The 57,671-nt window shown below is 59.4% G+C and carries 49 protein-coding genes, 1 tRNA gene and 1 riboswitch (2 of these 51 running past the window's edge); of the genes, 25 read left to right on the forward strand and 25 right to left on the reverse strand.

The window, feature by feature from the left end; translation table 11 throughout:
- Positions 1-68: the 3' end of an SDR family NAD(P)-dependent oxidoreductase gene (locus AKL25_RS05130; RefSeq protein ID WP_083444580.1), read on the forward strand. Its footprint begins 703 nt before the window's first position; 68 of the gene's 771 nt are visible here — the last part of the coding sequence; its start codon lies beyond the left edge, outside the window; its stop codon occupies positions 66-68.
- Positions 65-505, forward strand: coding sequence for a nuclear transport factor 2 family protein (locus AKL25_RS05135; RefSeq protein WP_050476545.1), 441 nt, complete (start codon positions 65-67; stop codon positions 503-505). Before AKL25_RS05130 ends, AKL25_RS05135 begins: the two co-directional genes overlap by 4 nt.
- On the opposite strand, the gene AKL25_RS05140 is transcribed toward AKL25_RS05135, so the two are convergent.
- The 3 genes from AKL25_RS05140 to AKL25_RS05150 form a co-directional block, all read right to left on the reverse strand.
- Positions 502-1,413 (reverse strand): phosphate/phosphite/phosphonate ABC transporter substrate-binding protein, encoded by a 912-nt coding sequence (locus AKL25_RS05140; RefSeq protein WP_050476546.1) that lies wholly within the window; start codon positions 1,411-1,413, stop codon positions 502-504. The two genes, AKL25_RS05135 and AKL25_RS05140, sit on opposite strands and share 4 nt — an antisense overlap.
- On the reverse strand, positions 1,410-3,752 hold the full coding sequence (locus AKL25_RS05145; protein ID WP_050476547.1) for a bifunctional diguanylate cyclase/phosphodiesterase: 2,343 nt from the start codon (positions 3,750-3,752) through the stop codon (positions 1,410-1,412). The genes AKL25_RS05140 and AKL25_RS05145 overlap by 4 nt, the downstream gene beginning before the upstream one ends.
- 191 nt (positions 3,753-3,943) lie before the next feature.
- Positions 3,944-5,578, reverse strand: a complete 1,635-nt coding sequence (locus AKL25_RS05150) for an OpgD/OpgG family glucan biosynthesis protein (protein WP_050476548.1) — start codon at positions 5,576-5,578, stop codon at positions 3,944-3,946.
- Between the two features lie 281 nt (positions 5,579-5,859).
- Positions 5,860-6,039: riboswitch (yybP-ykoY riboswitch) on the forward strand.
- A gap of 3 nt (positions 6,040-6,042) precedes the next feature.
- Between AKL25_RS05150 and AKL25_RS05155 the strand changes: the two genes are divergently transcribed.
- Complete coding sequence (locus AKL25_RS05155) at positions 6,043-6,618, forward strand: TMEM165/GDT1 family protein (protein ID WP_050476549.1); 576 nt, start codon at positions 6,043-6,045, stop codon at positions 6,616-6,618.
- A 105-nt stretch (positions 6,619-6,723) separates the two neighbouring features.
- On the opposite strand, the gene AKL25_RS05160 is transcribed toward AKL25_RS05155, so the two are convergent.
- Positions 6,724-7,791, reverse strand: a complete 1,068-nt coding sequence (locus AKL25_RS05160) for a type II asparaginase (RefSeq protein WP_050476550.1) — start codon at positions 7,789-7,791, stop codon at positions 6,724-6,726.
- A 599-nt stretch (positions 7,792-8,390) separates the two neighbouring features.
- On the opposite strand from AKL25_RS05160, the gene AKL25_RS05165 reads away from it, so the two are divergent.
- The gene (locus tag AKL25_RS05165; protein WP_050476551.1) at positions 8,391-9,890 is read left to right on the forward strand and encodes an AMP nucleosidase; all 1,500 of its coding nucleotides are present in this window, start codon (positions 8,391-8,393) and stop codon (positions 9,888-9,890) included.
- A gap of 75 nt (positions 9,891-9,965) precedes the next feature.
- Here the strand turns inward: AKL25_RS05165 and AKL25_RS05170 are convergent, their stop codons facing one another.
- A complete protein-coding gene (locus tag AKL25_RS05170) occupies positions 9,966-11,189 on the reverse strand; it encodes a YbfB/YjiJ family MFS transporter (protein ID WP_050476552.1) in 1,224 nt (407 codons plus the stop codon).
- Between the two features lie 224 nt (positions 11,190-11,413).
- Here AKL25_RS05170 and AKL25_RS05175 point away from each other — a divergent pair, with 224 nt between their 5' ends.
- Positions 11,414-12,277, forward strand: a complete 864-nt coding sequence (locus tag AKL25_RS05175) for a LysR family transcriptional regulator (protein WP_050476553.1) — start codon at positions 11,414-11,416, stop codon at positions 12,275-12,277.
- Positions 12,278-12,488: 211 nt separating this feature from the next.
- On the opposite strand, the gene nhaR is transcribed toward AKL25_RS05175, so the two are convergent.
- The gene (nhaR, locus tag AKL25_RS05180; RefSeq protein ID WP_050476554.1) at positions 12,489-13,400 is read right to left on the reverse strand and encodes a transcriptional activator NhaR; all 912 of its coding nucleotides are present in this window, start codon (positions 13,398-13,400) and stop codon (positions 12,489-12,491) included.
- Between the two features lie 114 nt (positions 13,401-13,514).
- Between nhaR and AKL25_RS05185 the strand changes: the two genes are divergently transcribed.
- The 6 genes from AKL25_RS05185 to AKL25_RS05210 all read left to right on the forward strand — a co-directional run bounded on the left by AKL25_RS05185 (position 13,515) and on the right by AKL25_RS05210 (position 24,114).
- Positions 13,515-13,823: a TFIIB-type zinc ribbon-containing protein gene (locus AKL25_RS05185; RefSeq protein WP_050476555.1), complete on the forward strand. Its 309-nt coding sequence runs from the start codon at positions 13,515-13,517 to the stop codon at positions 13,821-13,823.
- Positions 13,824-13,863: 40 nt separating this feature from the next.
- Complete coding sequence (locus AKL25_RS05190) at positions 13,864-14,829, forward strand: TerC family protein (RefSeq protein WP_050476556.1); 966 nt, start codon at positions 13,864-13,866, stop codon at positions 14,827-14,829.
- Between the two features lie 120 nt (positions 14,830-14,949).
- A complete protein-coding gene (locus tag AKL25_RS05195; protein WP_050476557.1) occupies positions 14,950-15,687 on the forward strand; it encodes a transposase in 738 nt (245 codons plus the stop codon).
- 173 nt (positions 15,688-15,860) lie between these two features.
- Positions 15,861-20,537 (forward strand): glutamate synthase-related protein, encoded by a 4,677-nt coding sequence (locus tag AKL25_RS05200; RefSeq protein ID WP_050476558.1) that lies wholly within the window; start codon positions 15,861-15,863, stop codon positions 20,535-20,537.
- A 115-nt stretch (positions 20,538-20,652) separates the two neighbouring features.
- A complete protein-coding gene (locus AKL25_RS05205; RefSeq protein WP_050476559.1) occupies positions 20,653-22,116 on the forward strand; it encodes a glutamate synthase subunit beta in 1,464 nt (487 codons plus the stop codon).
- A 207-nt stretch (positions 22,117-22,323) separates the two neighbouring features.
- Positions 22,324-24,114, forward strand: coding sequence for a M61 family metallopeptidase (locus tag AKL25_RS05210; protein ID WP_050476560.1), 1,791 nt, complete (start codon positions 22,324-22,326; stop codon positions 24,112-24,114).
- 117 nt (positions 24,115-24,231) lie between these two features.
- Here AKL25_RS05210 and AKL25_RS05215 read toward each other — a convergent pair whose 3' ends face one another.
- The 6 genes from AKL25_RS05215 to AKL25_RS05240 form a co-directional block, all read right to left on the reverse strand.
- Positions 24,232-24,840 carry a 50S ribosomal protein L25/general stress protein Ctc gene (locus tag AKL25_RS05215; protein ID WP_050476561.1) on the reverse strand — a complete coding sequence of 203 codons (609 nt, stop codon included), beginning with the start codon at positions 24,838-24,840 and terminating at the stop codon, positions 24,232-24,234.
- Between the two features lie 116 nt (positions 24,841-24,956).
- Positions 24,957-25,907, reverse strand: coding sequence for a ribose-phosphate pyrophosphokinase (locus AKL25_RS05220; protein ID WP_007880734.1), 951 nt, complete (start codon positions 25,905-25,907; stop codon positions 24,957-24,959).
- A gap of 132 nt (positions 25,908-26,039) precedes the next feature.
- Positions 26,040-26,116 (reverse strand) — tRNA-Gln (locus AKL25_RS05225).
- A 76-nt stretch (positions 26,117-26,192) separates the two neighbouring features.
- Positions 26,193-27,062, reverse strand: a complete 870-nt coding sequence (gene ispE, locus AKL25_RS05230) for a 4-(cytidine 5'-diphospho)-2-C-methyl-D-erythritol kinase (RefSeq protein WP_050476562.1) — start codon at positions 27,060-27,062, stop codon at positions 26,193-26,195.
- Between the two features lie 70 nt (positions 27,063-27,132).
- Complete coding sequence (locus tag AKL25_RS05235; protein ID WP_050476563.1) at positions 27,133-27,762, reverse strand: outer membrane lipoprotein LolB; 630 nt, start codon at positions 27,760-27,762, stop codon at positions 27,133-27,135.
- 21 nt (positions 27,763-27,783) lie between these two features.
- The gene (locus AKL25_RS05240) at positions 27,784-29,586 is read right to left on the reverse strand and encodes a tetratricopeptide repeat protein (RefSeq protein WP_205627210.1); all 1,803 of its coding nucleotides are present in this window, start codon (positions 29,584-29,586) and stop codon (positions 27,784-27,786) included.
- A gap of 171 nt (positions 29,587-29,757) precedes the next feature.
- Between AKL25_RS05240 and mutM the strand changes: the two genes are divergently transcribed.
- Both mutM and mutY read left to right on the forward strand, forming a co-directional pair.
- The gene (mutM, locus tag AKL25_RS05245; protein ID WP_050476565.1) at positions 29,758-30,579 is read left to right on the forward strand and encodes a bifunctional DNA-formamidopyrimidine glycosylase/DNA-(apurinic or apyrimidinic site) lyase; all 822 of its coding nucleotides are present in this window, start codon (positions 29,758-29,760) and stop codon (positions 30,577-30,579) included.
- The gene (gene mutY / locus AKL25_RS05250; RefSeq protein WP_050476566.1) at positions 30,576-31,727 is read left to right on the forward strand and encodes an A/G-specific adenine glycosylase; all 1,152 of its coding nucleotides are present in this window, start codon (positions 30,576-30,578) and stop codon (positions 31,725-31,727) included. The genes mutM and mutY overlap by 4 nt, the downstream gene beginning before the upstream one ends.
- 16 nt (positions 31,728-31,743) lie before the next feature.
- On the opposite strand, the gene rapZ is transcribed toward mutY, so the two are convergent.
- The 4 genes from rapZ to AKL25_RS05270 all read right to left on the reverse strand — a co-directional run bounded on the left by rapZ (position 31,744) and on the right by AKL25_RS05270 (position 34,928).
- A complete protein-coding gene (gene rapZ, locus AKL25_RS05255) occupies positions 31,744-32,607 on the reverse strand; it encodes an RNase adapter RapZ (protein WP_205627211.1) in 864 nt (287 codons plus the stop codon).
- A gap of 112 nt (positions 32,608-32,719) precedes the next feature.
- On the reverse strand, positions 32,720-33,658 hold the full coding sequence (gene hprK, locus AKL25_RS05260) for an HPr(Ser) kinase/phosphatase (RefSeq protein WP_007880748.1): 939 nt from the start codon (positions 33,656-33,658) through the stop codon (positions 32,720-32,722).
- 101 nt (positions 33,659-33,759) lie between these two features.
- Positions 33,760-34,233 carry a PTS sugar transporter subunit IIA gene (locus AKL25_RS05265; protein ID WP_050476568.1) on the reverse strand — a complete coding sequence of 158 codons (474 nt, stop codon included), beginning with the start codon at positions 34,231-34,233 and terminating at the stop codon, positions 33,760-33,762.
- 188 nt (positions 34,234-34,421) lie between these two features.
- On the reverse strand, positions 34,422-34,928 hold the full coding sequence (locus AKL25_RS05270; protein WP_157050491.1) for a hypothetical protein: 507 nt from the start codon (positions 34,926-34,928) through the stop codon (positions 34,422-34,424).
- A 202-nt stretch (positions 34,929-35,130) separates the two neighbouring features.
- Here AKL25_RS05270 and AKL25_RS05275 point away from each other — a divergent pair, with 202 nt between their 5' ends.
- On the forward strand, positions 35,131-35,457 hold the full coding sequence (locus AKL25_RS05275; protein WP_157050493.1) for a hypothetical protein: 327 nt from the start codon (positions 35,131-35,133) through the stop codon (positions 35,455-35,457).
- Positions 35,458-35,498: 41 nt separating this feature from the next.
- Here AKL25_RS05275 and queF read toward each other — a convergent pair whose 3' ends face one another.
- Positions 35,499-36,338, reverse strand: coding sequence for an NADPH-dependent 7-cyano-7-deazaguanine reductase QueF (gene queF, locus AKL25_RS05280; protein ID WP_050476571.1), 840 nt, complete (start codon positions 36,336-36,338; stop codon positions 35,499-35,501).
- A gap of 76 nt (positions 36,339-36,414) precedes the next feature.
- A complete protein-coding gene (gene ilvA / locus AKL25_RS05285) occupies positions 36,415-37,974 on the reverse strand; it encodes a threonine ammonia-lyase, biosynthetic (RefSeq protein WP_276203001.1) in 1,560 nt (519 codons plus the stop codon).
- Positions 37,975-38,209: 235 nt separating this feature from the next.
- Between ilvA and AKL25_RS05290 the strand changes: the two genes are divergently transcribed.
- Entirely contained in the window at positions 38,210-38,701 is a 492-nt protein-coding gene (locus AKL25_RS05290) for a YqaA family protein (RefSeq protein ID WP_050476573.1), read from the forward strand.
- A 7-nt stretch (positions 38,702-38,708) separates the two neighbouring features.
- Here AKL25_RS05290 and AKL25_RS05295 read toward each other — a convergent pair whose 3' ends face one another.
- Positions 38,709-39,653 carry a ZIP family metal transporter gene (locus tag AKL25_RS05295; protein WP_050476641.1) on the reverse strand — a complete coding sequence of 315 codons (945 nt, stop codon included), beginning with the start codon at positions 39,651-39,653 and terminating at the stop codon, positions 38,709-38,711.
- A gap of 371 nt (positions 39,654-40,024) precedes the next feature.
- On the opposite strand from AKL25_RS05295, the gene AKL25_RS05300 reads away from it, so the two are divergent.
- The 9 genes from AKL25_RS05300 (at position 40,025) to AKL25_RS05340 (ending at position 51,071) form a co-directional block, all read left to right on the forward strand.
- Positions 40,025-44,026, forward strand: coding sequence for a DUF3683 domain-containing protein (locus AKL25_RS05300; protein WP_050476574.1), 4,002 nt, complete (start codon positions 40,025-40,027; stop codon positions 44,024-44,026).
- 2 nt (positions 44,027-44,028) lie between these two features.
- Positions 44,029-44,466, forward strand: coding sequence for an HIT family protein (locus AKL25_RS05305; protein ID WP_050476575.1), 438 nt, complete (start codon positions 44,029-44,031; stop codon positions 44,464-44,466).
- 88 nt (positions 44,467-44,554) lie between these two features.
- Positions 44,555-44,983: a gamma-butyrobetaine hydroxylase family protein gene (locus AKL25_RS05310; protein WP_050476576.1), complete on the forward strand. Its 429-nt coding sequence runs from the start codon at positions 44,555-44,557 to the stop codon at positions 44,981-44,983.
- Entirely contained in the window at positions 44,961-45,476 is a 516-nt protein-coding gene (locus AKL25_RS05315) for a GNAT family N-acetyltransferase (RefSeq protein ID WP_050476577.1), read from the forward strand. Before AKL25_RS05310 ends, AKL25_RS05315 begins: the two co-directional genes overlap by 23 nt.
- A 64-nt stretch (positions 45,477-45,540) precedes the next feature.
- The gene (ubiE, locus tag AKL25_RS05320) at positions 45,541-46,275 is read left to right on the forward strand and encodes a bifunctional demethylmenaquinone methyltransferase/2-methoxy-6-polyprenyl-1,4-benzoquinol methylase UbiE (RefSeq protein ID WP_050476578.1); all 735 of its coding nucleotides are present in this window, start codon (positions 45,541-45,543) and stop codon (positions 46,273-46,275) included.
- Positions 46,276-46,300: 25 nt separating this feature from the next.
- The gene (locus AKL25_RS05325; RefSeq protein WP_050476579.1) at positions 46,301-47,263 is read left to right on the forward strand and encodes a Tim44 domain-containing protein; all 963 of its coding nucleotides are present in this window, start codon (positions 46,301-46,303) and stop codon (positions 47,261-47,263) included.
- Positions 47,264-47,396: 133 nt separating this feature from the next.
- A complete protein-coding gene (locus tag AKL25_RS05330; protein ID WP_050476642.1) occupies positions 47,397-47,963 on the forward strand; it encodes a ubiquinone biosynthesis accessory factor UbiJ in 567 nt (188 codons plus the stop codon).
- The gene (ubiB, locus tag AKL25_RS05335) at positions 47,963-49,534 is read left to right on the forward strand and encodes a ubiquinone biosynthesis regulatory protein kinase UbiB (RefSeq protein ID WP_050476580.1); all 1,572 of its coding nucleotides are present in this window, start codon (positions 47,963-47,965) and stop codon (positions 49,532-49,534) included. The genes AKL25_RS05330 and ubiB overlap by 1 nt, the downstream gene beginning before the upstream one ends.
- 85 nt (positions 49,535-49,619) lie before the next feature.
- Positions 49,620-51,071 (forward strand): DHA2 family efflux MFS transporter permease subunit, encoded by a 1,452-nt coding sequence (locus tag AKL25_RS05340; protein ID WP_050476581.1) that lies wholly within the window; start codon positions 49,620-49,622, stop codon positions 51,069-51,071.
- A 20-nt stretch (positions 51,072-51,091) separates the two neighbouring features.
- On the opposite strand, the gene AKL25_RS05345 is transcribed toward AKL25_RS05340, so the two are convergent.
- Positions 51,092-52,015 (reverse strand): LysR family transcriptional regulator, encoded by a 924-nt coding sequence (locus AKL25_RS05345; RefSeq protein ID WP_050476582.1) that lies wholly within the window; start codon positions 52,013-52,015, stop codon positions 51,092-51,094.
- Between the two features lie 166 nt (positions 52,016-52,181).
- On the opposite strand from AKL25_RS05345, the gene AKL25_RS05350 reads away from it, so the two are divergent.
- Entirely contained in the window at positions 52,182-52,943 is a 762-nt protein-coding gene (locus tag AKL25_RS05350; protein ID WP_050476583.1) for a 3-oxoacyl-ACP reductase family protein, read from the forward strand.
- A 159-nt stretch (positions 52,944-53,102) separates the two neighbouring features.
- Here the strand turns inward: AKL25_RS05350 and trpC are convergent, their stop codons facing one another.
- The 5 genes in view from trpC to trpE are tightly spaced (at most 59 nt apart) and all read right to left on the reverse strand, a layout consistent with a single transcriptional unit that may run on beyond the window.
- A complete protein-coding gene (gene trpC / locus AKL25_RS05355; protein WP_050476584.1) occupies positions 53,103-53,903 on the reverse strand; it encodes an indole-3-glycerol phosphate synthase TrpC in 801 nt (266 codons plus the stop codon).
- Between the two features lie 59 nt (positions 53,904-53,962).
- Positions 53,963-54,595 carry a LysE family translocator gene (locus tag AKL25_RS05360; RefSeq protein WP_050476585.1) on the reverse strand — a complete coding sequence of 211 codons (633 nt, stop codon included), beginning with the start codon at positions 54,593-54,595 and terminating at the stop codon, positions 53,963-53,965.
- A 27-nt stretch (positions 54,596-54,622) separates the two neighbouring features.
- The gene (gene trpD / locus AKL25_RS05365) at positions 54,623-55,660 is read right to left on the reverse strand and encodes an anthranilate phosphoribosyltransferase (RefSeq protein ID WP_050476586.1); all 1,038 of its coding nucleotides are present in this window, start codon (positions 55,658-55,660) and stop codon (positions 54,623-54,625) included.
- A gap of 44 nt (positions 55,661-55,704) precedes the next feature.
- Positions 55,705-56,280, reverse strand: a complete 576-nt coding sequence (locus AKL25_RS05370) for an anthranilate synthase component II (protein WP_007880783.1) — start codon at positions 56,278-56,280, stop codon at positions 55,705-55,707.
- Positions 56,281-57,671, reverse strand: the 3' portion of a protein-coding gene (gene trpE / locus AKL25_RS05375; protein ID WP_050476587.1) for an anthranilate synthase component I. The gene runs 121 nt beyond the window's last position; only the last 1,391 of its 1,512 coding nucleotides appear in the window; its start codon lies off the right edge, out of view; its stop codon occupies positions 56,281-56,283.

Raw genomic sequence — 57,671 nt, forward strand, 5'->3', positions numbered from 1 at the left:
AGCTGATTCAGATGCTGCCTTACCGCTGGCGCTTTGCGCTGTTCCAACGCTTCTTGCACCTTACATGACGACTACCGCACAGACTAAAGAACGACTGGATTTGCTGCTCGACTGGTATTGCACGCTGACGCGCCAAAGCGTGCGGCACATCGGACAGTTTTACGCACCCGACGTCCGCTTCAAGGATCCCTTCAACGACGTGCAGGGCATCCCGGCGGTCATGGCCGTATACGAGCACATGTTCGATACCACCGACAATCCTCGCTTCGTGATCGACGATCGGGTGGTCGACGGCGATCAGGCTTTCATCACCTGGGCCTTCCAGTTCGGGCTCAAGGGCAAGCCGTATGTGATCGTCGGCGGCACCCATCTGAAGTTCAATGCCGACGGACTGGTCATCCTGCACCGCGATTACTGGGATGCCGCCGAAGAGCTGCTGCAAAAGCTTCCGGTGGTAGGCGGCCTGATCCGCTGGTTGTGCAGCTTGTTCAAGACCAGGGCCTAAGGAAGATTGCGGATGATGTTGTAGTTCTTGTCGTCGGCGGCGACGAACTCCTGCGCATGAATGGCGTTCAGCGTGCTTTGCATGTTGGCGCTTTTTTTATTGAAGAAGACATTGCGGATTTTTTTCTTGATGTCTTCACACAGCTGTCCCCGGTAAACGAAGGGGTCAAAGGGGATGGGCGCCGATTTCCACAATACGCGGATGTCGGAGCGTTTGACCTTGCCGGCGGCAATCAGCGCGCCGAGGTTGGAGCTGGCGACGAAGGCGGCATCCACTTCCTTGTTCAATACGGCTGCCACCGATTGTTCGTGGTTGCCGGAATAGCCGATGCGCTGGAAATACTTGTCCAGCGAGGTGCCGAGCTGGCGTGAGAACACGTGTATCGGAATCAGCGCGCCGGAAGTGCTTTCCGGGTCTGCCAGCGCCAGCCGCTTTCCTTTCAGCCCGGCGATGGAGCTGACCGGCCCGTGTTGGCGAACGATCAGTATCGAGTAATAGGAAGAGGCATTGGCTTCGCTGAATCCATCGTTCATCCGCACCAAGGTGGCAAACGGCGTGATGTGCGGATCGCTCTTGCGTACCGACACATAAGTTGCGGGGCCGAGCCGGGCGATGTCGACCGCTCCCGCGAGCAAGCCTTCGGTGACGGCGCCGTAGGAGGCCGGAGTGATGATCTCGACCGGCATGCGCAGCGCGTGTTCCAGATCCTCGAACAGCGGCTTCATGGCTGCACCGTCGTCCTGCAATTCGCCCTGCGGTACAAAGGAGATGCGCAGCCGGGCAGGGCGTTCGCATTCGGCCGCAGTCGACGTGGCAGCCAGGGCAAGCGACATCGCCAGTGCCCCAGACAGTCGGCTCAGCAGGCGTCGCCGGCGTCCGGCATTCTTCGTTTTCACAGTGGTCGTCATAACGGGTCGAATTTCCCTTTTTGCAATATCGGCTCGATCTGTTCCGCCGAGACGGGGCGCTGCAGATAGAAACCTTGCACTTCATCGCAGCCGATGACTTTGAGGTGCATCAGTTGTTCCTTGCTTTCCACGCCTTCCGCGATGACTTTCAGACCGAGATTGCGCGCCAGCGACACCGTGGAGGCGACGATCATGGCGTCGCTGTTGTCGTTGCGGATGTCGCGGATGAAGGAGCGGTCGATCTTGAGCGCATACACCGGCAGCGTCTTGATATGGCTGAGGCTGGAGTAGCCGGTGCCGTAGTCGTCCAGGGAAATGCGCAGGCCTTCGTCGCGCAGTTTTTCCAGCACGTTCTTGGCGGCCTCCATGTCGTCGATGAAGCAGCTTTCGGTGACTTCGATTTCCAGCAGGTAGGGCGCCAGTTTGTATTTCTTGAGTGCGCCGAGTATGGTCTCCAGGAGCAGTTCATCCTGCAGCTGTTTCACCGACACATTGACGGCGACCGGCAGCAGGGTGATGCCGCGTTTTCGCCATTCGGCCAGCTGCCGGCAGACTTCCTTGATGATCCAGTGGCCGAGCGGGATGATCAGGTCGTGATCTTCCGCCAGCGGGATGAAGTCGTTGGGGAAGATCAGGCCATGCTCGGGATGCTCCCAGCGGATCAGCGCTTCCATGCCGACGATGTCGAAGTTCTGCATCCCCACTTTGGGCTGGTAATGCAGGCAGAATTCGTCGGTCTTGAGCGCCTGCCGGAAACGCGCAAGCAGTTCCAGGCCGCGCGCCGCGGAGGCGTTGAGCGAGGCGTCGTAGAAGCGGTAGGCGCCGCTGCCGGCTTTCTTGGCGGTGTACATGGCGGTGTCGGCGCTGGTCAGCAACTCGTCGACGGTCTGGCCGTCGCGCGGATAGAGCGCGATGCCGATGCTTGGCGTGGTCTGGACTTCGTGTCCTTCGAGATCGGGATAGGGGGCGCTGATCGCAGCGAGCAACGTGCCGGCGATTTCGGCGACGCGTTCTTCGGCGGCGATCTCCGAAACCAGTACGACGAATTCATCGCCGCCCAGGCGGGCCACCAGGTCGTATTCGCGCAGCACGCTACGCAAGCGCTTGGCGACGTTCTGCAGCAAGGCGTCGCCGACCGCATGGCCGAGCGTATCGTTGATGACCTTGAACTTGTCGAGATCGAGGAAGAACAGTGCATACAGCTTGCGGCTGCGGCGCGCGCGCGACAGCTCGGTGGCGGCAATCTCATGAAACAGCATGCGATTGGGAATGCCGGTCAGGTAGTCGTGCGAGGCGAGCTGATAGGCGCGCGATTTTTCCAGCTCCAGCTGATCGATCAGGCCGCTCTTTTCGCGTTCGGAATACAGCAGCTTTTCATACAGGCGTTTGCGCCGGTGCGCGATGTTGACGAGCGCATAGCAGAACAGCAACACGATGATGGAAATGATGACGGCCTGGTAGCGATATTCGCGATGCGGTTGCGTGAGTTTGCCGAGCACGTATTCCGGATCGCGGCTCACGACGACGGCCAGCGGATAGCGTTCCAGCTTGCGCTGCACGCCGATCTGCTGCGTGGCTTCGCCGGGACGCACGGCGTGGATTTCGTCATCGGTCTTGTTGTCGACGAGGAAGAGGGCATAGTCTTCGCCCGCAAAATTGCTGCCGCCGGACAAGGTGCTGCCGCTCAGCTCGGCCAGCTGGAATCCGGTCGAATTGAGGATTTCGATGCGGCTGCCGCTGCTGATGCTGACGTCCTTGTAGGTTCTCAGAAAATAGCCGAGGTCGAGGATGGCGGTGAAGAATCCCTGCAATTGATCCTTGTTGGTCTTCAGCGGGATGAGCAGGGGAACGCGCCAGGTGTAGCCGTCTTTCTTGATCGGCGGGCTGATGATCATGCCGCCCTGGCGTTGCGAATACAGCAGGGACGACACGTAGGCCGCATTGATGAGCTGGGCGAATTCCGGTTCATCCTTCTGGCGCGCGGATGAGTAGGCCAGGTTGGCGTTGGCGTCGAAAATCGCGACGCGCAAATAGGCCGAATCGCCCAGGAACAAGGGCGACAGGTAGCTGGCGGCGTGCGCGTCGCCGTCCAGCACGGATTGTCCGATGCGCGAATACAGCAGGGCCTTGCTGAGCACTTCTTCCAGGTTGGCGGAGATGATGGCGGCGACGTTCTTGCTGTCGGCAACCGAGCTTTCGATTGCCAGCGTCCGTTCATTGTGGATGCGCGTGAAGGTGATGGTCCAGATCACGATCAGCAAAAAGCAGGATAGCAGCACATAGGCCAGCGACAAGCCCCGGCCATTTTGAAATGCCGTATTCAGCCAGCTTGGCCGCATCGATAATCGTAACCGCAACTTTTTGCCTCAATTCGGGATGTCTTTGCGCTGTTCGCAAAGCGTTTTTTGAAGAGTAAGCGGAAATTGTGTCGAATTGATGACAAGGCCGTCCATTTGTAGCCGGCAGTGGCGCGGAGGAAACGGCGACGCGCTGCACAGGCGCGATTGCCTGCGCAGCGATGCAAAGTTTGTCAGTAAACGTTGCGGGTCTTGAACGGCTGGTATTGGTAGAGCCAGGTTTCCGACAAGGTCTGGTTTTTGTGCCGCAGATACAGGCGCAGGTCGACCGGATCGTCGCCGTCGACGGTCAGGTCGAACTGGGCGCGCCAGTGGCCGGCGACGCCGTTGGGAACTGCTTCGGTGAAAACATAGGAGAAGCTGCCGCGGGTGCTCGACAGCACCGCTTCCGGCAACTCGCCGAAAGCCAGCTTTTCCAGCGGCGCGCCCTTGAATTCGACCATGAACTTGCGCACATTGGGCGGACGCGGCTGGCCCGGCTGGCCGCCGTTGCCAAGGCGCGTGGCGACGCAGCGCGCCAGCGGCGACGGATAGGGTTCGTCCTTGAGCCAGTGCAGGCGGTAGCGCAGGCGGTAGCTGTTGCCGGCGGCGGCTTTGGCTTTCGGTACCCACATGGCGACGATGTTGTCGTGGATCTCGTCATCGGTCGGGATTTCGATCAGTTGCACCGAACCTTCGCCCCAGCCTTCCAGCGGTTCCACCCACAGGCTCGGGCGGCGCTCGTAATGCACGCCATCCTGGTAGTGGTCGAAGTTGCGGTCGCGCTGCAGCAGGCCGAAGCCGCGCGGGTTGTTGTCGCCGAACGCCGAGGCGGTGATGCGCGCCGGGTTGTTGAGCGGACGCCAGATGTGTTCGCCGTTGCCGTTCCAGATGGCCAGGCCGTCGGAGTCGTGCACCTCGGGACGCCAGTCGGCGCCGGTGCCTTTGACGGCCTCCGAGAACCACAGCATGGAAGTCGCCGGGGCAATGCCGAGACGACCGACGTCCTTGCGCAGGAACAGCGCGCAGTCGACGTCCATGATCACGCCGGGCACGCCGCCGGCGTCGCGGCGCATGATGAACTTGTAGGCGCCGACGATGCTGGGGCCGTCCAGCATGGCATACACCACGACGGTGTCGCTCTTGTCGGCCGGGGCTTCGAAATAGAAGTGCGTGAAGTTGGGAAATTCTTCCGGCTTGCCGGCCTGGGCGACGTCGATGGCGATGCCGCGCGCCGACAGGCCGTATTGGTACAGGTCGCCGATGGCGCGGAAATAGGAGGCGCCGAGGAAGGCGACCCAGTCGTTCTTGCGCCAGTCAAGCTTGGCCTGGTCGCCGCTGCGGCTTTCCTGGAAGCGGAAGCCGGCAAAGCCGCTGCCGCGCGGCAGCTTGCGCGCCGGGCTGTCGGCCGGCATGTCGAAATAGCTTTCGTCGTACAGGATTTCGCGCGCCTTGGCGTTGCTGCCTGCACTGCTGGTACCTTCGAGCGTGTACATGTGCACCGGCGCCTGGAAGAAGCGGCCGAGGTGGAAGAAGGTCACCGGGAATTGTCCCGGACCATCCGCGAACAGGGACGAGTCGGTATTGAATCTGATCTTGCCGTGCGCCTCGTAGTCGATCTTGTCGAGGATCTCGGCCGGCGGCTTGTTCTGCGCCTTGTAGGGCGATTGCGCAGTGGTGCGCGCCTGGGCGATCAGGGCGTCGAAGGAGAAGGGCGCGGGATTGCCGAGCTTGATGCGATTGGCGGCGAGCGCTTCGGGAGGAATGCCGAGGGCGGCGAGAGCGGCGGTCGCGGTGGCAGAGCTCAGGAAGGTGCGTCGATTGATCATAGGCGAGATGTCGAATGATTAATGCTGTCCGGAAACAGCAAGGATTGGTCGGGAGCGCTGTGTGGTGCAAATGAGTCGCTTCAGTCGGTGGATATCCGACCGCGATGATTGACGATGCAGCAAGGTGGAAATCCTAGCATGACCACGGCGCTCGCGTGGATGTGCGATGCCGGGCCAGCATGCTTGCCCGGAGGCTACTTGATAAAGAGTCTCATGCCGGGGCTTGGTTCCTGCGTCTTTGTGTATTTTCTGTGGACGCATAAAAATTAATTGAGTAAAATTCGCCCGTCATTGGGGAGTAGTCGCCTTCCACCCTGAGGAGGGGCTTATGTCAACATACTTGGTCCACACGACCATGGCATAAGCGGTCCTAAAAGCTTGACAAGACCTTTGACCACGTTGCCTCCGGAATGGCCGGGGAGAGGCGTGGTCAATCGTTTTTTGTCCGGCCATGGAGACCCCAATTGGATGCATTTCTCATTTCTACCGGCGTAGTCGCCTTAGCTGAAATCGGCGACAAGACGCAACTGCTGGCCTTTATCCTCGCTGCAAAATTCCGCAAACCGATTCCCATCATCCTGGGCGTTCTGGTGTCGACCATTGCCAATCACGCTTTTGCCGGCGCGCTGGGCGCATGGATCACTTCGCTGGTCTCGCCTGAAACCATGCGCTGGATTCTCGGCGTATCCTTCATCGGCATGGCGATCTGGACGCTGATCCCGGACAAGTTCGACGAGAGCGAAGCCAAGTTCGCGCGTTTCGGCGTCTTCGGCACCACCGTGATTGCCTTCTTCCTGGCGGAGATGGGCGACAAGACGCAGGTGGCGACGGTCGCGCTGGCGGCGCAGTATCACGCTTTCGTGCCGGTGGTTGCCGGAACGACGCTGGGCATGATGATCGCCAATGTGCCGGCGGTGTTGCTGGGCGACCGTATCGCGGGCAAGATCCCGGTGCGCATCGTGCACGCCATCGCTGCGTTGATCTTCGCGATCATCGGTGTGGCGACCCTGCTCGGCGCGGGCAAGTCGCTCGGCATCTGAGTCTGGCGGCAGCGTTTCGAGGTGTCAGGAACCTGGATGTCGCTCATCGCTTCGCAATAAAAAAGGCCCGCAATGCGGGCCTTTTTTATTGCTGTACTAACCAGATCAATACGAATAGAAGATCTTTTGGATTTCTTTGGTATCGGATGTCTTGGTCAGTGCCAGCATCAGCAGGATGCGTGCTTTTTGCGCGTTCAGCGTGTCGGAAACAACGAAGTCCAGCTTGTCGTCATCCGCTTCGCCGTTGCGCGCCACAATGCCTTGGCCGACGCGGCTGGCGCGAACGATCACGACGCCTTTTTTGCGTGCTTCAGTCAGCGATGGCGCAACGGTGTTGTTCAGGCTGCCGTCACCCACGCCGGCGTGGATGATGCCCTTGGCGCCGGCGGCGACGAAGGCGTTCAGCGCGATCGGGTTCATGTTGGCGTAACCGTAGACGATGTCGACTTGCGGCAGGGAATCCATCTTCGAGATGTCGAATTCGGAATCAACGGTGTGCTTGCGTGTCGACTGACGATAGAAGAACGGCTTGCTGCCCTGGATGTAGCCCAGGAAACCCAGTTCAGGCGTCTTGAAGGTATCCAGTGTGGAGGTGTTGGTCTTGGTCACTTCGCGAGCGGCATTGATCTGATCGTTCAGCGTCACCAGCACGCCCTTGCCGATGGCTTCCTGGCTGCCTGCCAGCAATACGGCGTTGTACAGGTTGATCGGGCCGTCGGCGCTGATCGCTGTCGATGGACGCATGGAGCCGACGATCACGACCGGCTTCTTGCTGTGTACTGTCAGGTCGAGGAAGTAGGCAGTCTCTTCGATAGTGTCTGTGCCGTGCGTGATCACGATGCCGTCAACGTCGCTTTGCGCCAGCAGCGTGTTCACGCGCTTGGACAGCTTCAGCCAGTAGTCGTTGTTCATGTTTTCGCTGGCGATCTGGAATACTTGTTCGCCCTTGACGTTGGCGACTTTCTTCAGTTCCGGCACGGCGTCGATCAGCGCTTCCACGCCGATTTTTGCTGCGGTGTAGCCGACGGTTGTCGTGCTGGTGGCGCCGGTGCCGGCGATAGTGCCGCCGGTTGCCAGGATCATGACGTTGGGAAGTTTTTGCGCGTGCGCGACGGATACCAGAGCAGCACAAGCCAGGATCAGAAACTGGCCGAAGATCTTTTTGGAATACATGTCGTTCCTCTTGGTGAAAGTATGTTTTTTAGTCTCGTCTCCGTTTGTTCCAACGCGAGCAGATTTCGTCGGAAGCAACCCTCGTGAGGCGCGGAGAGCAGCCACGATAGCACTCATTGCGGCTTCTTAGAAGATGTCTTGGATAAAATCGGGAACTATTTTTTCATGCAGATAATGACTCAAATTATTTGCTCGCAAGGAGTGCAGGGAGAGCGCTTTTTGAGGGCACGGCGGAGGTGGTTTTGCACTTAAATTGCCCGTCTGGGCGCGATACCGGACGACATCTGCGCAGTGCAAATTGCATACTCAAAAGAATGCCTGTGCGGCGGTTTCGGGTTTGCGAGCATTTTCAATTTTTTGGCTTTCGTTATTTTTGTTAAATCCAAAAAAGCCGTATCGAATTCTTGATTCTATTCAAGAATGTGCTTGCCCGGGAAATTGAATGGCATATCGTTGTTGCCCGCAGTCAGTTTCTTCGTCAATTCTGGAATGGGATTGGCCTTTTTGTTTATATAGGTACAATGAAATCGGACGTTGCCGCGCTATGAAGTTCGTGAAGTGAGGCAGTGTGTCGAGAACCGGAATTGATTGGAGAAAAGTTGTTGACCGAAAAATTTACCGATCCGCAAGAGGCGGTCGATCGCGTGATCGAAATCTATGAGCACAACACCGCCATCCTCCGTGATGCCTTCAAGCGTTTCGCCAAAGGCGAAGTGCTGCAGGAGCGCGTGCGAGCGTGCTATCCCTTCGTGCGCATCACGACCGAAAAAGTCACGCATACCGATACGCGCCAGTCGTTCGGGTTTGTCGCCGGCCCGGGCACTTACCAGACCACGCTGACGCGACCGACGCTGTTCAAGAATTACCTGCTGAGCCAGTTCAAGCTGCTGCTGAGCAATCATCAGGAGCCGCTGGAAGTCGGCGTGAGCGACCTGCCGATTCCGGTGCACTTTGCGTTTGCCGAAGGCATACACGTCGAGGGCGATCTGGATCCGGATCATTTGCGTCTCTTGCCGGACGTGTTCGATCTGCCGGATCTGGCCGAGATGGATGACCGCATCGTCAACGGCACCTATGAAGTCGACAACGGCGGCTGGCGCGACGGTATTCATCCGCTGGCCTTGTTCACCGGGCCGCGCATCGATTATTCGCTGCACCGTTTGCGTCACTATACGGCGACGGCGCCGCAGCAATTTCAGCGCTATGTGCTGTTCACCAACTACGCGTTCTACGTCGACGAGTTCGTGCGCATGGGACGCGAGCTGATGCAGGCAACCGACGATCCTGAGCTACGTACCTATCGCCAGCAATATACGGCCTTCGTCGAACCGGGCAACGTGACCACGCCGAACGCCAACGTCGAAGGCATGAAGGGCATGCCGAGCACCGGCACGCCGCCAGTGCGCCAGCCGCAGATGCCGGCGTATCACCTGCAGCGCGCGGACGGCACCGGCATCACGCTGGTCAATATCGGCGTCGGCCCCTCCAACGCCAAGACCATCACGGATCATATTGCCGTGTTGCGTCCGCATGGCTGGATCATGCTCGGTCACTGCGCGGGCTTGTCGTCGTCGCAGCGCATGGGCGACTATGTGCTGGCACATGCTTACGTACGCGACGATCACGTGCTGGATGACGACCTGCCGCTGTGGGTGCCGATCCCGGCGCTGGCGGAAGTGCAGCTGGCATTGCAGGACGCCGTGGCCGGCATCACGCAGCTGGAAGGCTATGAACTCAAGCGCATCATGCGCACCGGCACCGTGGCGTCCGTGGATGACCGCAACTGGGAACTACGCGACCATCGCACGCCCTTGCTGCGCTTCAGCCAGAGCCGCGCGATTGCGTTGGATATGGAAAGCGCGACGGTGGCGGCCAACGGCTTCCGTTTCCGCGTGCCGTATGGCACCTTGCTGTGTGTTTCCGACAAGCCCTTGCATGGCGAGATCAAGTTACCCGGCATGGCGAATCGTTTTTACGAGCAGCGCGTGGCGCAGCATCTGAAGATCGGTATCCGTGCACTGGAGTTGTTGCGCAACCACGGCATTGAGCAATTGCACAGCCGCAAGCTGCGCAGTTTCGGCGAGCCGGCGTTCCGTTAAGTCTGGAGTTTTGTCGGTGGTAAGCGAGCCGGTGCTGGTAATCCAGCATCGGCTCTTTGCATTTCAAGGCTGTATTTAACGTGGGGCGATAGTCGCAGCCTGACCCGCGCGCGAGCGCAGGCTCAGCCATACATACAGCGCCGCGCCGCCCAGCAGGGCAATTGCCGCGATGCTGAGCGAGGGCGTAAACGAGCCGGTCGCATGCACTAATCGCGTCGCCAGCGGCGGGCCGGCAATCTGGCCGATGCCATAGGATGCCGTCATCAATCCCATCAATCCGGCGGCATGATGGCTGCGCAGGCGGCGCGCTTCGCGCATGGCGAACAGCGTGATGGCCGTGAACGGCAGACCGAGCAAAATACTGCCGATCGCAAATCCGACCTCATTGGGGAAGATCGCGCTGCTGACCACGCCGATCGCCTGCATCACGTAGCTGATCGCCAGCAGCAGGCGCTGATCGAAGTGCACCGGAATCCGTGTTGCCCCGAGTGCACCGAGCGCCACGCACAAGCCGAACAGCGGCCAGAAGAAATCCGGCCAGGCGGAGCCGGGCGGCAAGGCCTGGCGCGCAATCACCGGCAGGAAGGTGGCGGTGATGATGTAGCCGAATCCGGCCATGCCGTAGGCCAGCACCTGCCAGCGCACTTCCTGGCGAATCGCCGCCGGTTCGGCGGCCTGCGTATCGTTCTGGGCGGCGTTGCCCGCACGCAGATCGAGATTGCCGCTGAAGGTGTTCCATACCGCAGCAGTCAATACCGCCGCCATCAGGCCGAATGCAATCCATCCGGTATCGGCGTGCCAGCCGTAGGCGACCATCCCGCTGCTCGACAAGCCGGTGAGCATGATGCCGATGCCGGGGCCGCAATAGATGATGCCGCCCAGCGCCGGCAGTTGCAATTGTGCCAGGCGTTGCAGGCACCATCCCGAGCTGTAGACGAACACCAGCGCGCTGGCGATGCCGGACAGCAGGCGCAATACCAGCCAGACCGCTTGCACATGCAGCAGTCCCATGCCGAGCGTGAGCAATACCGTCGCAATCAGTCCGGCGCGGATGGTGCGCGTCGGCGGCAGGCCGCGCCAGAATGCGCACAACATGGCGCCGATGAAATAACCGAGATAGTTGGACGTCGCCAGCCAGCCGCCGCCGTTGAGGTCGATGGTCTGGTCGTGCAGCATCATCGGCAGCAGCGGGGTGAAGGCGAAGCGGCCGATGCCCATGGCGGCAGAGAGCGCGATCAGGCCGGCAAAGGCGATGCGCAGGGCGCTTTTACGGTTGTGGCTTGCATCCGGCGTAGTCATTGTTTCCTGGGTTCCTGTTCTTGCGGCGTGATCGGGTGCCGATCGCTATGCGTCATTATTGTTGGATGCTGTTCTGTTGCGACGCTGTTGTTCTGAGGAAGCATGCTGATGCATGTCGACGATGTTGCAATGTTAGCTTGTCTTTATCATTCTAAAAAATGAATAATTAGAATGTATTCATCTTTTTATGAGATGTCAGATGAAGATTTTTAAACGGAGCCAGCATGGAACTTGCCGAACTTGAAATTTTCCGCGCGGTAGTGGCCGAAGGCGGCGTCACGCGCGCTGCGGAGCGCCTGCATCGTGTGCAGTCGAATGTGACCACGCGCCTGCGCCAGCTGGAGGAGTCGGTGGGCGTGGCCTTGTTCATCCGCGATCGCAAGCGCTTGGTGCTGACGCCTGCCGGCGAAGTCTTGCTGGATTATTCCGAGCGCATCCTCGGTCTGGTGCAGGAGGCCAGGCATGCGATGGTGCCGCAGGGGCCGCGCGGCAGGTTGCGGGTAGGGGCGATGGAAAGCACCTCGGCGAGCCGCTTGCCGGGACCGTTGGCGGCTTTTCACCAGCGCTGGCCGGAAGTGCAACTGGAGTTGACCACGGGGGCCACGAAAACCCTGATCGATCAGGTGCGCAGCTTCAAGCTTGATGCTGCGCTGGTGGCAGGGCCGATTCCGGACGATGTGTTTTTCTCAACGCCCTTGTACCAGGAAGAGCTGATGATCACGGTGCCGCGCGGCCACGGGCGGGTGAAGACGCCGGACGACCTGAAAGTGGAGACCTTGATTGTCTTTGAACAAGGTTGCACTTATCGCAGCTTTGCCGAGCAGTGGTTTGCTTCCGGCAGCATCAGGGATCGGCGTCCTCTGCGGATTCTTGAGCTGGGTTCGTATCACGCCATGCTTGCCTGCATTGCAGCAGGCATCGGTGTGGCTTTTGTTCCGCGTTCGATATTAAATATGCATGGACAACAGAATTTTTCCGCCTATTCTTTAGGTAAGCAGGGGCGGATTACGACCTCCCTGATTTGTCGCCGCGAGCAACAGACCATGGTCTTCAACGCGTTGCGAAGCCTTTTGCTGACTGGCTCCTGACGGGATATGTTGCGGAGCGGATGGCGGCGTAACAATTTGTAAAAAACGCTGCGACGCTACTCTGCTTTTCTTATAGTTGGTTTTCCCCCTCCATTCTCTCCCCCGAGAATGGGATTTACCCCACGATCCGCAAGGAGCGTGGGGTTTTTTCTTTGTGCGTTCGTTTTTCCTGATGTTGCTGCAATGGCATGTCCGTGGAGCGCAATTGTGTTTATTTGCCCTTCGGAATGATGAGGCTCTCGCGCGCGGCCGACTGGATTGCCAGGACCGCGGGATGCGTCAGGCGCCGCTCGACGGAGATGGCGTAGAACTGTTCCGTGATCTGTTCGGTTTGTCCGATCTGCACGACGCCGAGTTGTTGCTTCAATTGCACGGCGACGGCCGACGGCGCCGCGAAGATGCCGGTGCCGGCCTCGCCGAAGGCATTCAACAGCGCGCCGTCGTCGAACTCGCCGGCGATTCGCGGGCGTATCTTTTCCTTTTCAAACCAGCGCAGCAATTTCGGCCGTACTGCAGCGTCTTCGCCCGGCATCAGGAACGGGGCGTCGTCCAGGCTCTGGGGAAAATTCTTCTTGCAGGTTTTGGCCAGCGCAGGTGTCGCAAAGAAACTGGTATTGCACTCGCCCAACAAATGGCTGTAGCCGCGCACGTCGATATTGGCGGGCATCGGGCTGTCGGCGATGACGATATCAAGACGATGGATGGCGAGGTCGCCCAGCAGGCTGTTGAGCTTGCCTTCGCGGCAGACGATGCGCACCGGGTCGTCGAGCTTCAGCGCCGTCTCCAGCAAGAGATAGGCGATCGTCTTGGGCACCGCATCGGCGACGCCCACCCTGAATTGCAGGGGGCTGCCGCCGGGGCGAAAGCGCATGACTTCTTCCAGTTCTTCGCCGAGCGTGAAGATCTGGTCGGCATAGGCGAATACGGTGCGGCCGGCGTCGTTCAGCTCCAGTTTGCGGCCGACGCGGTTGAATAATTTATAGCCGATGCTGTCTTCGAAGAGCGTAATCTGTCCGCTGATGGTTTGCGCCGTCAGATGCAACCGCTCGCCGGCGCGCGCGATGCCGCCGGTTTTGGCGACGACCCAGAAGTAGTGCAGATGTTTGTAATTGAGCGCTGCCATGGCGTTTCCTGTTAATCGGTTTTTCCGAAGATAAATTAAAGTATATTCGAATTTTCAATAGGATCGGATCCAGCTACAGTACGGTTTGTCTATCGCAAAGTCATGGAGGCCGTTATGAAATGTCCCGTCTGTACTACCGTCAATCTGAGTATGAGCGATCGCCAGGGTGTCGAGATTGATTACTGCCCGCAATGCCGCGGAGTCTGGCTGGATCGCGGCGAGCTAGACAAGCTGATCGAGCGCTCGCAGGCGGCTTCGGCTCCAGCTCCGCAGGCGACGCAGCAAGCAATACAGCATCGCGCGCCGGCGCCGCAATATGCGCCGCCGCAGCAACGCGGCTACGACGATAGTCATCGCTATAACAAGGATTATCAGTCGCGCAAGAAGAAGGGATTTCTGGGCGAGTTTTTCGATTTCGACTAATCAGCAAATCGTGTTGAATATATAAACAAAGGGGAATGCCGTGAACGGTGTGGAAAGTTTTGCAAGTCCGCTGATGTGGGGTGGATTCATTGTATTTGTGCTTGGCATGCTGGCGTTCGACATGCTGGTGCTCGGCGGGCGCCACTCGCACAAGGTGACGGTCAGGGAAGCGCTCGGCTGGTCGGTTGCCTGGGTGATGTTGGCGCTGTTGTTCAGCGGCTTGCTGTGGTGGTATCTGGATCACAGCATCGGGCGCGAATTCGCGAACCAGAAGAGCCTGGAATTTCTCTCCGGTTATCTGATTGAAAAATCGCTGTCGGTGGACAACATCTTCGTCTTCCTGGTGATTTTCGGCTACTTCGCGGTGCCGGCCGAGATGCAGCGCCGCGTGCTGTTGTACGGCGTGGTCGGCGCGATCGTCATGCGCGCCGTCATGATCCTGCTGGGCGCCTGGCTGATCGCGCAGTTCAGCTGGATCATGTATTTATTCGGGGCCTTTCTGATCGTCACCGGCATCAAGATGCTGATCTTTGCGGACAAGGAGAGCGATCTCAACGACAACCCGCTGCTGAAGTTCTTGCGCAAACACATGCGCATCAGCAATGAGTACGACGGCGAGAAGTTCTTCACCATGCGCAACGGCGTGCGCTATTTCACGCCGCTGATGCTGGTGCTGATCCTGATCGAAGTGACGGACCTGATTTTCGCGGTGGACAGCATCCCGGCGATTTTCGCGATCACGACGGACCCGTTCATCGTGTTCACGTCGAACATGTTTGCGATCATGGGTTTGCGGGCTTTGTACTTCCTGCTGGCTGACGTGGCGGATCGTTTCCACTACCTCAAGTACGGCCTGGCTCTGGTGCTGGTGTTCGTGGGCGGCAAGATGCTGCTGGCGTACTGGTTCCACATCCCGGTGATGATTTCGCTGCTGGTGGTGGGTTTGATCCTGCTGGCATCGGTACTGATCAGTCTGGTGTTGTCGCGCAAGAAGGCTGTGATGTAAGTCGCAGGGAGTTCCGGGCCGATCCTGAGCGGGATCGGTCAAGGTGAATGAAAATTGGGGTCGGAGTTGATTTACAATCGTGAATCGCCTCCGTCCCTTTCCCTTTTTCAGTCACCATCCATGGCTCGCTTACCCCGCCTCGTCGTCCCGTACCAGCCGCATCACATCATCCAGCGCGGGCATGACAAACAATTAATATTTCGCGACTCCGCCGATCACACCGCGTTTCTCGACTGGCTCAAGGAGGGCGCCAAGCGCTTCAAGGTCGCTATCCATGCCTATGTCTTGATGCCGGACCACATCCATTTGCTGGCGACGCCGGTCGATGCGGAAGGGCTGGCACGAATGATGCAATGGGTTGGGCGGTATTACGTTCCTTATTACAACCAGAAATACGAAAGAGGTGGCACCTTGTGGCAGGGGCGTTACCGGGCCACGGTGCTGGACGCCGAGCGTTACCTGCTGTTGTGCAGTCGCTACGTCGAGCTGAACCCCGTTCGTAACGGGCTCGTCGCGGGGCCGGCGGACTATCCGTGGTCGAGTTACATGCATCACATTGGCGCAAAGTCGGATCCGCTGATTACCGATCATCGTCTCTATTGGGCATTGGGCAACACGCCGTTCGACCGCGAGATCGCCTACAAGCTGCTGGCCGAGCAATCGCTGGGCAGCCAGGAAGTCGAAGCGATCACGCAGGCAACCCTGAAAGGCTGGGCGCTGGGCGCCGACGACTTCAAATCAGGCCTGGAAAAACAGGTCAGCCGACGTGTCAGTCCTGCAAAGCGAGGTCGTCCTGCGAAGAAAGTGGATGTTGCAGTGACTCAAGATGAGGGGCTGGATGGAGTAAAAGACGCTTAAAAGTCTTTTAATACAATGACTTATTGAAACAATGCATTTACTCTGTCCCTAATTAAAAAATACTAAAAATCCTGAGGTTTTTAATTTTACTCTGACCCCTTTTGTTCTTATTGAAGAATTGGGTGCAGTGCACTATCCTTAAATCCTTACTCTTAAAGTGGTGGAGCACCGTTATGCATGCGCAAGGCCTATACGACCCAGCTAATGAACACGACGCCTGTGGTGTCGGTTTTATCGCCCATATCAAGGGCAAGAAAAACCATTCTATCGTTGAGCAGGGCTTGCTCATCCTGAAGAATCTCGACCACCGGGGTGCTGTCGGCGCCGATCCGCTCATGGGCGATGGCGCCGGTATCCTGATCCAGATTCCGGATCAGTACTACCGCGAAGAAATGTCCAAACAAGGCGTCGAACTGCCGCCACCAGGCGAATACGGCGTCGGCATGATCTTCCTGCCGAAGGAAAACGCTTCCCGCATCGCCTGCGAACAGGAAATCGAGCGCTCGGTGCTGGCTGAAGGCCAGGTCGTGCTGGGCTGGCGCGACGTGCCGGTCGACATGGACATGCCGATGTCGCCGACCGTACGTGAAAAAGAGCCGGTCATCCGCCAGATCTTCATCGGCCGCGGCCCGGACATCATGGTTACCGACGCGCTGGAACGCAAGCTGTACGTGATCCGCAAGTCCTCCGGCCACGCCATCCAGGCGCTGAACCTGATCCATGGCAAGGAATTCTTCGTGCCGTCGATGTCGGCGCGCACCGTCGTCTACAAGGGCCTGCTGCTGGCCGACCAGGTTGGCGTGTACTACAAAGACCTGCAAGATCCGCGCTGCGTTTCCGCGCTGGCGCTGGTGCACCAGCGTTTCTCCACCAATACTTTCCCCGAATGGCCGTTGGCTCACCCCTACCGTCTGATCGCCCACAACGGCGAAATCAACACCGTCAAGGGCAACTTCAACTGGATGCGCGCGCGCGAAGGCGTGATGCAGTCGGCCGTACTGGGCGACGACCTGAAAAAACTGTTCCCGCTGATCTATGAAGGACAGTCCGATACCGCTTGCTTTGACAACGCGCTCGAACTGTTGCTGATGGCAGGCTATCCGCTGGCGCAAGCCATGATGATGATGGTGCCGGAAGCTTGGGAAAACCACACCCTGATGGACGACAACCGTCGCGCCTTCTACGAATACCACGCCGCGATGATGGAACCATGGGACGGCCCGGCCGCCCTGGCGTTCACCGACGGTCGCCACATCGGCGGCACGCTGGATCGCAACGGTCTGCGTCCTGCGCGTTACATCGTGACCGACGACGACCTGGTCGTGATGGCTTCCGAATCCGGCGTGCTGCCGATTCCGGAATCCAAGATCATCCAGAAATGGCGCCTGCAACCGGGCAAAATGTTCCTGATCGACCTCGACGCCGGCCGCATCATCGACGACAAGGAACTGAAGGACACCTACGCCAACGCCAAGCCCTACAAGCAATGGATTTCGTCGGTGCGCGTCAAGCTGGACGAGCTGAAGGCCGAGCCGTTCGAATCCGGTTCGACCATTCCGCTGCTGGATCGCCAGCAAGTGTTCGGCTACACCCAGGAAGACGTCAAGTTCCTGATGGCGCCGATGGCCTCGGGCGGCGAAGAAGCGATCGGTTCGATGGGCAACGACTCGCCGCTGGCGGTCATGTCCAACAAGAACAAGACGCTCTACAACTACTTCAAGCAATTGTTCGCGCAAGTGACCAACCCGCCGATCGATCCGATCCGCGAAGCGATGGTCATGTCGCTGGTGTCCTTCATCGGCCCGCGTCCGAACCTGCTCGACACCAACAACATCAATCCGCCGATGCGCCTGGAAGTGTCGCAGCCGATCCTGGATTACGCCGACATCGCCAAGCTGCGCAACATCAGCGCGCATACCGGCGGCAAGTTCAAGTCGCACGAACTGAACATCTGCTATCCCGTAGCATGGGGCAAGGAAGGCATCGAAGCGCGCCTGGCATCGCTGTGCGCCAAGGCGGTCGACGCGGTCAAGTCGGGCCACAATATCCTGATCATTTCGGATCGCAAGGTCGATTCCGAACAAGTCGCGATCCCGGCATTGCTGGCGACATCCGCGATCCACTTGCACCTGGTGAGCAAGGGCATGCGTACTTCGACCGGTCTGGTGGTCGACACCGGCTCCGCACGTGAAACGCATCACTTCGCATTGCTGGCAGGCTACGGCGCGGAAGCGATCCACCCCTACCTGGCGATGGACACCCTGACCGAAATGGCCAAGGGTTTGCCGGGCGATCTGTCGGGCGACAAGGCGATCTACAATTTCCAGAAGGCGATCGGCAAGGGCTTGCTGAAGGTCATGTCGAAGATGGGTATTTCGACGTACATGTCCTACTGCGGCGCGCAGATTTTTGAAGCCATCGGTCTGAACAAGGCGCTGGTGGACAAGTACTTCAAGGGCACCGCATCGAACGTCGAAGGTATCGGCGTGTTCGAAGTCGCCGAAGAAGCGCTGCGCCTGCATCGCGCAGCATTCAGCAGCGATCCGGTGCTGGCCAACGCGCTGGACGCCGGCGGCGAATATGCCTTCCGCATCCGCGGTGAAGAACACATGTGGACGCCGGACGCGATCGCCAAGCTGCAACACTCGACCCGCGCCAACAACTTCAATTCGTACAAGGAATACGCGCAGATCATCAACGATCAATCCAAGCGTCACATGACCTTGCGCGGTCTGTTCGAATTCAAGATCGATCCGTCGAAGGCGATCTCGATCGATGAAGTCGAACCGGCCAAGGAAATCGTCAAGCGTTTCGCTACCGGCGCGATGTCGCTCGGTTCGATCTCGACCGAAGCGCACGCCACGCTGGCCATTGCGATGAACCGCATCGGCGGCAAGTCCAACACCGGCGAAGGCGGCGAAGACGTCAATCGTTATCGCAACGAATTGAAGGGCATCCCGATCAAGCAGGGCGCCACCCTGGCATCGGAAATCGGCAAGGACGTGATCGAAGTCGATATTCCGCTGCAAGCCGGCGACTCACTGCGTTCGCGCATCAAGCAGGTGGCATCCGGCCGTTTCGGCGTGTCGGCCGAATACCTGATCTCCGCCGATCAGATCCAGATCAAGATGGCGCAGGGCGCGAAGCCAGGCGAAGGCGGCCAGCTGCCGGGCCATAAGGTCACCGATTACATCGCGACCTTGCGCGTGTCGGTGCCGGGCGTCGGCCTGATTTCGCCGCCGCCGCACCATGACATCTATTCGATCGAAGATCTGGCGCAGTTGATCCACGATCTGAAGAACGTCAATCCGCGCGCCTCGATCTCGGTCAAGCTGGTGTCGGAAGTCGGCGTCGGCACGGTTGCCGCAGGCGTTGCCAAGGCCAAGTCGGATCACGTCGTGATCGCCGGCCATGACGGCGGCACCGGCGCTTCGCCGCTGTCCTCGATCAAGCATGCCGGTTCGCCATGGGAACTCGGCCTGGCCGAAACACAGCAAACTTTGGTGCTGAACGGATTGCGTAACCGCATCCGCGTGCAGGCCGACGGTCAGATGAAGACCGGCCGCGACGTTGTCATCGGCGCGCTGCTGGGCGCGGACGAATTCGGTTTCGCCACCGCACCGCTGGTGGTCGAAGGCTGCATCATGATGCGCAAATGCCATCTGAACACCTGCCCGGTCGGTGTGGCGACTCAGGATCCGGTCCTGCGCGCCAAGTTCTCCGGCAAGCCTGAACACGTGGTCAACTTCTTCTTCTTCATCGCGGAAGAAGCGCGTCAGATCATGGCGCAACTGGGCATCCGCACTTTCAACGAACTGATCGGCCGCTCCGATCTGCTGGACCGCACCAAGGCGATCCAGCACTGGAAGGCGCAGGGCCTGGACTTCAGCAAGATCTTCTATCAACCGGTCAGCGCAACGCCATACTTCCACACCGAAGAGCAGGACCACGGTCTGGACAAGGCGCTGGATCACAAGCTCATCGCACAGGCGCGTATCGCGCTGGACAAGGGTGAGAAGGTTTCCTTCATCTCGCCGATCCGCAACCTGAACCGCACCGTCGGCGCCATGTTGTCGGGTGAAGTGGCCAAGCGTTACGGCAATGAAGGTCTGCCGGATGACACCATCCATATCCAGCTGCAGGGCACCGCAGGCCAGTCGGCCGGTGCATTCCTGGCGCACGGCGTGACGCTGGATCTGGTCGGCGAAGGCAACGATTACGTCGGCAAGGGCTTGTCGGGCGGCCGCATCATCGTGCGTCCGAACACCGAGTTCCGCGGCCGCGCGGTCGACAATATGATCTCCGGCAACACCGTGCTGTACGGCGCGACAACCGGCGAAGCGTTCATCAACGGCGTGGTCGGTGAGCGTTTCGCGGTGCGTAACTCCGGTGCGATTGCCGTTGTCGAAGGCACCGGCGATCACGGTTGCGAATACATGACCGGCGGCACCGTTGTCGTACTGGGCGGCACCGGCCGTAACTTTGCGGCAGGTATGTCAGGCGGCATTGCTTACGTCTACGACGAGACCGGCGACTTCGCAGGCAAGTGCAACATGGCCATGGTCGCGCTGGACAAGGTCCTGTCCGATACCGAGCAGGAAGCCTCGACCGATCGCGCTGTCTGGCACAGCCTGCAACGCGGCGGCAACGGCCAGACCGATGAAGTGATTTTGCGTGGTCTGATCGAGCGTCACTTCAAGTACACCGGCAGCACGCGTGCGCGCTACCTGCTGGACAACTGGGCGGCATCGCGCGGCAAGTTCGTCAAGGTCTTCCCGACCGAGTACAAACGTGCGCTGGGCGAACTGAATGCTGCCAAAGCGACGCCCAAGGACAAGGTCCCGGCATAAGCAACTTCCCGGACCAGCCTGAACGATCGATATCAACATACGCAAGGCTGACGATTTTTAACGACAACGACAGAATCGTCAGCCGCCTATCCTTAGCGAAGAATGTGAGTGGAAAATGGGTAAAGTAACCGGCTTTATGGAATATGAGCGCCTGAAAGAGGCGAGCGAAGCGCCGCAGACGCGCATGAAGCATTACAAGGAATTTGTCCTGCATCTGGGCGATGCGGAAGCCAAGACGCAAGGCGCACGCTGCATGGATTGCGGCATCCCGTTCTGCAACAACGGCTGCCCGGTCAACAACATCATCCCCGACTGGAACGACCTGGTCTACCGCGGCGACTACAAGGAAGCATTGGACACGCTGCACTCGACCAACAACTTCCCCGAATTCACCGGCCGCATCTGCCCGGCGCCGTGCGAGGCCGCCTGCACGCTCGGCATCAACAGCGACGCCGTCGGCATCAAGTCGATCGAGCATTTCATCATCGACAAGGGTTGGGAAAACGGCTGGGTCACGCCGCAACCGGCCGCCGTCAAGACCGGCAAGAAGGTCGCCGTGGTCGGCTCCGGTCCTGCCGGCCTGGCCGCTGCACAACAGCTGGCGCGTGCCGGCCATGACGTGACCGTGTTCGAAAAGAACGACCGCGTCGGCGGCCTGCTGCGTTACGGTATTCCCGACTTCAAGATGGAAAAGTCGCACATCGACCTGCGCGTCGAGCAGATGCAAGCCGAAGGCGTCGTGTTCCGCACCAGCACCCTGGTGGGCAAGGACTTCCCTGCCAACATCACCAACTGGTCCAAGGAAACGGTTTCCCCCGACGAGCTGAAGAAAGATTTCGACGCAGTGGTCATCGCCGGCGGTGCAGAGCTGCCGCGCGACTTGCCGGTGCCGGGGCGTGAATTGAAGGGCGTGCATTTCGCCATGGAATTCCTGCCGCTGCAAAACAAGGTCAACGCCGGCGACAAGCTCAAGGGCCAGATCATGGCGACTGACAAGCACGTGGTCGTGATCGGCGGCGGCGATACCGGTTCCGATTGCGTCGGCACCTCGAACCGTCACGGCGCCGCTTCGGTCGCCCAGTTCGAGCTGATGCCGCAACCGCCGGAAACAGAAAACAAGCCTATGGTCTGGCCGTACTGGCCGACCAAGCTGCGCACCTCGTCGTCGCATGAAGAAGGTTGCGACCGCGATTGGGCAGTGGCGACCAAGCGTCTGGAAGGCAAAAACGGCAAGGTGGAAAAGCTGATCGCTGCGCGCGTCGAATGGAAGGACGGCAAGATGCAGGAAGTGCCGAACTCCGAATTCGAGATGAAGGCTGATCTGGTGCTGCTGGCCATGGGCTTCGTCTCGCCGGTGCAGCAAGTGCTGGAGTCGTTCGGCGTCGACAAGGACCAGCGCGGCAACGCCAAGGCCACAACGGATGGTGAAGGCTGCTACAAGACCTCGGTCGACAAGGTGTTTGCTGCGGGCGACATGCGCCGCGGCCAGTCGCTGGTGGTCTGGGCAATTCGCGAAGGCCGTCAATGCGCACGCGCAGTGGATGAATTCCTGATGGGCTCGTCGGTGCTGCCACGCTGATACGCAAACATGTAGGCATGCAAGTAAAGAAAGCCGGATTGACGAAAGTCTTTCCGGCTTTTTTACTTTGCAGCTCAGCTGTGCGATTGGCTGCGAGCGACCGAAATCAGTCTCGCGTCAGCCCGAATCGGGCTTGCTCAAGTACAATGGACTCACTTTTCAGACATGGCAGATCGGCGGCCTTGCCGGCGATAACCGAAGAACAACATGACTACCCCGATTCGCTACAGCATCACCTCCAACGATTGCGTCTCTCACGTGTTCGACGTCACCCTGACAGTCGATGCGCCGGCTGCCGACGGACAAATATTTTCCTTGCCCGCGTGGATTCCCGGCAGCTACATGATTCGCGAATTCGCGCGCAACATCGTCCAGATCCGCGGCGAAGCCGGCGGCAAGAAGGTGGTGTTGCGCAAGCTCGACAAGCACAGCTGGCGCGCCGCGCCGTGTACCGGCCCGCTGACGCTGAGCTATCAGGTCTACGCCTGGGACTTGTCGGTGCGCACCGCGCATCTGGATCAGACCCACGCCTTCTTCAACGGCACCAGCGTATTCTTGCGCGTCGAAGGGCAGGAACAGTCGGAGCATGTCGTCGACATTCGCCGTCCGGACGGCGACGCCTACAAGCGCTGGCGCGTGGCGACGTCATTGCCCGAGCTGAAGGCCAAGCGCTATGGTTTTGGCACTTACGTCGCCGCAGATTACGACGAACTGATCGACCATCCGGTTGAGCTGGGCGATTTTGCGCTGACCACGTTCACTGCACATGGCGTGCCGCACGATATCGTCATCACCGGCAATGTGCCGAATCTGGACATGGCGCGCTTGTCCTCCGATCTCAAGAAAATCTGCGAAGCGCAGATCGCTTTCTTCGAGCCGAAAAGCAAGCGTGCGCCGATGTCGCGCTATGTGTTCATGACCATGGTCGTCGGCGACGGTTACGGCGGGTTGGAGCATCGCGCATCGACCGCGCTGATCTGCGCGCGCAGCGATCTGCCGGTGAAGGGCAAGGCGGAATCGACCGACGGCTATCGCACCTATCTCGGCTTGTGCAGCCACGAATATTTCCACACCTGGAACGTCAAGCGCATCAAGCCGGCGATGTTCGCGCCCTACGATTTACGGGAAGAGGGCTATACCTCGCTGCTGTGGCTGTTCGAAGGATTCACCAGTTACTACGACGATCTGTTCCTGGTGCGCACCGGTCTGATCGATACGCCGGATTATCTGAAGATGCTGTCGAAGACCGTCAACGGTGTCTTGCGCGGCAGCGGCCGGCGCAAGCAGAGCGTGGCGGAATCGAGCTTTGACGCCTGGGTCAAATACTATCGCCAAGATGAAAATGCCCCGAACGCTATCGTCAGCTATTACACCAAGGGCTCGCTCGTGGCGCTGGGTCTCGACCTGACGATACGCGCGGAAACCAAGGGCCGCAAATCGCTGGACGACGTGATGCTGGCGCTGTGGCAGCGCTTCGGCCGCGATTTCTATAGCCGCAAGGGTGGCAAGGGCGTCGGTGAAGACGAGGCGGAGGCCTTGTTCGAAGAAGTCGGCGGCGTGAAGCTGAAGCGCTTCTTCGACCGCTACATTCGCGGCACCGAAGACCTGCCGCTGGAGCAATTGATGGCGCCGTTCGGCGTTGCCTATGCCGATGTACGCAAGGATGCCCGGCCCGGCATGAACGTGCGCGTGACGCGCGACGGCGGCGATGCCAAGCTTGCCAACGTGTATGAAGGCGGAGCAGGGCAGCGCGCCGGATTATCGGCCGGCGACAAGCTGGTGGCGCTGGATGGCGTTCGTATTCCGCCGGCAGGCATGGACGGTCTGCTGGCGCGCTATAGCGAGAACGACGTGGTTGAATTGCACGTGTTCCGTCGCGACGAGCTGATGTGTTTCAAGGTTAAGTTGAAGAATGACGGCGCGCCGCAAGTCGCGCTGACTGCGCAAGACAAGCCGGTTGCTTTGGTACGCAAGCGCAAGGCGTGGTTGGGAAGATAATCTTGAATTGAGTTTCGGCGTCGGTTTTGCTGTTTTACTGCCGATGCCGGAAATGCAGGCAATAAAAAACCCGCCGAAGCGGGTTTTTTATTTGATGCTGCTTTGCCGAATCGAAGATTACTTCGCTTCTGCGTCGCCTGCTGCAGGTGCTGCGCCTTCAGCTTCAACCTTGCCGGCTGGCACCGAAGCGGTCGCAACTGTCAGGTTTTCTTGCGAAACAGCAGTCACGCCGTTTGGCAATTGCAGGTCGGCCAAGTGGATCGAATGACCAACTTCCAGCTTCGACAGATCGACGGAAACGAATTCCGGCAGATCCTTAGGCAGGCAGGAGATGTCCAGTTCGCTCATGACGTGGCTGATGATGCCCGACGACAGCTTGACGGCCGGCGAGACTTCAGAGTTCACGAAGTGCAGCGGCACCTTGACGTGGATCTTTTGCGAAGCGTCGACGCGTTGGAAGTCAACGTGCAGAACCAGTTGCTTGTACGCGTGGACTTGGAAGTCGCGCAGCAGAACTTGTTCAACCTTGCCTTCGATTTCCAGATCGAGGATCGACGAGTGGAAGGCTTCTTTCTTCAACGCATGGTACAGCGCGTTGTGGTCCAGAGCGATGTTCAGCGGTGCAGCGGTACCGCCGTAGACGATAGCTGGTGTTTGACCAGCAATGCGCAGGCGGCGGCTCGCTCCGGTCCCCTGCTCTTTGCGTGGAAATGCGATAACTTTCATGTGAAACTCCAAAGGTTGCGGGACTTTCGTCTCGCGTTAAAAATCCCCCGCGACCAGGGGATTCAAGGATCCCGCCGTTTGCACGGCAGGATTAAAACTGAATCTGAATCTAAAACTTATTCTGCAAACAGCGACATCACCGAGTCGCCCTTGCTGATGCGCTTGAATGTCTCGGCCAGCAGGCTGGCGCAAGTCAGTTGGCGAATCTTGCCGCAGGCCTTGGCGGCGTCCGACAGCGGAATCGTGTCGGTGACGACCAGCTCGTCCAGCGGCGAATTGGCGATGCGATCCAGCGCCGGGCCGGACAAAACAGGGTGCGTACAGTAAGCAACAACCTTCTTGGCGCCGCGCTCTTTCAATACTTCGGCAGCCTTGGTCAGCGTGCCGGCGGTATCGACCATGTCATCCATGATCACGCAGTTGCGGCCTTCGACTTCGCCGATGATGTTCATGACTTCCGACACGTTCGCTTTCGGGCGGCGTTTGTCGATGATCGCCAGGTCGCAGCCGAGGCGCTTCGCCAATGCACGGGCGCGCACCACGCCGCCGACGTCGGGCGACACGACCAGCAGGTCGTCGTAATTCTTGCTCACCAGATCGCCCAGCAAAATCGGCGATGCATAGATGTTGTCGACCGGAATGTCGAAGAAACCCTGAATCTGGTCAGCGTGCAAGTCCATGATCAGGACGCGTTCAACGCCGGCTTCCTGCAGCATGTTGGCGACGACCTTGGCCGAAATCGCAACACGGGCGGAACGCGGACGGCGATCCTGGCGGGCATAACCATAGTACGGAATGGCAGCAGTGATACGGCCGGCGGAAGCACGCTTCAACGCATCAACCATGATCATGATTTCCATCAGGTTGTCGTTGGTCGGCGCACAGGTCGACTGCAACACGAAAACGTCTTTACCGCGCACGTTTTCGTTGATCTCGACCATCACTTCACCGTCGGAGAACTTCGAAACATTGGCCTTGCCCAACGGGATACCTAATTTTTCGACGACGCCTTGCGCCAGTTCCGGGTTGGCGCTGCCGGTAAAAACCATCAGGTTTTCGTATGCCATATGGGTATCCCTGAATGCAATCGTTTAAAAGTCGAAAAGCCGACAATGCTTGACTGTACAGTCTTGCGTTGACGGCTTATCTCTTTGGCTTCTTTTTTCTTTATCGGGCGATGTAAAACTGCCCAAATTTAATGGCAGGGGAACAAGGATTCGAACCTTGGAATGCTGGAATCAAAATCCAGTGCCTTAACCAACTTGGCGATTCCCCTACGCAATCTGCTGTTTGCCGCCGAACCGACTACACTTTTAACATCGCGTGCAATTCGTCGTCAAACCAATTCTTGGTTACGAACTTGTCAAATGGGCGAGAGGATGTTCCTGCATCGCTTTGGCTTTCCAAGCTATCCATTTCGAAGGTACTTGTTTCAGTACTTCGTCGGCTTGATGTTCGTGTTCAAAAGAACAAAACACGCAAGCGCCGGATCCTGTCATCCTTGCGTTTCCGAATGTCTTGAGCCACTTGATGGCTTCTGCGACAGGAGGAAACTGCTTGGCAGCCACCACTTCTAAGTCGTTTTTTCCGAAGTCGCTATCGAGAAGATTATGCGCTTCAGGAAAGTCCGTTATTCTGACGACTTTTGTATCCCTTGTCAATTCTTCTGACGAAAAAATTATCGCGGTCGGCACAGAGACCCCCGGCTCGATCACCACGAACCAGCGGTTGGCGGTTTCCAGGGCGATCAGCTCTTCACCGACGCCCTCGGCAAACGCATTGCGGCCGAACAAGAAGAAGGGCACATCGGCGCCCAATTGCAGCCCCAGCGCCATCAATTGTGCGCGCGTCAGCCCGGTTTGCCACAGATGATTCAAGACCATCAGCGTCGTCGCTGCATCGGACGAGCCGCCGCCGAGGCCGCCGCCCATGGGAAGCTGCTTGCGGACGGTGATATCGGCGCCGAGATGGGGCTTGCCGCTGGCGGTTTGCAGCAAGCGGGCGGCGCGCACCACCAGATCGGTCTCTTCCGGCACGCCGGCTAGCTCGTTGGTGCGGTGAATGCGGCCGTCGGCGCGCACGGAAAAATCCAGCGTGTCGCAGCGATCCAGCAGTTGAAATACCGTTTGCAGCAGGTGATAGCCGTCGGCGCGACGGCCGGTCACGTGCAGGAACAGGTTCAGTTTTGCCGGGGCGGGGCAGTTGGACAGGCTTGCTTGCATGAATCGGTGTGGGGAATCGTTGGTGTTGCGGTGACGAGCGCCGATCAGGGGCCGGCGCCCGGATATCTGGTTAATGGCTTTGCCAGTTGTCGATCACGATGCGGATCGATACCGGGCCGGCCTGTTTGGTGTCGCGTGCCAGATCGATGCGTTTGGGGCGATTCTGGGCCGTTTTGGCGGCATCGTCTTGCCATTCGCCGTAACTCAGGGTCCAGCCGTCACGGGTGGTAAGGCGCACCGTATCGCGGGAAGGCTGCGCAACAAAGGGTTTGCCGTCGGCGCCGCGTCCGAATCCTTGCAGCCAGTCGCGCAGGCCGGACACCGGCAACGGCCAGCCCAGCGCCTGTTCTGTCAGGACATCGACATCGGCGGCCGACATCGGCGGCTTGCCCGATTGCGTCAGGACGGCGATGCCCGGCTTGATGTCGATGGTTGCCAGCGTCTGGCCCAGCGGCGAGAGCAGGCTGAGAACGATATGCCGCGCGCTCTGATTCCAGGTGAAGCTGCCGTGCACGGCCTGTTCGCGGCGGTCTTGTTCATAGCGGATTGACAGGCGACCGCTGAGGTCGATGGCGTCGCTGTAATGGCGTTCGACGGCAGGGCCGTTATCTGCGCTTTCCGGCGGTGCAACGGTGGCGCAGCCGGCGGCCAGCATGACCAGGCATGCCGCTGCGCTGTGCTTCAACAAATTCATGGTCATATCAGGCTGCTTGTCCGCGGATCAGAGCTGAACCTTGAGGCGGTCCAGGGTGCTCTTGAGCACGTCGTTTTTCGGATCCTTGGCTTGCGCTTCACGCCACAGCTTTTTGGCTTCGTCCTGTTTGCCGCGTGCCCAGAGGATTTCGCCGAGATGGATGCCGATTTCCGGATCGGGACGCAGGCCGTAGGCGCGGCGCAATTCTTTCTCGGCCTCGTCCAGGTTACCCATGCGGAATTCCGCCCAGCCCAGGCTGTCGGCAATGAATGGATCTTCCGGCGCCAGTTCCACCGCCTTCTTGATTAGCGTCACGGCTTCCGGCAGGCGGATGTTGCGATCGGCCAGCGAATAGCCCAGCGCGTTGTAGGCGTGCTGGTTGTTCGGCGCCAGCGCGATGATCTTGCGCAGCGAGGTTTCCATGTCCTGATAGTTGCCGGTCTTGTCGGTCACCATCGCATAGTCGTACAGCAGGTCGGTGCTGTCCGGGAAGCGTTTCAGGCCTGCCGACAATACGTCCGACGCATCCTGGTAGCGCTCGCTGTCGCGCAGGATCTGCGCTTCGCCCTGAATCAGCTGCAGCAGCTCGCGGTCGTTGCCGGCATCCGATTGCGCTTGTTGCAGCACTTTGCGGGCGCCGTCGATGTCGCCGCTCTTGGCCATCAGTTGCCCGCGGCGGATTTGCACGGCGTTATAGGATTCACCCGGCTCGACCTGTTCCAGATACTTCAATGCGCCCGGAATATCGTTGCGCTCTTCGGCGATTTGCGACAGCAGCAACAGCGCTTGGGTCGGATCGCGTTCATCTTCCGGCTGGGCTGCGAGGACTTCCAGATAGCGCTTCAGGTAGGTTTCGCCTTCGGTCAGGTGATTGGTCTGCACATTCAGGATGCCCAACGCGTACAGCGTGGTCAGGTCGTCCTTGTCGTCCTTGAGCAAGGTCTGGAACTGGCTGCGCGCCTGTTCGAACTGTTTCTGCTCAACCAGTCCGCGCGCATAGGCGACGCGCACTTCGCGTGAATCCGGATATTTCTTGAGGAAGTCGGAGACCAGCTTCATCGCTTCGACGCCGTCCGGCGTGACTTGCGCCAGCGTCAGGATCGCCAGTTCGGAATCGGGTTTGATCTTCAGCGCCTGTCTGGCTTCGTCGCGAGCGCGATCGCCGTCGCGGTTGGCATAGGCGCCTTGCGCCAGCGCGACATGGGTTTCGAGCAGCGTCGGATAGGGCGCCACGATGTCTTGCAGGATGGCGTAAGCGCCGGATTTGTCTTTGGCGCGCATCAGCAGGCGCTGGATTTGCAGGATCATCGGGCCGCGCGCCTGCGGATCGGCTTCTGCCAGGCGTTGCGCCATCAGCGGCTGGATTTCCGAAATATTGTCGCCCAACATGATCAGGCCCAGATAGTTCTGCAGGGCTTCATCCGAATGCGGCGCCAGTTCGGTCCACAGGCGCACGGCGGCCAGCGCCTCATTGGGGTGGCGTGCCGCCAGCGCCATTTCGGCAGCGCGTTTTGCCAGGCGAGGATCGCGGGTTTGCTGCGCCGCGCCCAGCAGGGTGACATAAGCTGCTTGCCACTGGCCGCGCTGGAAGGCGATTTCAGAGCTCATGATCCGGAACAGGACTTCATCGCTCAGCTCAGGCGTCGGCAGTGCGTCTTCCGGCTGCTGCGCCCTGGCTTTGGCTTGTCCCTTGCGGGCCGGTGTGGCTTTGACCAGAGTCTGCTTCTTGCTGCTTGCAACGGTAGTCGTATCGGTCTCGCTGGGTTGCCGCAGGCTGGCACACGCGGAGAGCATGACGGAGAGCGTTACAATGGCGAGAGGTTTTTTCAAGGGAAATCCTGAGTAATTTGGCAAATGAGCGGACAGACATTAATTTTACGCTCAACGGCATGCTTCTTGGTGTAAGCGAGTGTAAACCATCTGCCGTATGATAGCGGCCCATAGTCGTCCATGCTTGCCCGTAAGCTTCTCTTGCAATCCCATTCAACCGTACGCGTTCCCATGCCTGAATTACCAGAAGTAGAAGTCACCCGCCGCGGCGTCGCTCCTCATCTCGAAGGGCGCGCGGTCACCGCCGTGGTGATGCGCCATACCGGCTTGCGCTGGCCGTTCCCCGCCGACCTGCAGCAACGGCTTGCCGGTCGCGTGGTGCGTTCGACCGGGCGGCGCGGCAAGTATCTGCTGATCAACTTCGACCATGGCACGCTGATCGTGCATCTGGGGATGTCGGGACACTTGCGTATTCTGCCTTTGGGCATAGCGCCGCAAAAGCACGATCACTTCGACCTCGTGGTCGGCAAGCAAGTCATGCGCATGACCGATCCGCGCCGCTTTGGCGCGGTTTTGTGGCACGACGTTGCCGATGGCGACATCGAGGAGCACATGCTGCTGCGTGGTCTGGGCCTGGAGCCGCTGGAAGACAAATTTTCGGCAAGAGAGCTGCATCGCCAGACGCGCAACCGCAGTGCACCGATCAAGCAGGTCTTGCTGGCCGGCGACATCGTGGTCGGGGTCGGTAATATTTATGCATCGGAAAGCCTGTTCAAGGCCGGCATCAATCCAAAAACGGCGGCAAGCAAAATCAGCCTGCCGCGTTACGAGAAACTGGCGGCGGCGATCCGCGAGACGCTCGCTGCGGCGATCGAGCAGGGCGGCAGCAGCTTGCGCGACTTTATTGCCGTCAACGGCCAGTCGGGTTATTTCCAGCAAAGCTATTTCGTCTATAACCGTACCGGCGAAGAGTGCCGCATCTGTGCGACGCCGATACGCCAGATCAAGCAAGGCCAGCGTTCCACCTTTTACTGTGTGATTTGCCAACGATGAAACGTGTTCTCACCAAAACGGATCTGACGCCCGGCGCCGTCCAGGCAGGCGCACTGACGGCGGCAGACAATTTCGCCGATCCCGGTTTTTCGGCCGCCGTCATCGGCTGGCAAAAGCAGCACGGCAGGCATGCCTTGCCGTGGCAGAACACGCGCGACGCCTATCGCATCTGGCTGTCTGAAATCATGCTGCAGCAGACGCAGGTGACGGCCGTGATTCCGTATTATCAAAAATTCCTGCAGAGTTTTCCGACCGTCGAAAGTCTTGCGGCGGCGCCGTCCGAGGCGGTGATGTCGCACTGGAGCGGGCTCGGTTATTACACCCGGGCGCGCAACCTGCATCGCTGTGCGCAGCGTGTGACGGAGGAATACGGCGGACGTTTCCCCGATGATCCCGACTTGCTGGCCGATCTGCCGGGCATCGGCCGCTCCACGGCTGCGGCCATTGCTGCTTTCGCCTATGGCAAGCGTGCCGCCATTCTCGACGGCAACGTCAAGCGCGTGTTTGCGCGCGTGTTCGGCGTCGAAGGTTTTCCCGGCGCCAAGCCGGTGGAAGATCAGTTGTGGCGGCGCGCCGTTGCCTTGTTGCCGCAAGCCGACATGGAATCCTATACGCAGGGTTTGATGGACCTGGGGGCGACGCTCTGCGTGCGCGGCAAGCCGGCTTGCGATCGCTGCCCGCTGGCGCAACGCTGCGTGGCGCTTGCCACGGACCGTACATCGGAGCTGCCGGTGCGCAAGCCGAAGAAGGCCGTTCCCGAAAAAGACACGATGATGTTGGTCATCAGCGAAGGTGGCGACGTCTTGTTGCAGCAGCGTCCCGACAGCGGGATCTGGGGCGGATTGCTGTCGCTGCCTGAGCTGCCGGTGAGCCGGAACGCCGAGGAGTTTGAACTCGCCGTCGACAATGCGACGCGCCCTTTCGGCACGATTGCCGCCTGCCGCAAATTGCAGCCGTTTTCACACGTCTTCACGCATTTCAAATTGCACGTGTCGCCGTTCCAGGTGGTGCTGAAAAAGCGTTTGCTGCAGGCGGCCGAATCGGTGTACGTCTGGTACCCGGTCGCACAGTTGGCGGATGCGCCTTTGCCCGCACCCGTCAAGAAACTGCTGCTGGGTGTGCTGCGCACCGATGATTTGCTGAATTGATGAGAGTTAAAATCGCTTAGCTGAGCTGGCGATGGCGTATCACGACATTCTCGTTTTCCGAGAAATATTTGGCCAGTTGCTCGACGATGTAAACCGAGCGGTGCTGTCCGCCGGTGCAACCGATCGCCACCGTCAGGTAGCTGCGATTGTCGCGCTTGAATGAGGGCAGCCACTTTTCGACGAAGTTGCGGATGTCCGTCAGCAAGTCATTCACGGCAGGCAAGTCGGCAAGAAATTCGATCACCGGCGCATCGCGTCCCGTGAGCGGGCGCAGGCGCAGGTCATAGTGCGGATTGGGCAGCACGCGGACATCAAATACCAGATCCGCATCCAGCGGCACCCCGAATTTAAACGCAAAAGATTCAAACAGCAGGGTGAGGCTTGCCTGCTCGGTATCGATCAGGTCGCGAATCCACGCGCGCAGCTTGTTGGCGCTCAGGTTGGAGGTGTCGATGACGTGGCCCAGACCTTCGACCACGCTCAGCATTTCTCTTTCCTTGTGAATGCACTCGGTCAGCGTCATGCGGTCGGTCGGGTTCTGGTCGGGCAGCAGGCGGTGCGACAGCGGATGGCTGCGGCGCGTTTCGGAAAAACGCGTGATCAGCGATTCGGTGGTTGCGGTCAAAAAGAACAGTTTGACGTCATGTCCCTGCTCCTTGAGCAACTGAATATCCGGTCCCAGACCCGCAAGCGAATCGGCGCTGCGCGCGTCGGTAGCGACGGCCATTGTCTCATCGCCTTCTTGCAGACGGGTTTCCACCAGGCTGCGCAGCAGCGCCGGCGGCAGATTGTCGACGCAAAAATAACCGGCGTCCTCCAGAACGTGGAGAGCGACCGATTTGCCGGAGCCGGAAATGCCAGTAATGAGGACGATACGCATGGGTATGATGATACCTCAATGCAAAGGATGCTTCTGCTTACTTCCAGTTTAACCCAAAATTTTTAGGGGTTTTCCGTACAGGAAATGGTCCCTTTGCAGCTTGTATTTATTCTTATTCGCCGTTCATCGCCTTGCGCTGGCGATCGATGAATTCCTTGAGCGTGTCGATGCCGCGCAATTGCAGGATGGTGTTGCGTACCGCGGCTTCCAGCAGCACCGCGATATTGCGGCCGGCCGCCACCGGGATCACTACCTTGCGGATCGGCAGGCCGAGCACGTCTTCGAACTGGGCGTCGAGCGGCAGGCGTTCGTAGTTTTCTTCCAGCGTGCTGCGGCGGACCAGATGCACGATCAGCTTCAGGCGCATTTTGCGGCGCACCGCGGTTTCGCCGAAGATCGCCTTGATATCGAGCAGTCCGAGGCCGCGCACTTCCAGCAAGTTTTGCAGCAGCGGCGGGCAGCGGCCTTCGATCATGTTCGGCGCAATACGCGCGAACTCGACGGCATCGTCGGCCACCAGACCGTGGCTGCGCGAGATCAGTTCCAGACCCAGTTCGCTTTTGCCGAGGCCGGATTCGCCGGTAATCAGCACGCCTACGCCGAGTACGTCCATGAACACGCCGTGCATGGTGATCTGTTGCGCCAGTTTTTTGGACAGGTAGACGCGCAGGTAATCGATGACTTGCGCGGCAGGCAGCGGCGTCGAGAACAGCGGGATGTTTTTTTCGTCGCAGATCGCCAGGATATCGGGCGGCGTCGCCAGGCCTTGCGCGATGATGAACGCGGGCGGCTCGCCAGCCACCAGTTCGGCGGTTTGATAAGCGCGGGAAGTGTTGGAGAGGCGCTGGTAGTACTCGGTTTCCTGATGGCCGAAGACCTGAATGCGGCCCGGGTGGATCAGGTTCAAGTGGCCGACCTGATCGGCGGCCGAGGCGGCGTCGCCGGAAATCAGTCGTTCTCCGCCGGGGAAGCCGGCAAACCAGCCCAGCTGCAGCGATTCGCGGTTTTCTTCATACAGTTGCTGTATCGATAGCGCGGTGTAGGCAGGCATGGCTCTCCGAAAGACGGTGGTTACGGTGCGGCGTTAATTCACGTTATGCGTGCGCGGACGCAGCGGATCCTGGTCATGTAAGGATCCGCGCGTTATTTTGCTTAATTGGTTTTTTCCAGCGACGGCTGCCAGGTGACCAGGCGCGAGTACACGGACGCTGCGTCGGGATCGGCGATCAGTTCAGCGCGGAAGGCATTATCCGAAAACATCTCTGCAATTTCAGACAGGATTTCCAGGTGCTGTTGCGTCACGTTGTCGGGGATCAGCAAAAAGATCAGCAGCTTCACGGGTTCGCCGTCGGGCGACTCGAAAGGAATCGGCTCGGCCAGGCGCATGAATAGCGCCAGCGGCGCCTTGAGTCCTTTGATGCGGCCATGCGGAACGGCCACGCCGTGTCCCAGCCCTGTCGAGCCTAGGCGTTCGCGTGCAAACAGGTTTTCAGAAACAGTGGAGCGAGCGATGCCGCTGTTGTTTTCAAAGGTAAGTCCGGCTTGTTCGAATGCTCGTTTTTTGCTGGAGACTTCTAAGTCCAGAATGACGTTCTCTGGGGACAGGATTTTTGCTAGATTTGTCATGACACAAAAGAAAGGCGCTAGATAGGCTTTTGTGCAGGATTATAGGCTTCTTTGGGAGTTACGCAATGAATTCCGGTGTTGCTTTCGGGTAAATGTCGGGCGCTGCGGGAGCGGCCCGGGAGGGTGATAAAAAATCGTTTTCCCCGGTAAGACGGGCCTGTTTTACCGGGGAAGCAAGCGCGCAGGTTTTACATCTCGATGCGGCCAAAAACCAACAGCACGTCGCCGCTGTTCTTGTTCGATGAGAAACGCGGAACGTAAGAAAACATGATTTTTGCCTTTTTGGTGCCGATCGATGCCAGCGGCAGCGGCACGGGGAAGGGGACTCCGCCGAAATAATCCTGGCGGCTCATCAGCATTGCCGTGCCGCCGATGCCAAGTTCCAGCGGCGTGTGGCTGATCGGAAACACCCACTCATAGGCGTAACCGGCCATGATCTGCGGATGGCGGTGCGAATCCTTGATCACGAAGCCGTACAGCGATTCGTCGTCGCCGCGCTCATTGCGCATGGTCTTGCCGTAGCCGAGGCCCCAGGCATGTTCGTTGAGTTCGTTCAGCTTCTCTTTGGTGTAGGTGCTGCGGCCATGGTGCGCCCATCCGGAGACGTAGATCGCATCGTCGCCCTTGTCGATGATTTCCGACGCGTGGTTCTTGGCGGATTGCCACCAGCTGAATTCGTCGCTCTGCTGGGCCATGGCAGGCAGCGATGCGCCTGCGCAGGCTACCGTGAAAATTCCCGCCAGCAAAGCGCGGTGGGAAGGGCGGCGGGAAAGGCGAAAGGAGGATGGAAATAATTGGCTCATATTTTTTATTGGCTATGAATGGTCGATTGCAATTGGCGTGGCATGTCCGGATTGACGGATATCTGCCTGGAGGAAACTGACCGTTTTCCCCGCCATGAAAAAAGGGCGTGGTTGTGCCGTTGTGCAGCGAAGACCGAGTTTGTGCAAAGACGAAAACGACGGCTGCAAGATCAGCAAAATCAACGCACATGAAGCCTTGCTTCAGAGCCTTGTTGCCGTTGTGCGTTTCGAATGTTGCGGATTGAAAATCAACGATGCAGACGAAGCATCGTCTGGTGAACTGTCCATGACTGAGACAAGATCATGGCACAAGAAGTTTTCTGAAAAACGTGAAAATAGTTTCAAAATGTTGCGGGAAGCGGCCTGCAGGCCGGTCGTTCGGCAGGAAACGCTGTATTTTCCGACGATGCGCAGGATGTAATTCCTTTGTAACAAGGAGCTTACATCTTGCGCCGGATCGATTTATTGACGTGCGTTTCTCAGGTTGGAAGGTGCACGGCTCGCAGAAAAATTACTGCGCCATGGATTGATGTCAAGACCGCCGCGCCGTGTATAACGCGCATAAACTGAAAGCTTCTGGGGTTTGCATTGACGCAAGACGTCGACAAAAATGCGCTCCACGCATTGCTCGTGAAATTCGTTGTGTTCACGGAATCCGATCAGGTATTTCAGCAAGGCTTCCTGATTGATCGGCGCGCCGACATAGTGGATCTGCACGCTGCCCCAGTCCGGCTGGCCGGTGACCGGGCAGTTGGATTTCAGCAGATGCGACAACAGCGTTTCTTCCACCATTGCTTCATCCTGATTGGCGAACAGCAGCGAGGGATTCGGATGATGGTCGACGACTTCGATATCCAGCCGGTCCAGCAGCAGGCCGCTCAGTTCGCCCATCTGCAAAGCGGAGAACGCGCCGGGTTCCGTCAGCGTGACTTGCACGCCGGCGCCTGCCGCCGCCGACAGATCTTTTTGCACGATATCGATCAACGCCTGCTGATCGTCAAGACGGGTCTGGTTGAACGAGTTCAGGTAGAGCTTGAAGGATTTCGATTCGAGGATGTTGGCGGAGTCCGCCGGAATCATGAAGGTGGCAATCGCAATCTGCGGCTTGCCGCGTTGATTCAGCCAGGACACTTCATACGCATTCCAGATATCGATGCCGAAAAACGGCAGCGTGCCTTGCAGGCCGAGTTCGTCGCGCTTGGCCTGGCGCGGAATCGGGAACAGCAAAGCCGGGTCGTAGGCGCTGGGATAAGCGGAGGACTTGCCCAGCGGCGAGGTGTCGGGTGAATTCGGGTGCATCATGGTCTTGCTTCCTTCGTGCTTCTGGCGTTTCTTTATGTGGCGTGTCGGTGCGGGTGCTGCAATTATCCTGGGCGGTTTAACCCAGGAACAGTTTGTACAGCGGATTCTTGCTCTCGTCCCAATGACGATAACCGAGGTTGTCGAGGAAGGCGCGGAAGGTTTTCATTTCCTTCTTTGGCACCTGCAGCCCGACCAGAATGCGGCCGACATCGCCGCCTTGATTGCGGTAGTGGAACAGGCTGATATTCCAGTTCGGATTCATGTTGCTCAGGAAGCGCATCAGCGCGCCCGGACGTTCCGGGAACTCGAAACGGTACAGCAATTCGTCCTGCGCCAGCGAACTCTTGCCGCCGACCAGATGGCGGATATGGACCTTCGCCAGTTCGTCGTGCGTCAGGTCCAGCGTGCTGAAACCGTTCTTCTCGAATGTCTTCGCGATCTTGGCCGGTTCGTCGGCGCTGCTGGTCTGGATGCCGACGAAGATGTGCGCGGACTTTGCATCGCTGATACGGTAGTTGAATTCGGTCACATTGCGCGGTCCGACCACTTCGCAGAAACGTTTGAAGCTGCCGTGTTCTTCCGGAATCGTGACGGCGAACACCGCCTCGCGCGCTTCGCCGACATCGGCCATTTCCGCGACGAAGCGCAGGCGGTCGAAGTTCATGTTGGCGCCGCAGGCGATGGTGATCAGGGATTCGTTCTTGATCGGCTTCTTGCTGTTTTTGGCGCGCTCGATGTAAGCCTTGGCACCGGCGACGGCCAGTGCGCCGGCTGGTTCGACGATGCTGCGCGTGTCCTGGAAGATATCCTTGATCGCGGTGCAGACGGCGTCGGTGTCGACCAGGATGATGTCGTCGACCAGTTGTTTGGTGATGCGGAAGGTTTCTTCGCCGACCAGCTTGACCGCGGTCCCATCCGAGAACAGACCCACGTCCGGCAAGGTGATGCGGCGGCCGGCCTTGATGCTGCGCGCCATGGCGTCGGAGTCCGTGGTCTGCACGCCGATGATCTTGATGTCCGGACGCACGGCCTTGACGTAGGCCGCGATGCCTGAGATCAGGCCGCCACCGCCGATGGCGACGAAAATGGCGTGGATAGGATCGGGATGCTGGCGCAGGATTTCCATGCCGACGGTGCCCTGGCCGGCGATGACGTAAGGATCGTCGAACGGGTGGACGAAAGTCAGCTTCAGTTTCTTTTCCAGCGTCAGCGCATGGTTGTAGGCGTCGGTGAACGAATCGCCGAACAGCACCACTTCGCCGCCGCGGCCCTTGACCGCTTCAATCTTCACGGTCGGCGTGGTGGTCGGCATGACGATCACGGCGCGGCAGCCGAGCTTGGCGGCCGACAGGGCGACACCTTGCGCGTGATTGCCGGCCGAGGCGCAAATCACGCCGCGCTTCAACTGCACCGGACTCAGATGCGCCATCTTGTTATAGGCGCCGCGCAGCTTGAAGCTGAACACGCTCTGCATATCTTCGCGCTTGAAGTAAATCCGATTTTCCATCCGCTGCGACAGGGTGTTGGCAATCTCCAGCGGCGTTTCAACAGCAACGTCGTAGACACGGGCGGTGAGGATTTTCTGCAAGTAGTCGGTGGTCATGGTCTGGTCAGGGCACAGTTCTGCGTGGTTCACGCAGTTTTGGTTACGCGATTTGTGTCCCGTTTTACCCCGCTTTCGCAGGTAGAACAGGAAAAGGCATGGTCGCGGCGAACTGATCATTATAATGGAGCCGCCGCACGGACTTATATTGACGCGTGCATGCGGCGTATCCGCCGTGACGAAAAAGGCTGAAAAATCGGCTATTGCAACCAATTGCGGTCAAAGTTCTCCTACTTCTTCCGCATCTTCCAATTACTTTCCCATCTGCATGATTGAAAACGCCATTCTCTGGTTATTGAAAACCCTTGCCGTCCCCACAGTCGGCCTGACTTCCGTCTTCATCATCAGTTTTGTTTCGGCAACATTGCTGCCGCTCGGCTCCGAGCCCGCCGTCTTTGCGGTCATCAAAGCCAATCCGGAGATCTTCTGGCAAGTGATTCTGGTGGCAACCGTGGGCAATACGCTGGGCGGCGTGGTGGACTACTGGATGGGATACGGCGCCAAGCAGACCTTTGCCAGAGAACGCACCAGCCGCTGGTTCCACTGGCTGGAGCGCTTCGGCGCCAAGACCATGCTGCTGGCCTGGCTGCCGGGTATCGGCGATCCGATCTGCACGCTGGCGGGCTGGCTCAAACTGCCGTTCTGGCCGTCGGTGTTCTACATGGCGATCGGCAAATTCGTGCGCTATATCCTGATGACCTGGCTGTTGCTGAATGTGCCGGACGGTTTCTGGCGCAGTGTGGCGGACTGGCTGGCCTAGGGTCTTTTTAGCCCAGCAGCGTATCAAGCAGCATCATCGTCACGAAGCCGGCCAGCAAGCCCAGCGTGGCTTGGGTTTCGTGGCCCTGGCGATGCGACTCGGGAATCACTTCGTGACTGATCACGAACAGCATCGCGCCGCCGGCGCCTGCCAGCGCCCACGGCAAGGCGGTTGCAGAGACGCCGGTCGCCAGCGCGCCGAGCACGCCGCCGATGGGTTCCACCAGGCCGGACAGAATTCCGGCGCCGGCCGATTTCCACGGCGAATAACCCAGCGTGCGCAAAGCCAGCGCCACGACCAGACCTTCCGGAATATCCTGGATCCCGATGCCGGTTGCCAGCGCAACGGCCTTGCCCATCTCATCCGCGCCGAAGCCCACGCCGATCGCCAGGCCTTCCGGGAAATTGTGGATGGTGACGGCCATCACGAACATCCAGATGCGGCTGGTGCGCGCAGAATGGATCTCCGGATTGGGCGCAATGAAATGCTGATGCGGCACCAGATGATTGATCGCCAGCACAAACAGACCGCCGAGCATGATGCCGGTTGCCGTCAGCAGCACCGCGGCAGTCTTGCCGTAACCCAGCGCCTGCGCCTGGTTCATGGCCGGAATGATCAGCGAAAATACGCTGGCCGCCAGCATGATGCCGCCGCCGTAGCCCAGCATCACGTCCTGGGTACGTTCCGAAATGCGGCGCGTGAACAATACGCCGAGCGCGCCCAGCGCCGTCAGTCCCGCAGCCGCAGAGGAGCCGAGCAAAGCCGGCATGACCTGCGGATGCGCAAGGAAGAAGCCGCTCAGTCCTTCGTAGGATTTGACCAGAATGAAAATGAGGCCGACCGCCAGCATGGCGATCTGGCGCCACCTCAGGCGCAGGCGTGGCGCAGCGTATTCAGCGGAGGTCGGAGCGGATTGGTTTAAATATGGTTTGCGCAATTGAGCTTGTATCATGGCAGTCATCCCTATCTGTATGGATTGGCGGATGGCTGTCCTAAGCTTTGCACTCGGCGTATTCAGCGAGGGTGATGGCTAGATTTTCCAGAAATTCGGTAATCAGTACTTGCAACATAGCATTCTCCACGGGGCTTGGGTGAAATTTCGACAAGCCAATAATAAATTTAAACAATTAGAATTAAAAAATTGATTGTATTTATTGATGCAATAGGAATGTTTATATTGCAATGCGGAAATTCACGCAAAAGTCGCTTACTTTCTCAAATAAGAAGCATTTCTCATTGTTCTGCCAAAAGTAAGGGCATTCCCTCGCGAGTGGCGGCAATAAGATAAAATGCACATCCGGCAGCAGATTTTTTTCCAAATTAATGAACGCCCCCGCAAAAATCCAGGCTTTGCTCACAGATGCGCCGCAAGGCGCCACTCCGACGCGCTTGCGCGAAATTCCCTACAACTACACCTCGTTCTCCGATCGCGAAATCGTGATTCGCTTATTGGGCGAGGATGCATGGCGTCTGCTCGACGAGCTGCGCGCCAAGCGCCAGACCGGTCGATCTGCGCGCATGTTGTATGAAGTGCTGGGCGACATCTGGGTGGTGCGCCGCAATCCTTATCTGCAAGACGATTTGCTCGACAATCCCAAGCGCCGCGCTGCGCTGATCGACGCGCTCAATCATCGTCTGGGCGAGGTGGACAAACGCCGCATCGACATCAACCAGGGTGAAGCCGGCGACGCCGACGCCGCGCGCCGCAGCACCAGTGTCGAAGCGCTGGTGCGTGCCGCAAAGAAAGCGGTTGCCGAGTTCTCCGAAGAATTCAAGCGGACCTACGACCTGCGCAAGCGCGCCAACAAGGTCCTGGGCCGCTACACCGCCAAAGACAACATCAAGTTCGACGGCCTGTCGCGCGTCTCGCACGTGACCGACGCCACCGACTGGCGCGTCGAGTATCCGTTCGTCGTGCTGACGCCCGACAGCGAAGACGAAATGGCCGGCCTGGTCAAGGCCTGTATCGAACTCGGCCTGACCATCATCCCGCGCGGCGGCGGCACCGGTTATACCGGCGGCGCGATTCCGCTCACGCCGATGTCGGCCGTCATCAATACCGAAAAGCTGGAACAGCTCGGCGCCGTCGAGATGGAAGTGCTGCCCGGTCTGGACAAACCGTACGCCACGATTTACTCGGGCGCCGGCGTGGTCACCAAGCGCGTCTCCGATGCGGCTGAAAAAGCCGGCTTCGTGTTCGCGGTCGACCCGACCTCGGCCGAGGCTTCGTGCATCGGCGGCAACGTCGCCATGAACGCCGGCGGCAAGAAGGCCGTGTTGTGGGGCACCGCGCTCGACAACCTGGCCAGCTGGCGCATGGTCGATCCGCAAGGCGACTGGCTCGAAGTCACGCGTCTGGATCACAACCTCGGCAAGATCCACGATGTCGAACTCGCGCGCTTCAAGCTCGAATGGTCGCATCCCGGTGAAAAAGGCCAGAAGACCGAAGTCTTCAAAACCGAAATCCTCGAAATCGCCGGCCGCAAATTCCGCAAGGAAGGCCTGGGCAAGGACGTCACCGACAAATTCCTGTCCGGTCTGCCGGGCATCCAGAAGGAAGGTTGCGACGGCCTGATCACCTCGGCGCGCTGGATCCTGCACAAGATGCCGAAGCAGACGCGCACCGTCTGTCTCGAATTCTTCGGCCAGGCGCGCGAGGCGATTCCGTCGATTGTCGAAATCAAGAATTACCTCGATGCCGAAACCAAAAAGGGCGGCGCCATCCTGGCCGGCCTGGAACACTTGGACGAGCGTTATCTGCGCGCGGTCGGCTACGCCACTAAATCCAAACGCGGTGTGCTGCCGAAGATGGTGCTGATCGGCGACATCGTCGGCGACGATGAAAACGCCGTGGCGCAAGCCGCGTCGGAAGTGATCCGCATGGCCAACAATCGCGTCGGCGAAGGTTTCGTCGCGATCAGCCCCGAGGCGCGCAAGAAATTCTGGCTCGACCGTTCGCGCACCGCCGCGATTGCAAAGCACACCAACGCCTTCAAGATCAACGAAGACGTGGTGATTCCGCTCAATCGCATGGGCGAATACACCGACGGCATCGAGCGCATCAACATCGAACTGTCGATCAAGAACAAGCTGCAATTTCTGGACGAGCTCAACGCCTTCTTCGCCAAGGGCAATCTGCCGCTGGGCAAGAGCGACGACGGCGAAGGCGAGGACATTCCAGCGGCAGAAATGCTGGAAGACCGCGTACATCAGGCCGAAGCGCTGATCGCACAGACGCAGGCGCGCTGGACCTATCTGCTGGCCAATCTCGACAAGCCGCTGCGTGCGGCCAAGGACGAAATGGCTGCGCTGGGTCTGGACAAGCTGCTGCCGGTGTTTGATCAGCGTCTGATCGAACAGCCTGAGGCCAATGTCTTCCACGTGGTGCAAGATCGCACCGTGCGCGTGACCTGGAAGCAGGAAGTCCGTGCGCAATTGCGCCAGATTTTCAGCGGCGCCGCGTTCAAGCTGATCCTGGAAGAATGCAACGCCATCCACAAGCGCGTGCTGCGCGGGCGCGTGTTCGTTGCGCTGCACATGCACGCCGGCGACGGCAACGTGCACACCAATTTGCCGGTCAACTCCGATCATTATCAGATGCTGCAGGATGCCCACGAAGCCGTGGCGCGCATCATGGCGCTGGCGCGTTCGCTGGACGGCGTGATTTCCGGCGAGCACGGCATCGGCATCACCAAGCTGGAATTTTTGACCGAAGAAGAAATCGGCGAATTCCGCGCCTACAAATTGCGCATCGATCCGGAAGGCCGTTTCAACAAGGGCAAACTGCTGAACCTGCCCGGTTTTGAAGCCGACCTGAGCAACGCCTACACGCCGTCTTTCGGTCTGATGGGCCACGAATCGCTGATCATGCAGCAAAGCGATATCGGCGCCATCGCCAACAGCGTCAAGGACTGCCTGCGTTGCGGCAAGTGCAAGCCGGTGTGTGCAACGCACGTACCGCGCGCGAACCTGCTGTATTCGCCGCGCAACAAGATCCTGGCGACCTCGCTGCTGGTCGAAGCCTTCCTGTACGAAGAGCAGACCCGCCGCGGCATCTCGATCAAGCATTGGGAAGAGTTCGAAGACGTCGCCGATCACTGCACCGTCTGCCACAAATGCGTGACGCCGTGCCCGGTCGATATCGACTTCGGCGACGTCTCGATGAACATGCGCAATCTGCTGCGCAAGATGGGCAAGAAGTCGTTCAACCCGGGTACTACCGCGGCGATGTTCTTCCTCAATGCGACTGATCCGGCGACCATCAACGCCACGCGCAAAGTGATGACCGACTGGGGCTTCAAGGCCCAGCGCCTGGGTAACGACATCCTGAAGAAGTTCGCGAAGAAGCAGACGCAGAAACCTGCAGCTACGGTCGGCAAGGCGCCGATCAAGGAGCAGGTGATCCACTTCATCAACAAGAAGATGCCGGGCAATCTGCCGAAGAAGACCGCGCGCGCCTTGCTGGATATCGAAGACGACAAGATCGTGCCTATCATCCGCGATCCGAAGACGACCACAGCCGATACCGAAGCCGTGTTCTACTTCCCCGGTTGCGGTTCGGAGCGCCTGTTCTCGCAAGTCGGCCTGGCGACACAGGCGATGCTGTGGAACGTCGGCGTGCAGACTGTCTTGCCGCCGGGCTACCTGTGCTGCGGTTATCCGCAACGCGGCAGCGGCGACTTCGACAAGGCCGAAAAGATCATCACCGACAACCGCGTGCTGTTCCACCGCATGGCCAATACGCTGAACTACCTCGACATCAAGACCGTCGTGGTGTCTTGCGGCACCTGCTACGACCAGTTGCAAGGTTATGAATTCGAGAAGATCTTCCCTGGCTGCCGCATCATCGACATCCACGAATATCTGCTGGAGAAGGGCGTGCGCCTGGAAGGTGTGACCGGTACCCGCTACATGTACCACGATCCTTGCCACAGCCCGATGAAGCTGCAGGATCCGCTGAAGACGGTCAATTCGCTGATCACTACCATCGACGCACAAAAGATCGAAAAGAACGATCGCTGCTGCGGCGAATCGGGCACCTTCGGCGTGAGCCGTCCGGATGTCTCGACCCAGGTGCGCTTCCGCAAGGAAGAAGAAATGCGCAAGGGCGCCGACAAGGTGCGTGCTGACGGCTTCGACGGCGACGTCAAGATCCTGACATCGTGCCCGTCGTGCTTCCAGGGTTTGTCGCGCTACAACGAAGATTCCGGCACCACCGCCGACTACATCGTGGTCGAAATGGCCAAGCATCTGCTCGGCGAAAACTGGTTGCCGGACTACGTGGCGCGCGCCAACAACGGCGGCATCGAACGCGTGCTGGTGTGAGCATGAGCAATGTCAGCGCTTGCGATCTGTGCGACGGCGACGGCGGTCAGCTGGTATTCAAAAACGACGGCTATCGCGTCGTGCTGGTCGACGAAGCCGCTTACCCCGGTTTCTGCCGCGTGATCTGGAACGCTCACGTCAAAGAGATGACGGACCTGTCGCCAACTGACCGCAACGCCGTCATGCATGCGGTGTGGGCCGTCGAAGCCGCCGTACGCGAAGTCATGCAGCCGGAAAAAATCAACGTCGCCAGCCTCGGCAACATGACGCCGCATGTGCACTGGCATGTGGTTCCACGCTATACCGACGATGCGCATTTCCCTAGTCCGGTCTGGGCGGAGGCCAAGCGTGAAACTCCGGCGGCAACGCTGGAGCAGCGCCGCGCGAAACTGCCGCAACTGCGCACCGCCATCGAACGTCATCTGGCGACGCCATCCTGACCTGACGACCTTCATGAAGACCGGCTGTCTCGCAAAGAATAAAAGCCAGGCAGCCAGCCTTCGTTTCACGGAATAGAAAGCGCAAGCAATGAGTTCTGGTCCTATCCCCGTATCCTTCAAAGTCCGCACGCAATCGCGCGTGATGGAAGTCGCCTTCGACGACGGCGCGATGTATTCGATTCCCTTCGAACTGCTGCGCGTGTATTCGCCGTCCGCCGAAGTACGCGGCCACGGTCCCGGCCAGGAAACGCTGCAGACCGGCAAGCGCGACGTCGGCATCGTCGGCGTCGAGCCGGTCGGCAACTACGGCATCAAACCGATTTTTTCCGACGAGCATTCCAGCGGGATTTTTACCTGGGAATACCTTTATCAGCTCGGCCGCGACCAGGATGCGATGTGGGAAACCTATCTGCAAAAACTGGAAGCCGCCGGCTTCACCCGCGACAGCGGCAGGGAACCGGGCGCTGTCGTTTCAAACGACAAGGGAAACGGCCATGCCTGTGGACACCACCACTGAATCGACCGGCTTCATCGTCCGCGCCGCACATCCCGGCGACGTCGACGGCCTCACCAAACTGATCAATCTGCCGGGTTTTCGCCACGGCACCTTGCGTTTGCCGCACCAGACCTTCGAGACCGTGCGCAAATGGTTGGAAGCACCGTCCGTGGGCGGCCTGCATCTGGTTGCGGTGGAAGGTGGAACGGTCATCGCCCAGGGCAGTCTCACCCGTTATGCGGGACGGCGCAGTCATGCGGCGTCGATCGGGATGGGCGTGCACGATGCGCACTGCGGCAAGGGCGTCGGCTCGGCTTTGATGAAAGAACTGGTCGATGCCGCCGACAACTGGCTCGATATTCGTCGCCTGGAACTGACCGTGTTCAGCGACAATGCGCCGGCCATCGCGCTGTACCGCAAGTTCGGTTTTGAAACGGAAGGCGAGCACAAGGCGTTTGCCTTCCGCGCCGGCGAGTATGTCGATGCGCTGGCCATGGCGCGTTTGCGTGGCTGATGCCGGACGGCATCGCCTCATATTGACCTTATATAATGTCGCATTACTCATAACAGCTTGCCTTATGACCAATACCACCCACTTCGGTTACGAAACCGTCGCAGAAGAAGACAAAGTACATAAAGTCGCGGAAGTCTTCCATTCCGTCGCCGCCAAGTACGACATCATGAACGACTTCATGTCGGCCGGCCTGCATCGCGTGTGGAAGGCCTTCACCATCGCCCAGGCAGGCATCCGTCCGGGTTTCAAGGTGCTCGACATTGCGGGCGGCACCGGCGACCTGTCCAAGGCGTTTGCCAAGCAGGCGGGTCCAACCGGCGAGGTCTGGCTGACCGACATCAACGAATCGATGCTGCGCGTGGGCCGCGATCGCCTATTGAATAAGGGCATTCCGACCCCCACCTTGCTGTGCGACGCCGAGAAACTGCCGTTTCCTGATAACTACTTCGACCGGGTCTCTGTGGCGTTCGGTTTGCGCAATATGACGCACAAGGACGCGGCGCTGGCGGAAATGCGCCGGGTGCTCAAGCCGGGCGGCAAGTTGCTGGTGCTGGAATTTTCCAAGGTCTGGGAGCCGCTGAAGAAGCCTTACGACGTGTATTCCTTCTCGGTGCTGCCATGGCTGGGCAAGAAAGTCGCCAACGATGCGGAAAGCTATCGTTATCTGGCTGAATCGATTCGCATGCATCCCGATCAGGAAACCCTGAAAAAGATGATGGAAGACGTCGGCCTGGAGCGTGTGCAGTATTACAACCTGACGGCCGGCGTGGCGGCATTGCATACCGGTATCAAACTCTAGCCTGAACCAATTTGTAGGAGCTTGTGTGAAAAAGTTATTCGTCATCCTGATGCTGGCCCTGACGACCATGACGGTCGCGATGTCCGGCGCCGAAGCCAAACGCCTCGGCGGCGGCGGCTCGTTCGGCAAGCAATCCTCGAACTATTCGCGCCAGGTGCCGACACGCCCGGCGCAATCGCCGTCCAACGTCGCTCCTGCCAAACCGGCAGCGCCTGCTGCGGCTCCGCAAACAGTGCCGCCCAAGCCGGCCAGCCCATGGAAGGGCATCCTCGGCGGCGCCTTGCTGGGTCTCGGCCTGGGTGCGCTGTTGTCGCATTTCGGTATGGGCGGCGCGATGGCAAGCATGATCAGCACCATTCTGATGGTCGCCTTGCTGGCCTTCGTGGCGATGTTCCTGTTCCGCATGTTCAGCCGCAAGAGCGGCAATACAGCTAACAGCGGGGGCTTCAATCCGCAACCGGCCTACGCCAGTGCTGCCGAACCGACCGTCTACACGCCGGAAATCGGCTCGCGCATCGAACCGGTCGGCGTGCAAGCGCCGGCAGCATTGCAATCGAACGAGTTCGGTTCGACCACGCCTGCTGCCGCGGCCAACGCGCCGATCATTCCCTGGGGCATCCCGTCCGATTTCGACGTTGCCGGTTTCATCCGTAACGGCAAGACCTACTTCATCCGCCTGCAAGCGGCATGGGACAAGGCCGACATCAACGACATCCGCGAATTCACCACGCCGGAAATGTTCGGCGAACTGCGCCTGCAATTGCAGGAGCGCGGTGCGGCAGCGAACAACACTGATGTCGTGCAGATCGACGGCGAGCTGCTCGGCATTGAAACGCTGGAGCACGATTACCTGGCGACCATCAAGTTCACCGGCCTGATCAAGGAAGCGCCGGATGCATCGGCCGAACCGTTTGCCGAAATCTGGAATCTCTCCAAGCCGGTCAACGGCAGCGGCGGCTGGGTGCTGGCAGGCATTCAGCAGGTGTAGTCCGATGCCGGCTCCCCGCACACAATGCCTGGAGTCACTTGGCCGCGCCAAGAACTGTTAAACTTGAAACCGCCCGACTTCTCTCGGGCGGTTTTCTTTTTTGATGCCGCACATTCCCATGCTCTCTAATTTCATGCGCCCCGTCGCTGCCGTCATCAATCATTTGCTTGCCCAGGAACCATGGGCCCAGGCCCGGCTGGTCGCACATCGCGACAAGACCGCCTGCATCGACGCCGGCCTGGCGCAACTGATGCTGACCGTGACCGGCGACGGCTTCCTCAAAAACGCCGATGAAAACGCCGTGCCGGCCGTGACGATCCATGTGAAATTGACCGATGTGCCGCTGATTCTCGCCAATCGCGAGCGTGCCGTTTCTTACGTGAAGATCGAGGGCGACGCCGATTTCGCCAACGCCATTTCCCAGTTGAGCCAGTCGCTGCGCTGGGATGCCGAAGAAGACCTCAGCAAGGTAGTCGGCGACATCGCCGCCGCGCGCATCGTTTCCGGCACGAAGTCGGTCATCTCCGCTGCGCAGACCACGCAAAAACAACTCGCCGAAAATGTCGCCGAATACTTTCTGGAAGAACAGCCGATGCTGATACGTCCCCACGTCATGACCGAATTTTCCGGCGACGTCGTCAAACTGCGCGACGACCTCGAACGCCTGTCCAAGCGGATAGAGAAGCTGGAGCGCCGCTGATGTTTCTGCGTTCCCTGCGTCTGTTCAAGATCGTTCGCGTCGCGATCCGTTATGGTCTCGATGAAATCGCGATTTCCGGTTTCGACACGCCGCGCATCACCCGTTTCCTGAATGCGATTTTTTTCTGGCGCGATATTTCGACGCCGCGCGGCGAGCGTCTGCGCCGGGCGCTGGAAGACCTTGGCCCGATCTTCGTCAAGTTCGGGCAAGTGCTGTCGACGCGCCGCGATTTGCTGCCGCTGGACATTGCCGACGAGCTGACGCGTCTGCAAGACCGCGTGCCGCCCTTCGATTCCGAGCTGGCGATTGCGCAGATCCAGAAATCGCTGGGCGCCCATCCCGATGCCTTGTTCGCCACTTTTGACCGCACGCCGATCGCCTCGGCATCGATCGCCCAGGTGCATTTCGCCACGCTGAAGGACGGCACCGAAGTCGCCGTCAAGGTGCTGCGTCCCGGTATGCGCAACACTATCGACCACGACATCGGCCTGATGCATATCGCTGCTGACTGGGTGGAGCGCCTGTGGGCCGACGGCCGCCGCCTCAAGGCCAGGGAAGTGGTCGCCGAGTTCGACAAATACCTGCACGACGAACTGGACCTGATGCGCGAAGCGGCCAACGCCAGCCAGTTGCGCCGCAACTTCGCCAACTCCGATTTGCTGATGGTGCCGGAGATGTATTGGGATTACTGCTCCTCGTCGGTGATCGTCATGGAGCGCATGCACGGCATCCCGATCGGGCAGACGGCGCGCTTGCTGGAAGAGGGCGTCGACCTGGAGAAGCTGTCGCGCGACGGCGTCGAGATCTTCTTCACGCAGGTGTTTCGCGATGGTTTCTTCCACGCCGACATGCATCCGGGAAATATCCTGGTGTCGACCGCACCGGCTACCTTCGGCCGCTATATTGCGCTGGACTTCGGCATCGTCGGTACGCTGACCGATTTCGACAAGGATTACCTGTCGCAGAATTTCCTGGCGTTCTTCCAGCGCGACTACAAGCGTGTGGCCGAAGCGCATATCGAATCCGGCTGGGCGCCGAAAGAAACGCGCGTCGACGAACTCGAAGCTGCGGTGCGCGCTTGCTGCGAACCGATCTTCGATCGCCCGCTGAAGGACATCTCCTTCGGCCAGGTGCTGCTGCGCCTGTTCCAGACCTCGCGCCGCTTCAACGTCGAAGTGCAGCCGCAACTGGTGCTGCTGCAAAAGACCTTGCTCAACGTCGAAGGCCTCGGCCGTCAACTCGATCCCGATCTTGATCTGTGGAAGACCGCCAAGCCTTATCTGGAGCGCTGGATGAACGAGCAGATCGGCTGGCGCGGTTTTGTGCAGCAGTTGAAAATCGAAGTGCCGCGCTACAGCCGCCTGCTGCCGCAATTGCCGCGGCTGGCGCATCAGGCGCTGACGATGGCGACCGAGAACAATCAGAACTCGCAAAACGCCGAATTGCTCAAGAAGCTGGTGAGCGAGCAGCGCCGCACCAACATGCTGCTGGGCGTGATCGTGTATTTTGGCGGCGGCCTGATCGGCGGGATTATCGTCGTGCAATTGCTGATCCATTTCCTGCGGTTTTAACGAGGACGATCGCGTTTCTGCATACATGAATGCGGCCGCATGTTGAGTCAATAGAAAAACAAACAGAGACAGATACGGGACAGGGATGACAGCCGGACAGAATTCATCGCGCTTGCATTGGTTGCCTTTCATCGTGGCCGCGACCTTCTTCATGGAATACCTCGACACCACCATCATCGCGACAGCCTTGCCGCAGATGGCGCAGGCGTTCAAGGTGGGGCCGAATGAACTGAGCCTGGGCATGACTGCCTACATGTTGACGCTGGCGGTATTCATCCCGATCAGCGGCTGGGTGGCCGACCGTCTCGGTTCGCGCACGGTGTTCGGCTCTGCCATCGTGATTTTTACGCTGGCCTCGGTCTTGTGCGGGATATCCGGCAGCGTGTTCGAGTTCACGGCGGCGCGTATCCTGCAGGGCATGGGCGGCGCGCTGATGGTGCCGGTCGGTCGTCTGATCGTGGTGCGCAACACCAGCAAGGACAAGCTGATGAAAGCGATCTCGACCATCACCTGGCCGGCGATCGTGGCGCCGGTGGTCGGGCCTTCTCTCGGGGGATTCATTACGACGTACTTCTCCTGGCACTGGATCTTCCTGATCAATGTGCCGTTCGGCATTGCCGCATTGATTGCTGTACTCAGCATCGTTCCCAACGAACGCGGCAATCAGCGCAAGCCGCTCGACATGGTGGGCTTCTTCCTCAGCGGTACTGCGTTGACTTCGCTGTTATATGGCACGGAACTGGCCAGCCATGCAGAGACCAACTTGCTGGTGGCTGTCATGTTCATCGTTGTCGGTATCGTGCTCGGTGTGTTTTCGTATCGGCATGGCATGCGTCGCGAACACCCTTTGCTTGATTATTCGACGCTCAAGGTAACGACATTCAACGTGACGGTTGTCGCCGGCTCGTTCACCCGCATCGGTATTGAGGCCGTGCCGTATTTGCTGCCGCTGCTGTTCCAGATCGGTTTCGGCTTGTCGGCGTTTCATTCCGGTTTGCTGCTGCTGGCCAGTGCACTGGGCAACCTCGGCATGAAGATGTTCACTACGCGCGTATTGCAGCGCTTCGGCTTCCGCCGCGTGGCGTTGAACAATGCAGCAATTGCCGGCGTGTTCGTGCTGGCTTGCGGCCTGCTCACGGCGACGACGCCGGTGCCGGTGGTATTGATGACGATCTTCATCTATGGTCTGTCGCGCTCGATGCAGTTCACCACGCTGGCGACCCTGGCCTATGCGGATGTCAGCGAAGCGCAAAAGAGCGCTGCTTCGACTTTGTGGAGCGTGGCGCAGCAGATGACCATCGGCATGGGGATCGCATTCGGCGCACTGGCGTTGCGCGTGGCGTCGTATTTTAACGGCGGCGCTGATATTGCGGGCACGGCCGGCGGCGAAGCGCATTTTTCCGTCACCGATTTTCATTGGGCGTTTGCGATGGCCGGTTTGTTGACCTTGTGTTCGGCGCTGGGCTATCGCGGCCTGGCGAAAGATGCCGGCGACAATCTCGGCGGCGGTGTGCGTGGCGCGCCGAAGAATCGCTGAGGTTTCAAAAAGCTGAAGTTTCAAAAAGCCGAAAACCGCCGCGCCAGTTCTTCGCGGCGGAAGTGTTCCACCACATAGTCGACGAACACGCGCGTCTTGGCCGGCAACAGCCGCGCCGCAGCGAAGTACAGCGCCAGCATGCCGCCGTCGACATGCCAATCCGGCAGTACCCTCACTAACGTCCCTTTGTTCAGATAGACCACGGCGTGCGGCATCGCCGTCAAGGTAATCCCCATATCCATTTCGGCAATTTCGCAGGCGGCGTTGGGATCGCTCATGGTCATTTTCACCTTGAGGTCAATTGGTGCCTGCACGCCATCTCCGTTGCGCAGCGTCCATGAACGAACGCGGCCCGTTTGCGGCGAGCGGATCAGGATGCCGTCGTGCTGGACGAGGTCTTCGGGAGTACGGATCGGAGGACGCGACGCCAGATAAGCCGGCGACGCCAGCAATACCCGGTGCGCCGGCGCCAGCTCGCGCGCGACGATACCGGGCGGCAGCTCGATGCCGCCGCCGATGGCCGCATCGAAACCTTCCGTGATCAGGTCCACCGGCCGGTTGTCGAAATGCCAGTCCGGTGAAATGGCCGGATAGCGCTCCAGAAATCCACCCAACAGCGGCACGATGTATTCGCGCCCGAAACCGGTTCCCATGCTCACTTTCAACACGCCTGCCGGCTGACCGCCGGCGCTGGCCAGATTGGCGACGGCACTTTGGATGCTGGACAAGCCGCCGCTCACCTCTTGCAAAAATCGTTCGCCGGCTTCGGTCAGACGCAGGCTGCGCGTACTGCGCTGAATCAGCCGCACGCCCAGATTGGATTCCAGCCGGGCGACGTTCTTGCCAACGGCGGCCGAGGTCAGGCCGAGCCGCCGCGCGGCTGCGGAGAAGCTGCCGGCTTCGGCAGAGGCGACAAAGCACTCAATGCTGGTTAGGGATTCCATGCGCCTATTTTAAACATAATGTTTAAAAAGAAGATAGTGATTGCCAGCTAGTTTAAACATAATCGTTACCCCATACTTCATTCCAAGCCAAACGGAATTCGAGACCAACCCAAGGAAACCGCAGGCCATACATTTATTTTTTCTTATCCAAACAAGGAGCAATATCATGACTGCAAACATCAACACCAATCTGACCCTGTCCAATAAGGTTGCCTTCGTGCAAGGCGGTTCGCGCGGCATCGGCGCCGCCATCGTCAAGCGCCTGGTGCGCGAAGGCGCTATCGTCGCCTTCACCTATGTCAGCTCGCCCGACAAGGCGCAGGCGCTGGTCACCGAAGTCGAAGCCAAGGGCGGCCGCGTTCTGGCGATCCAGGCCGACAGCTCGGACACCGTAGCGCTGCAACAAGCTATCCGCATCGCCGCGGAAACTTTCGGCCGTCTCGACATCCTGGTCAACAACGCCGGCGTACTGGCGATGGGCCCGGTGGAAGAATTCAAGCTGGAAGATCTGGACCGCACCCTGGCAGTGAACGTGCGCAGCGTGTTCGTTGCGACTCAGGAAGCCGTGCGCTTCATGGGTGAAGGCGGCCGCATCATCACTATCGGCAGCACCAACGCCGATCGCATGCCGTTTGCCGGCGGTGCCGTGTACGCCATGAGCAAGTCGGCCATCGTCGGCCTGACCAAGGGCTTGTCGCGCGACCTCGGTCCACGCGGCATCACCGTCAACAACGTGCAGCCTGGTCCGGTCGATACCGACATGAACCCGGCCAACGGCGATTTCGCTGAAACGCTGAAGGGTCTGATGGCATTGCCACGCTATGGCAAGGACGAAGAAATCGCCAGCTTTGTGGCGTATCTGGCCGGTCCTGAAGCGGGTTACATCACCGGCGCCAGCCTGACGATTGATGGCGGCTTCTCGGCTTAATGTCGCTTCTGTCTTGATGGCAAAAAGCCGTCGTCCCAGCGAAAGCTGGGACCCAGTGTCGTTATTCGCACATCTCAACCGCATGTGCTCGCAACGAAAGTCACTGGGTCCTGGCTTTCGTCAGGACGACGGCTTTTTTAGTTAGTGTGTTACGGATGTTCAGGCAAACAAGCGTGCCAGCTCGACACCCGGTTCCGGCGCACGCATGAAGGCTTCGCCGACCAGGAAGGCGTTGACGTTGGCGTCGCGCATACGCTTGACGTCTTCCGGCGTGGCGATGGCCGATTCGGTCACGACCAGTTTTTCCGCAGGAATGTGCGGCAGCAGGTTCAGTGTCGTGTCCAGCGTGGTTTCAAAGGTACGCAGATTGCGGTTGTTGACGCCCAGCAGCGCGGTTTTCAGTTTCAGCGCCGCGTCGAGTTCGACGCCGTCATGCACTTCCACCAGCACACTCATGCCGAGTTCATGGGCGCAAGCTTCCAGCTCCGCCATCAGGCCGTGGTCGAGCGCAGCGACGATCAGCAGGATGGCGTCGGCGCCCCAGGAGCGCGCTTCATAGACCTGATACAGATCCATCATGAAATCCTTGCGCAGCACCGGCAGCGCGCAGGCGGCACGCGCCTGCCTGAGGTAGTCCGGCGCGCCCTGGAAAAATTGCACGTCGGTCAGCACCGACAGGCAGGCTGCGCCATGGGTGGCGTAGCTGACGGCGATCTCGGCCGGCTTGAAGTCGGGACGGATCACGCCTTTGGACGGCGAGGCTTTCTTGACCTCGGCGATGATGCCGGCATGACCGGCAGCAATTTTGCCGCGCACCGACGCTTCAAAGCCGCGCAACTGTGTACGCGCCTCTGTATCGGACTCGACGTCGCGACGCAGGCTGGCGAGGTCGCGGTGCTTCTTCGCCGCTTTGACTTCCTCGGCTTTGACGTCGAGGATCTTGTTGAGGATGTCAGACATTTTTATTCCTTGGTTGCTGCTTATTTACGTTGCTTATGTGCGTTGCGCATTTGCGTTGCTCATTTACGCTGATCAATGGCAAGCCGCACCGCCAATGCACCCAGCGTCAGTCCCATGACATAACGTTGCGCTCGCATCCAGCCGGGATTGTTCGAGAAAAAGCTGGCAATCGCACTGGCCGTCAGAATCAGCAAGCCGTTGACGGTGAAGCTGACGGCGATCTGCGTCACGCCCAGCGTCAGGCTTTGCAGCATGACGTGGCCATGTTCGGCATGGATGAACTGCGGCAGGAAAGACATGTAAAACATCGCTGCCTTGGGGTTCAGCAGATTGGTCAGAAATCCCATGCGGAACAAAGTGGCGTTGCTGTCATGCGGGAGATCCTGCGTCTGGAACGGCGAGGCGCCGCCCGGCTTGAGCGCATTCCACGCCATCCACAACAGATAGGCTGCGCCGAGATACTTGATCAGGTCATAGGCCAGCGGCACCGCGAGGAACAACGCCGTCAGGCCGAAGGTGGCCGCCAGCATGTGCACGATGAAACCGGCCGCTACACCCAGCAGCGAAATCATGCCCGCTGCACGCCCCTGGCAGATCGAGCGCGAGACGCAATACATCATGTTGGGGCCGGGCGTGAGCACCAGCACCAGTGCGGCCAGCGCAAAGATCATCAGGTCGTTCAGGGGAATCATGGTGTATGCCTTTCTGTTGCCGAAAGATTAGTGTTTGCCGCCCAACTGCCGCGTCACGTTCACGAACTGCTCGACCTTGGCCAGCGCTGCACCGGAAGCAATGGTGGCGCGCGCCTTGTTCAGCCCGTCTTCTATCGATGCCGCCACGCCGGCGGCATACAGCGCCGTGCCTGCATTGATGGCGACAATGTCGTGCACCGGACCCGGCACGCCCTTGAGCGCTTCGAAGATTTTTTCCTTCGATTCGGCGGCGTTGGCGACTTGCAGGTTGCGGCTGGCGAACATGCTCATGCCGAAGTCTTCCGGATGGATTTCATATTCGCGGATTTCGCCGTTGACCAGCTCGCCGATCATGGTGGCGCCGCCCAGCGTGACTTCGTCCAGATTATCGCGGCCCCAGACCACGATCGCGTGTTGCGCGCCCAGGCGTTGCAGCACGCGCACCTGGATGCCGACCAGATCCGGATGGAACACGCCCATCAGGATGTTCGGCGCGCCGGCCGGGTTGGTCAGCGGTCCGAGGATATTAAATATCGTACGCACGCCCAGCTCCTTGCGCACCGGCGCGGCGTGTTTCATCGCCGCGTGATGGTTGGGCGCGAACATGAAGCCGATGCCGGTCTGCGCGATCGATTGGGCGACTTGTTCGGGTTGCAGGTTGATGTCGGCGCCCAGCGCTTCGAGCACATCGGCGCTGCCTGACGACGACGAAACGCTGCGCCCGCCGTGTTTGGCGACGCGTGCTCCGGCTGCTGCGGCGACGAACATCGACGCGGTGGAAATGTTGAAGGTGTGCGCGCCGTCACCGCCGGTGCCGACGATGTCGAGCAGATTGCTGGTGTCGGCCATCGGCACCTTGGTGGCGAATTCGCGCATGACTTGCGCGGCGGCGGCGATTTCGCCGATGCTTTCCTTCTTGACGCGCAGGCCCATGGTGAGCGCGGCGATCATGACGGGCGACATCTCGCCGCTCATGATCTGGCGGAACAGCGTCAGCATTTCATCGTGGAAAATTTCGCGGTGCTCGATGCAGCGCAGTAAGGCTTCTTGTGGCGTGATGGACATGATGTTCTCGGATGGTGTCGACGGGATCGCAATAGTTACGGCGGTCAAGAGCGCGCGGTGCCGGTCAGGAAGTTTTTCAGCAAGGCGTGGCCGTGTTCGGAGAGGATCGATTCGGGGTGGAACTGCACCCCCTGCAAATCGAACTCCTTGTGGCGTACGCCCATGATTTCGCCATCGTCGGTCCAGGCGGTGACTTCGAGGCAATCGGGCAGCGAGGCGCGCTCGATGGCCAGCGAGTGGTAGCGGATCACGGTGTAAGGGCTGGGGATATCCTTGAACACACCGACGCCGGTGTGGGCGATCTTCGATGTCTTGCCATGCATGACTTGCTTGGCGCGCACGACGTTGCCGCCGAAGGCTTCGCCGATGGCCTGATGGCCGAGGCAGACGCCCAGGATCGGCAGCTTGCCGGAGAAATGCTTGAGCAAGTCGATGCAGATGCCGGCTTCTTTCGGGCTGCACGGGCCGGGCGAGAGGCAGATGCGTTCGGGATTGAGTTTTTCGATTTCGGCCAGCGTGATCTCATCGTTGCGGATGGTCAGCACTTCTTCACCGAGCTCGCCGAAATACTGGACGATGTTGTAGGTGAAGGAATCGTAGTTGTCGATCATCAGCAGCATTTAGATTTCTCCATCCAGTCCGTCTTGCACTTGTTCGGCAGCGCGCAGCACAGCCCGCGCCTTGTTTTCGGTTTCTTCCCATTCCATTTCCGGCACCGAGTCGGCGACGATGCCGGCTGCGGCTTGCACGTACAGCGTGCCGTCCTTGATGACGCCGGTGCGGATCGCGATCGCGACGTCCATCTCGCCGCCGAACGACAGGTAGCCGCAGGCGCCGCCGTAGATGCCGCGCTTGGTTGGTTCGAGCTCGTCGATGATTTCCATGGCGCGCACTTTCGGCGCGCCCGACAGCGTGCCGGCGGGGAAGGTGGCTTTCAATACGTCGAGATTGGACAGGCCCGGTTTGAGCAGGCCTTCGACATTGGAGACGATGTGCTGCACGTGGGAATATTTTTCGATGACCATCTGGTCGGTAACCTTGACGCTGCCGGTGGTGGCGATGCGGCCGATGTCGTTGCGCGCGAGGTCGATCAGCATCACGTGTTCGGCGATTTCCTTCGGATCGGCCAGCAGCTCGGTGGCCAGTTGCGCGTCGCGTTCCGGCGTCGAGCCGCGCGGGCGGGTGCCGGCCAGCGGGCGGATGGTGATCTTCTTTTGCGCCTGGCCGTCGGAGGTCTGGCCGATGGTTTCGTTGCGCACCAAAATCTCCGGCGAGGCGCCGACGATCTGCATGTCGCCGAAGTTGTAGTAGTACATGTACGGCGACGGGTTCAGCGAACGCAGCGCACGGTACAGCATCAGCGGTGAATCGACGTAGGACTTTTTCAGGCGCTGGCCGATCTGCACTTGCATCAGGTCGCCGGCCATGACGTATTCCTTGGCTTTGGCGACGGCCTTCAGGTATTCCTCCTTGGGGAATTCGCGGACGGTTTCGGTGCGCACCGAGCCGCTGGTGACCGGCGCATCGGCCGCGCGGCGCAGCATGGCGCGCAAATCCTTGAGGCGTTGGCGGCCTTTGCTGAAAGCTTCCGGTTGCGAGGGATCGGTGTAGACGATCAGATAGAGCTTGCCGGAGAGGTTGTCGATGACGGCCAGCTCTTCAGTAACGAGCAACTGGATGTCGGGCAGGCCGAGGTCGTCTTTCGGCGCGCTGTCGGCCAGGCGTTTTTCGATGTGGCGTACGGCGTCGTAGCCGAAGTAGCCGGCCAGGCCGCCGCAGAAGCGCGGCATGCCGGGGCGGATCGCAACCTTGTAGCGCGATTGGAACTCGGCGATGAATTCGAGCGCGTTGCCTTCCAGCGATTCGATGACCTTGTCGTTCTTCAAGACTTCGATCTTGTTGCCGAAGCTGCGCAGTTTGGTCGTGGCCGGCAGGCCGATGAAGGAATAGCGGCCGAAGCGTTCGCCGCCGACCACCGATTCCAGCAGGAAAGTATTCTTGCCGGCATTCT

This window comes from Herbaspirillum rhizosphaerae (genome assembly GCF_001189965.1).
Lineage (GTDB): Bacteria > Pseudomonadota > Gammaproteobacteria > Burkholderiales > Burkholderiaceae_D > Herbaspirillum > Herbaspirillum rhizosphaerae.

Bases quoted from the DNA above. Each gene is read 5' to 3' on its own strand.
- AKL25_RS05135 (WP_050476545.1), top strand. From the start codon at position 65: ATGACGACTACCGCACAGACTAAAGAACGACTGGATTTGCTGCTCGAC.
- AKL25_RS05140 (WP_050476546.1), bottom strand. From the start codon at position 1,413: ATGACGACCACTGTGAAAACGAAGAATGCCGGACGCCGGCGACGCCTG.
- AKL25_RS05145 (WP_050476547.1), bottom strand. From the start codon at position 3,752: ATGCGGCCAAGCTGGCTGAATACGGCATTTCAAAATGGCCGGGGCTTG.
- AKL25_RS05150 (WP_050476548.1), bottom strand. From the start codon at position 5,578: ATGATCAATCGACGCACCTTCCTGAGCTCTGCCACCGCGACCGCCGCT.
- AKL25_RS05160 (WP_050476550.1), bottom strand. From the start codon at position 7,791: ATGTATTCCAAAAAGATCTTCGGCCAGTTTCTGATCCTGGCTTGTGCT.
- AKL25_RS05170 (WP_050476552.1), bottom strand. From the start codon at position 11,189: ATGACTACGCCGGATGCAAGCCACAACCGTAAAAGCGCCCTGCGCATC.
- AKL25_RS05175 (WP_050476553.1), top strand. From the start codon at position 11,414: ATGGAACTTGCCGAACTTGAAATTTTCCGCGCGGTAGTGGCCGAAGGC.
- nhaR (WP_050476554.1), bottom strand. From the start codon at position 13,400: ATGGCAGCGCTCAATTACAAACATCTGCACTACTTCTGGGTCGTCGCC.
- AKL25_RS05185 (WP_050476555.1), top strand. From the start codon at position 13,515: ATGAAATGTCCCGTCTGTACTACCGTCAATCTGAGTATGAGCGATCGC.
- AKL25_RS05195 (WP_050476557.1), top strand. From the start codon at position 14,950: ATGGCTCGCTTACCCCGCCTCGTCGTCCCGTACCAGCCGCATCACATC.
- AKL25_RS05200 (WP_050476558.1), top strand. From the start codon at position 15,861: ATGCATGCGCAAGGCCTATACGACCCAGCTAATGAACACGACGCCTGT.
- AKL25_RS05205 (WP_050476559.1), top strand. From the start codon at position 20,653: ATGGGTAAAGTAACCGGCTTTATGGAATATGAGCGCCTGAAAGAGGCG.
- AKL25_RS05210 (WP_050476560.1), top strand. From the start codon at position 22,324: ATGACTACCCCGATTCGCTACAGCATCACCTCCAACGATTGCGTCTCT.
- AKL25_RS05215 (WP_050476561.1), bottom strand. From the start codon at position 24,840: ATGAAAGTTATCGCATTTCCACGCAAAGAGCAGGGGACCGGAGCGAGC.
- AKL25_RS05220 (WP_007880734.1), bottom strand. From the start codon at position 25,907: ATGGCATACGAAAACCTGATGGTTTTTACCGGCAGCGCCAACCCGGAA.
- ispE (WP_050476562.1), bottom strand. From the start codon at position 27,062: ATGCAAGCAAGCCTGTCCAACTGCCCCGCCCCGGCAAAACTGAACCTG.
- AKL25_RS05235 (WP_050476563.1), bottom strand. From the start codon at position 27,762: ATGACCATGAATTTGTTGAAGCACAGCGCAGCGGCATGCCTGGTCATG.
- mutM (WP_050476565.1), top strand. From the start codon at position 29,758: ATGCCTGAATTACCAGAAGTAGAAGTCACCCGCCGCGGCGTCGCTCCT.
- mutY (WP_050476566.1), top strand. From the start codon at position 30,576: ATGAAACGTGTTCTCACCAAAACGGATCTGACGCCCGGCGCCGTCCAG.
- rapZ (WP_205627211.1), bottom strand. From the start codon at position 32,607: ATGCGTATCGTCCTCATTACTGGCATTTCCGGCTCCGGCAAATCGGTC.
- hprK (WP_007880748.1), bottom strand. From the start codon at position 33,658: ATGCCTGCCTACACCGCGCTATCGATACAGCAACTGTATGAAGAAAAC.
- AKL25_RS05265 (WP_050476568.1), bottom strand. From the start codon at position 34,233: ATGACAAATCTAGCAAAAATCCTGTCCCCAGAGAACGTCATTCTGGAC.
- AKL25_RS05270 (WP_157050491.1), bottom strand. From the start codon at position 34,928: ATGGCCCAGCAGAGCGACGAATTCAGCTGGTGGCAATCCGCCAAGAAC.
- AKL25_RS05275 (WP_157050493.1), top strand. From the start codon at position 35,131: ATGAAAAAAGGGCGTGGTTGTGCCGTTGTGCAGCGAAGACCGAGTTTG.
- queF (WP_050476571.1), bottom strand. From the start codon at position 36,338: ATGATGCACCCGAATTCACCCGACACCTCGCCGCTGGGCAAGTCCTCC.
- AKL25_RS05290 (WP_050476573.1), top strand. From the start codon at position 38,210: ATGATTGAAAACGCCATTCTCTGGTTATTGAAAACCCTTGCCGTCCCC.
- AKL25_RS05295 (WP_050476641.1), bottom strand. From the start codon at position 39,653: ATGATACAAGCTCAATTGCGCAAACCATATTTAAACCAATCCGCTCCG.
- AKL25_RS05300 (WP_050476574.1), top strand. From the start codon at position 40,025: ATGAACGCCCCCGCAAAAATCCAGGCTTTGCTCACAGATGCGCCGCAA.
- AKL25_RS05305 (WP_050476575.1), top strand. From the start codon at position 44,029: ATGAGCAATGTCAGCGCTTGCGATCTGTGCGACGGCGACGGCGGTCAG.
- AKL25_RS05310 (WP_050476576.1), top strand. From the start codon at position 44,555: ATGAGTTCTGGTCCTATCCCCGTATCCTTCAAAGTCCGCACGCAATCG.
- AKL25_RS05315 (WP_050476577.1), top strand. From the start codon at position 44,961: ATGCCTGTGGACACCACCACTGAATCGACCGGCTTCATCGTCCGCGCC.
- ubiE (WP_050476578.1), top strand. From the start codon at position 45,541: ATGACCAATACCACCCACTTCGGTTACGAAACCGTCGCAGAAGAAGAC.
- AKL25_RS05330 (WP_050476642.1), top strand. From the start codon at position 47,397: ATGCGCCCCGTCGCTGCCGTCATCAATCATTTGCTTGCCCAGGAACCA.
- ubiB (WP_050476580.1), top strand. From the start codon at position 47,963: ATGTTTCTGCGTTCCCTGCGTCTGTTCAAGATCGTTCGCGTCGCGATC.
- AKL25_RS05340 (WP_050476581.1), top strand. From the start codon at position 49,620: ATGACAGCCGGACAGAATTCATCGCGCTTGCATTGGTTGCCTTTCATC.
- AKL25_RS05345 (WP_050476582.1), bottom strand. From the start codon at position 52,015: ATGGAATCCCTAACCAGCATTGAGTGCTTTGTCGCCTCTGCCGAAGCC.
- AKL25_RS05350 (WP_050476583.1), top strand. From the start codon at position 52,182: ATGACTGCAAACATCAACACCAATCTGACCCTGTCCAATAAGGTTGCC.
- trpC (WP_050476584.1), bottom strand. From the start codon at position 53,903: ATGTCTGACATCCTCAACAAGATCCTCGACGTCAAAGCCGAGGAAGTC.
- AKL25_RS05360 (WP_050476585.1), bottom strand. From the start codon at position 54,595: ATGATTCCCCTGAACGACCTGATGATCTTTGCGCTGGCCGCACTGGTG.
- trpD (WP_050476586.1), bottom strand. From the start codon at position 55,660: ATGTCCATCACGCCACAAGAAGCCTTACTGCGCTGCATCGAGCACCGC.
- AKL25_RS05370 (WP_007880783.1), bottom strand. From the start codon at position 56,280: ATGCTGCTGATGATCGACAACTACGATTCCTTCACCTACAACATCGTC.